This window comes from Streptomyces sp. NPDC060002, from assembly GCF_042737245.1.
Classification (GTDB): Bacteria; Actinomycetota; Actinomycetes; order Streptomycetales; family Streptomycetaceae; genus Streptomyces.
Genome location: NZ_JBHWUW010000058.1, coordinates 1 through 46,914 on the forward strand (window position 1 = coordinate 1; position 46,914 = coordinate 46,914).

At 70.5% G+C, this 46,914-nt stretch carries 43 protein-coding genes; 6 read left to right on the forward strand and 37 right to left on the reverse strand.

The features are described from left to right. Window positions 1-60 precede the first annotated feature (60 nt). The 18 genes from nusB to ACFWBD_RS34460 form a co-directional block, all read right to left on the reverse strand. Window positions 61-495, reverse strand: coding sequence for a transcription antitermination factor NusB (gene nusB, locus ACFWBD_RS34375; RefSeq protein ID WP_385675668.1), 435 nt, complete (start codon window positions 493-495; stop codon window positions 61-63). A 2-nt stretch (window positions 496-497) separates the two neighbouring features. Further along, window positions 498-1,064, reverse strand: a complete 567-nt coding sequence (gene efp, locus ACFWBD_RS34380; RefSeq protein ID WP_351768132.1) for an elongation factor P — start codon at window positions 1,062-1,064, stop codon at window positions 498-500. A 51-nt stretch (window positions 1,065-1,115) separates the two neighbouring features. Beyond that, window positions 1,116-2,222 (reverse strand): aminopeptidase P family protein, encoded by a 1,107-nt coding sequence (locus ACFWBD_RS34385; RefSeq protein WP_385675672.1) that lies wholly within the window; start codon window positions 2,220-2,222, stop codon window positions 1,116-1,118. A gap of 91 nt (window positions 2,223-2,313) precedes the next feature. Beyond that, complete coding sequence (locus ACFWBD_RS34390) at window positions 2,314-3,150, reverse strand: Pro-rich N-terminal domain-containing protein (RefSeq protein ID WP_385675675.1); 837 nt, start codon at window positions 3,148-3,150, stop codon at window positions 2,314-2,316. A 189-nt stretch (window positions 3,151-3,339) separates the two neighbouring features. Beyond that, window positions 3,340-4,473, reverse strand: a complete 1,134-nt coding sequence (aroB, locus tag ACFWBD_RS34395) for a 3-dehydroquinate synthase (RefSeq protein ID WP_385675678.1) — start codon at window positions 4,471-4,473, stop codon at window positions 3,340-3,342. Continuing rightward, window positions 4,470-4,985 (reverse strand): shikimate kinase, encoded by a 516-nt coding sequence (locus ACFWBD_RS34400; RefSeq protein WP_385675681.1) that lies wholly within the window; start codon window positions 4,983-4,985, stop codon window positions 4,470-4,472. Before ACFWBD_RS34400 ends, aroB begins: the two co-directional genes overlap by 4 nt. After that, complete coding sequence (gene aroC, locus ACFWBD_RS34405; protein ID WP_385675684.1) at window positions 4,982-6,166, reverse strand: chorismate synthase; 1,185 nt, start codon at window positions 6,164-6,166, stop codon at window positions 4,982-4,984. The genes ACFWBD_RS34400 and aroC overlap by 4 nt, the downstream gene beginning before the upstream one ends. Window positions 6,167-6,342: 176 nt before the next feature. Continuing rightward, a complete protein-coding gene (locus ACFWBD_RS34410) occupies window positions 6,343-7,200 on the reverse strand; it encodes a shikimate dehydrogenase (RefSeq protein ID WP_385675688.1) in 858 nt (285 codons plus the stop codon). Then, window positions 7,181-8,962 carry an endolytic transglycosylase MltG gene (mltG, locus tag ACFWBD_RS34415; RefSeq protein WP_385675691.1) on the reverse strand — a complete coding sequence of 594 codons (1,782 nt, stop codon included), beginning with the start codon at window positions 8,960-8,962 and terminating at the stop codon, window positions 7,181-7,183. Before mltG ends, ACFWBD_RS34410 begins: the two co-directional genes overlap by 20 nt. 123 nt (window positions 8,963-9,085) lie before the next feature. Further along, window positions 9,086-9,562: a Holliday junction resolvase RuvX gene (gene ruvX, locus ACFWBD_RS34420; protein ID WP_385675694.1), complete on the reverse strand. Its 477-nt coding sequence runs from the start codon at window positions 9,560-9,562 to the stop codon at window positions 9,086-9,088. After that, window positions 9,559-12,231 carry an alanine--tRNA ligase gene (gene alaS, locus ACFWBD_RS34425; RefSeq protein WP_385675697.1) on the reverse strand — a complete coding sequence of 891 codons (2,673 nt, stop codon included), beginning with the start codon at window positions 12,229-12,231 and terminating at the stop codon, window positions 9,559-9,561. The genes ruvX and alaS overlap by 4 nt, the downstream gene beginning before the upstream one ends. Beyond that, window positions 12,231-12,578, reverse strand: a complete 348-nt coding sequence (locus tag ACFWBD_RS34430) for a hypothetical protein (RefSeq protein WP_385675699.1) — start codon at window positions 12,576-12,578, stop codon at window positions 12,231-12,233. Before ACFWBD_RS34430 ends, alaS begins: the two co-directional genes overlap by 1 nt. An 8-nt stretch (window positions 12,579-12,586) precedes the next feature. Then, the gene (locus ACFWBD_RS34435; RefSeq protein ID WP_062646681.1) at window positions 12,587-13,027 is read right to left on the reverse strand and encodes a DUF948 domain-containing protein; all 441 of its coding nucleotides are present in this window, start codon (window positions 13,025-13,027) and stop codon (window positions 12,587-12,589) included. Window positions 13,028-13,210: 183 nt separating this feature from the next. Then, window positions 13,211-13,825, reverse strand: coding sequence for a 30S ribosomal protein S4 (rpsD, locus tag ACFWBD_RS34440; RefSeq protein WP_093775827.1), 615 nt, complete (start codon window positions 13,823-13,825; stop codon window positions 13,211-13,213). Between the two features lie 301 nt (window positions 13,826-14,126). Next, on the reverse strand, window positions 14,127-15,482 hold the full coding sequence (locus ACFWBD_RS34445; RefSeq protein ID WP_385675702.1) for a replication-associated recombination protein A: 1,356 nt from the start codon (window positions 15,480-15,482) through the stop codon (window positions 14,127-14,129). Window positions 15,483-15,541: 59 nt separating this feature from the next. Continuing rightward, complete coding sequence (locus ACFWBD_RS34450) at window positions 15,542-16,201, reverse strand: vitamin K epoxide reductase family protein (protein WP_385675705.1); 660 nt, start codon at window positions 16,199-16,201, stop codon at window positions 15,542-15,544. Window positions 16,202-16,482: 281 nt separating this feature from the next. Next, entirely contained in the window at window positions 16,483-17,745 is a 1,263-nt protein-coding gene (gene hisS, locus ACFWBD_RS34455) for a histidine--tRNA ligase (RefSeq protein WP_385675709.1), read from the reverse strand. 13 nt (window positions 17,746-17,758) lie between these two features. Next, window positions 17,759-18,475 carry an MBL fold metallo-hydrolase gene (locus ACFWBD_RS34460; RefSeq protein WP_385675712.1) on the reverse strand — a complete coding sequence of 239 codons (717 nt, stop codon included), beginning with the start codon at window positions 18,473-18,475 and terminating at the stop codon, window positions 17,759-17,761. 180 nt (window positions 18,476-18,655) lie between these two features. Here ACFWBD_RS34460 and ACFWBD_RS34465 point away from each other — a divergent pair, with 180 nt between their 5' ends. Next, window positions 18,656-19,471 carry a peptidylprolyl isomerase gene (locus ACFWBD_RS34465; RefSeq protein WP_385675715.1) on the forward strand — a complete coding sequence of 272 codons (816 nt, stop codon included), beginning with the start codon at window positions 18,656-18,658 and terminating at the stop codon, window positions 19,469-19,471. A 157-nt stretch (window positions 19,472-19,628) separates the two neighbouring features. Continuing rightward, entirely contained in the window at window positions 19,629-20,858 is a 1,230-nt protein-coding gene (locus ACFWBD_RS34470; RefSeq protein ID WP_385675718.1) for a DUF349 domain-containing protein, read from the forward strand. An 83-nt stretch (window positions 20,859-20,941) separates the two neighbouring features. On the opposite strand, the gene ACFWBD_RS34475 is transcribed toward ACFWBD_RS34470, so the two are convergent. The 15 genes from ACFWBD_RS34475 to pgsA all read right to left on the reverse strand — a co-directional run bounded on the left by ACFWBD_RS34475 (window position 20,942) and on the right by pgsA (window position 36,299). Next, window positions 20,942-23,473 (reverse strand): RelA/SpoT family protein, encoded by a 2,532-nt coding sequence (locus tag ACFWBD_RS34475; RefSeq protein WP_385675721.1) that lies wholly within the window; start codon window positions 23,471-23,473, stop codon window positions 20,942-20,944. Between the two features lie 181 nt (window positions 23,474-23,654). Further along, entirely contained in the window at window positions 23,655-24,203 is a 549-nt protein-coding gene (locus ACFWBD_RS34480; protein WP_171396126.1) for an adenine phosphoribosyltransferase, read from the reverse strand. Continuing rightward, window positions 24,200-25,312, reverse strand: coding sequence for a protein translocase subunit SecF (secF, locus tag ACFWBD_RS34485; protein ID WP_385675725.1), 1,113 nt, complete (start codon window positions 25,310-25,312; stop codon window positions 24,200-24,202). Before secF ends, ACFWBD_RS34480 begins: the two co-directional genes overlap by 4 nt. A gap of 3 nt (window positions 25,313-25,315) precedes the next feature. Continuing rightward, the gene (gene secD, locus ACFWBD_RS34490; protein ID WP_385675728.1) at window positions 25,316-27,094 is read right to left on the reverse strand and encodes a protein translocase subunit SecD; all 1,779 of its coding nucleotides are present in this window, start codon (window positions 27,092-27,094) and stop codon (window positions 25,316-25,318) included. A 134-nt stretch (window positions 27,095-27,228) separates the two neighbouring features. Beyond that, the gene (gene yajC, locus ACFWBD_RS34495; RefSeq protein WP_385675731.1) at window positions 27,229-27,765 is read right to left on the reverse strand and encodes a preprotein translocase subunit YajC; all 537 of its coding nucleotides are present in this window, start codon (window positions 27,763-27,765) and stop codon (window positions 27,229-27,231) included. A gap of 175 nt (window positions 27,766-27,940) precedes the next feature. Further along, window positions 27,941-28,999 carry a Holliday junction branch migration DNA helicase RuvB gene (gene ruvB / locus ACFWBD_RS34500; RefSeq protein ID WP_385675733.1) on the reverse strand — a complete coding sequence of 353 codons (1,059 nt, stop codon included), beginning with the start codon at window positions 28,997-28,999 and terminating at the stop codon, window positions 27,941-27,943. Window positions 29,000-29,008: 9 nt separating this feature from the next. After that, window positions 29,009-29,614: a Holliday junction branch migration protein RuvA gene (gene ruvA, locus ACFWBD_RS34505; protein WP_385675736.1), complete on the reverse strand. Its 606-nt coding sequence runs from the start codon at window positions 29,612-29,614 to the stop codon at window positions 29,009-29,011. Next, a complete protein-coding gene (gene ruvC, locus ACFWBD_RS34510) occupies window positions 29,611-30,159 on the reverse strand; it encodes a crossover junction endodeoxyribonuclease RuvC (protein ID WP_385675739.1) in 549 nt (182 codons plus the stop codon). Before ruvC ends, ruvA begins: the two co-directional genes overlap by 4 nt. A gap of 151 nt (window positions 30,160-30,310) precedes the next feature. Next, window positions 30,311-31,063, reverse strand: a complete 753-nt coding sequence (locus tag ACFWBD_RS34515) for a YebC/PmpR family DNA-binding transcriptional regulator (RefSeq protein WP_385675743.1) — start codon at window positions 31,061-31,063, stop codon at window positions 30,311-30,313. Between the two features lie 72 nt (window positions 31,064-31,135). Beyond that, window positions 31,136-31,747, reverse strand: a complete 612-nt coding sequence (gene pdxT, locus ACFWBD_RS34520) for a pyridoxal 5'-phosphate synthase glutaminase subunit PdxT (protein ID WP_385675746.1) — start codon at window positions 31,745-31,747, stop codon at window positions 31,136-31,138. Between the two features lie 8 nt (window positions 31,748-31,755). Continuing rightward, the gene (pdxS, locus tag ACFWBD_RS34525) at window positions 31,756-32,667 is read right to left on the reverse strand and encodes a pyridoxal 5'-phosphate synthase lyase subunit PdxS (protein WP_351768163.1); all 912 of its coding nucleotides are present in this window, start codon (window positions 32,665-32,667) and stop codon (window positions 31,756-31,758) included. A gap of 212 nt (window positions 32,668-32,879) precedes the next feature. Then, window positions 32,880-33,431 carry a hypothetical protein gene (locus ACFWBD_RS34530; protein ID WP_385675750.1) on the reverse strand — a complete coding sequence of 184 codons (552 nt, stop codon included), beginning with the start codon at window positions 33,429-33,431 and terminating at the stop codon, window positions 32,880-32,882. A 32-nt stretch (window positions 33,432-33,463) separates the two neighbouring features. Further along, window positions 33,464-34,636, reverse strand: coding sequence for a glycosyltransferase family 4 protein (locus ACFWBD_RS34535; protein ID WP_385675753.1), 1,173 nt, complete (start codon window positions 34,634-34,636; stop codon window positions 33,464-33,466). Further along, window positions 34,633-35,550, reverse strand: coding sequence for a phosphatidylinositol mannoside acyltransferase (locus ACFWBD_RS34540; RefSeq protein WP_385675756.1), 918 nt, complete (start codon window positions 35,548-35,550; stop codon window positions 34,633-34,635). Before ACFWBD_RS34540 ends, ACFWBD_RS34535 begins: the two co-directional genes overlap by 4 nt. Next, window positions 35,547-36,299, reverse strand: coding sequence for a phosphatidylinositol phosphate synthase (gene pgsA / locus ACFWBD_RS34545; protein WP_385675779.1), 753 nt, complete (start codon window positions 36,297-36,299; stop codon window positions 35,547-35,549). Before pgsA ends, ACFWBD_RS34540 begins: the two co-directional genes overlap by 4 nt. A 219-nt stretch (window positions 36,300-36,518) precedes the next feature. On the opposite strand from pgsA, the gene ACFWBD_RS34550 reads away from it, so the two are divergent. Then, on the forward strand, window positions 36,519-38,708 hold the full coding sequence (locus ACFWBD_RS34550; protein WP_385675758.1) for an elongation factor G-like protein EF-G2: 2,190 nt from the start codon (window positions 36,519-36,521) through the stop codon (window positions 38,706-38,708). 198 nt (window positions 38,709-38,906) lie between these two features. After that, on the forward strand, window positions 38,907-40,568 hold the full coding sequence (locus ACFWBD_RS34555) for a hypothetical protein (RefSeq protein ID WP_385675761.1): 1,662 nt from the start codon (window positions 38,907-38,909) through the stop codon (window positions 40,566-40,568). A gap of 141 nt (window positions 40,569-40,709) precedes the next feature. Here the strand turns inward: ACFWBD_RS34555 and ACFWBD_RS34560 are convergent, their stop codons facing one another. Further along, window positions 40,710-41,273, reverse strand: a complete 564-nt coding sequence (locus ACFWBD_RS34560; RefSeq protein WP_385675764.1) for an HIT family protein — start codon at window positions 41,271-41,273, stop codon at window positions 40,710-40,712. Between the two features lie 67 nt (window positions 41,274-41,340). Between ACFWBD_RS34560 and ACFWBD_RS34565 the strand changes: the two genes are divergently transcribed. Continuing rightward, window positions 41,341-42,036 (forward strand): potassium channel family protein, encoded by a 696-nt coding sequence (locus ACFWBD_RS34565; RefSeq protein WP_385675767.1) that lies wholly within the window; start codon window positions 41,341-41,343, stop codon window positions 42,034-42,036. Between the two features lie 37 nt (window positions 42,037-42,073). On the opposite strand, the gene thrS is transcribed toward ACFWBD_RS34565, so the two are convergent. From thrS to ACFWBD_RS34580, 3 genes are all read right to left on the reverse strand, one after another. Further along, window positions 42,074-44,050: a threonine--tRNA ligase gene (thrS, locus tag ACFWBD_RS34570; RefSeq protein ID WP_385675770.1), complete on the reverse strand. Its 1,977-nt coding sequence runs from the start codon at window positions 44,048-44,050 to the stop codon at window positions 42,074-42,076. 101 nt (window positions 44,051-44,151) lie between these two features. Next, window positions 44,152-45,366, reverse strand: a complete 1,215-nt coding sequence (locus ACFWBD_RS34575; protein WP_385675773.1) for a hypothetical protein — start codon at window positions 45,364-45,366, stop codon at window positions 44,152-44,154. Further along, on the reverse strand, window positions 45,363-45,929 hold the full coding sequence (locus tag ACFWBD_RS34580; protein WP_057606934.1) for a DUF4365 domain-containing protein: 567 nt from the start codon (window positions 45,927-45,929) through the stop codon (window positions 45,363-45,365). Before ACFWBD_RS34580 ends, ACFWBD_RS34575 begins: the two co-directional genes overlap by 4 nt. A gap of 168 nt (window positions 45,930-46,097) precedes the next feature. Here ACFWBD_RS34580 and ACFWBD_RS34585 point away from each other — a divergent pair, with 168 nt between their 5' ends. Then, a complete protein-coding gene (locus ACFWBD_RS34585; RefSeq protein ID WP_385675776.1) occupies window positions 46,098-46,823 on the forward strand; it encodes a 3'-5' exonuclease in 726 nt (241 codons plus the stop codon). Window positions 46,824-46,914 lie beyond the last annotated feature (91 nt).

Here is a 46,914-nt window from a genome sequence, read left to right on the forward strand (position 1 = left end):
GGCGTGTCGCTGCGGGCCCTCAGGCGTTGTCGTAGCACTGTCGTGCGGCTTGCTGTGCCGTTACGCCTCGTCCCGGCGCAGAGACGGCTTGAGCTCCTTGAACCGGCCGAGCAGGCCGTTGACGAACGACGGCGACTCGTCCGTGGAGAACTCCTTCGCCAGCTGCACCATCTCGTCGAGGACGACCGCGTCCGGGGTCTCGTCGGCCCAGATCAGCTCGTAGGCGCCGAGACGCAGGATGTTCCGGTCGACGACCGGCATCCGGTCCAGCGTCCAGCCGACCGAGTACTGCGAGATCAGGTCGTCGATGCGCCGCGCGTAACCGGCGTAGCCCTCGACCAGCTGCATGGTGTACTCGCTCACGGGCGGCTGCCGGGTGTCGGCCCGGGAGAGCCGGATCCAGTCCGCGAGGACCGTCAGGACGTCGACTTCGCGCTGGTCGCCCTCGAAGAGGATCTGGAAGGCGCGCTTGCGGGCCGTGTTGCGAGCAGCCACGGTTAGCTGTTCACCCGGCCGAGGTAGTCGCTGGTGCGGGTGTCGACCTTGATCTTCTCACCGGTGGTGATGAAGAGCGGGACCTGGATCTGGTGACCGGTCTCCAGGGTGGCGGGCTTGGTGCCACCGGTGGAGCGGTCCCCCTGGAGGCCCGGCTCGGTCTCCTGCACGACGAGCTCGACGGCGGCCGGCAGCTCGACGAAGAGCACCTCGCCCTCGTGCTGCGCGACGGTGGCCGTGAAGCCCTCGATCAGGAAGTTGGCGGCGTCGCCGACGGCCTTGCGGTCGACCAGCAGCTGGTCGTAGGTCTGCATGTCCATGAAGACGAAGTACTCGCCGTCCATGTACGAGAACTGCATGTCGCGCTTGTCGACAGTGGCCGTCTCGACCTTGACGCCGGCATTGAACGTCTTGTCGACGACCTTGCCGGAAAGCACGTTCTTCAGCTTGGTGCGCACGAAGGCCGGGCCCTTGCCGGGCTTGACGTGCTGGAACTCGACGACGGACCAGAGCTGGCCGCCTTCGAGCTTGAGCACCAGGCCGTTCTTGAGGTCGTTCGTGGAAGCCACGGTTGCGGAATCTCCTGGACTGACGTGGACGACCCCGGTGCACGCACCTGTCTAAAGGGCGAGCAGCTCCTTGGTCGTGATGGTGAGTAGCTCGGGTCCGCCGTCCGCCTCGGGGCGCACGACGAGCGTGTCATCGATCCGGACACCGCCCCGGCCCGGGAGGTGGACCCCCGGTTCGACGGTGACAGGCACGCAAGCGTCCAGTTTACCCATGGCCGCGGGAGACAACTGCGGGTCCTCTTCGATTTCGAGCCCGACACCGTGTCCGGTGAGCGCCGGAAGGCCCTCGGAGTGCCCCGCGGAGTCCAGGATATGGCGGGCCGCTCGGTCCACGTCCCGGAAGGCGGCGCCGGGTGCCAGGGCCTCGCGTGCGGCCCGCTGGGCAGCGAAGACGAGGTCGTACAGCTCGATCTGCCAGTCGGCGGGGGACGTGCCGATCACGAAGGTACGGCCGATCTCGCAGCGGTAGCCGCGGTAGCTCGCCCCCAGGCAGACGGAGAGGAAGTCGCCCTCCTCGACGCGTCGGTCGGTGGGCCGATGCCCGCGCCGGCCGGAGTTCGGGCCGGTGGCGACCGAAGTGGGGAAGGCGGGGCCGTCGGCGCCGTGATCGACGAGGCGCCGTTCCAGTTCGAGGGCGAGGTGCCGTTCCGTACGGCCCACCAGGATGGACTCCAGCAGCTCCCCCAGGGCCTGGTCGGCGATCTCGGCGCCGATCCGCAGACAGGAGATCTCCTCCTCGTCCTTCACCACCCTCAGCTGCTCGACCGCGCCGCCCAGGTCCGCGAGGCGCAGCTGGGGCGCGACGGAGCGCAGCTCGCGGTGGCGGGCCACCGTGAGGTGATGCTCCTCCACCGCGAGGGAGTCGCCGCCCTCACCCACGAGGAGATCGGCGGCGGCGACCGCCGGATCGCCTCCGGGGCGGTGGAGGCAGTGGACACGCAGGGCCTCGTCCGGCCGGCCCTCGCTCGGGCGGTCCTCGGGCGGGTCCGTGCAGACGAGGAGATCCTCACGTCTGCCCAGCAGCAGGACGGCGCCGGCCGGGGCCGCGCCCGCGAGGTATCTCACGTTGGCGGGGCGGGAGATCAGCGCGGTGGCGCTGCCGCTCGCGTTGCAGCGTTCTCTCAGCCGGGTGCGGCGGGACGCGTAGACCTCTGACATGACACGAGCGTAGGAGGAATGGCTGGATTGTGCCGGTTGGGAGGGCGTTCGGGGGAACCGGCCGGTTCGGACCGGAGCGCTCGAGAGCGCTCTACCACTTCGGGGGGCTCGCGATCGCCCTCGCCAGTACGTCGTCCAGGACCCTCGCCGTCGTCGGGACGTCCAGCTGGGAGTTGTCGATGATGGGGAGGCCGGAGCCGTACCAGCCGGCCATACGGCCGTGGATACGGGCCACCTCCTCGTCGGTGAGGCGGCGGTTGCCGGAGCGTTCGGCGTTGCGTTCCAGGACGACTTCCAGGCCGGGCAGCAGGACGACGGGCAGCAGGCCCGGACCCACATGCCGTTTCCAGCCACCCAGGCCCACGGCCGGGCGGTCGGGGAAGATCGCGTCGTCCAGGATGCACGAGATGCCGTTGGCCAGGAAGTTGCGCGCGGCGAAGCCGCAGGTGCGGCGGGCCAGGCGGTACTGGGCCTCGGAATGGTCGTTCCACCCGGACTGCGGGTCGGCGAAGCCCGAGCGGACCCATTCCCGTACGTCGTCGAGGCTGACGTGGGCCGTGGGGACCCGGCGGTGGTCGGCCCAGAACTTGGCGACGCTCGTCTTCCCGGCACCCGCCGGGCCGATCAGCAGCACCGCCAGCGTCGTGGCCGCCGGGTCGGGGACGATCAGGGCGGGTGGCGCGCTGGGCATGGGAACGGGGCCGCCCGGCGGCAGCGGGACATGCCCGGTGGTGTCGGCGCCCTGAGCGACCGGGGCATGCTGCGGGACCGGTGCGTGCTGCGGGGCGGGCGGCGGCGCGGGCGGGACCGGCGGCTGGGGCGCGGACTGCACCGGGCCCGAGGGGGCGCCGAGGTACCCCGGCTGCTGCTGGGGGGCGCCGCCCGGCTGGTGGGGCGGCGGCAGCGGAGAACCCACTGCGTGCTGCATCCGGTGCCACTCCGTCTCGTACAGGCAATGGGCGCTGGTTGTGCGGGGTGCGGATCCCCTTTTCGCTCCTGAACGGTACCGCCCCCGGCTGTCGTTTGGTGAACGGCCGGGGGCGGTCCGAAGTGCCCGGTGTGGAAAGCGAATCGGGCGGAAGGGAAGCGGGCGGACCTACTCGCCCGTCCCGCGCTCCTACTCGCTCACCTCCCCGTACGCGGCCAGCAGCACGGCCGGGTCGGGACCCTCGAGGACGTTCGGCTTGGCCAGGCCGTCCAGGACGATGAACCGCAGCAGGTCGCCGCGGGACTTCTTGTCGACCTTCATGTTCTCCAGCAGCTTGGGCCACTGGTCGGAGCGGTAGTGCAGCGGCAGTCCCACCGACTCCAGCACCGTGCGGTGGCGGTCGGCCGTCGCGTCGTCCAGCCGGCCCGCCAGGCGGCCCAGTTCGGCGGCGAAGTGCATGCCCACGGACACGGCCGCGCCGTGCCGCCACTTGTAGCGCTCGTTCTTCTCGATGGCGTGCGCCAGCGTGTGACCGTAGTTGAGGATCTCCCGCAGGCCGGACTCCTTCAGGTCGGACGACACCACGTCCGCCTTGACCCTGATGGAGCGCTCGATGAGCTCGGCGGTGTGCGGGCCCGCCGGGGTGCGGGCGGCCTCGGGGTCGGACTCGACCAGCTCGAGGATCGCCGGGTCGGCGATGAAGCCGGCCTTGATGATCTCGGCGAGCCCGGAGACGTAGTCGTTGACCGGCAGGGAGTCCAGCGCGGCCAGGTCGCACAGCACACCGGCCGGCGGGTGGAAGGAGCCGACGAGGTTCTTGCCCTCGGCGGTGTTGATGCCGGTCTTGCCGCCGACGGCCGCGTCGACCATGGCCAGCACGGTCGTCGGGACGGCGATCCAGCGCACCCCGCGCAGCCAGGTCGCGGCGACGAATCCGGCCAGGTCCGTGGTGGAGCCCCCGCCGACGCCCACGACGACGTCGGTGCGGGTGAACCCGGACTGGCCGAGCGCCTTCCAGCAGTAGGCGGCGACCTCGGCGGTCTTGGCCTCCTCCGCGTTGGGCACCTGGATGGCGACGGCCTCGTAGCCCTGTTCGGCCAGGTCCGCGCGGAGCGCCTCCCCGGTGCCGGCGAGCGCCTCGGGGTGGATCACGGCGACCCGCTTGACCCTCCCCCAGCCTACGGCCGGGGGGACCCCCGTCTCGCTTCGCCCGCCGATCAGCCCGCCGAGCTCGCCCAGCAGCCGGCGGCCGACCAGGACCTCGTACGGCTCCGAGCCCGAGCTGCCGCCGATTTGGATCCGCGTTACGGACTCGCTGCTCATGCTTCCTTCAACTCCAAAGCGTCCAAGGCCACTTGGCTGACCTCTTCGGGCGTACGGCCGTCCGTGGTCACGACGGCGGTGGCGACGCCCTCGTAGAGATGGCGACGGGCGTCCATCAGCTCGCGCCACTGCTTGCGCGGATTGACGGCGAGCAGCGGGCGCGCCGTGTTAAGGCCGGTGCGCTTCACGGCTTCCTCGACGTCCATGGCCAGGTAGACCACGCGCTGCCCGGCCAGCAGCGCGCGCGTGTCCGCGTCCAGGATCGAGCCGCCGCCGAGCGCCAGCACACCCTCGTGGCCGGCGAGCGCGTCCCGCACGGCCCGCTTCTCGATCGCGCGGAAGGTCTCCTCGCCCTCGTCGACGAAGATCTCCGCGATGCTGCGGCCCGCCTCGGCGACGATGTCGTCGTCGGTGTCCCGGTAGGAGACGCCGAGCCGCTCGGCGAGCAGCTGCCCGACGGTGGACTTGCCGACGCCCATCGGGCCGACGAGGACGACCAGTGGCCCGCTCATCGGATGTGCAGGCTGTCGAGGTACGACCGCACGTTGCGGCGGGTCTCGGGGACGCTGTCGCCGCCGAACTTCTCCGCCACCGCGTCCGCGAGCACCAGGGCGACCATCGCCTCGGCGACGATCCCGGCGGCCGGGACCGCGCACACGTCGGAGCGCTGGTGGTGCGCCTGGGTGGCCTCGCCCGTGGCGACGTCCACCGTCCGCAGGGCCCGCGGCACGGTCGCGATCGGCTTCATCGCCGCGCGCACGCGCAGCAGCTCGCCGGTGGTGAGGCCGCCCTCGGTGCCGCCGGAACGGCCGCTGGCACGCCCGATGCCCTCGGACGTGGTGACGATCTCGTCGTGCGCCTTCGAACCCGGCACGCGCGCGAGGTCGAAGCCGTCGCCGACCTCGACGCCCTTGATCGCCTGGATGCCCATCAGGGCGGCGGCGAGGCGGGCGTCCAGCCGGCGGTCCCAGTGCACGTGCGAGCCCAGGCCGACCGGGACGTCGTACGCGAGCACCTCGACGACGCCGCCGAGGGTGTCGCCGTCCTTGTGGGCCTGGTCGATCTCCGCGACCATCGCCTTCGACGCGTCCGCGTCCAGGCAGCGGACCGGGTCCGCGTCCAGCTTCTCGACGTCCGCGGGGGTCGGCAGGACGCCGTACGGCGCCTTCGCGGCGGCCAGCTCGACGACGTGCGAGACGATCTCGATGCCGGCCGTCTCCTTCAGGTACGACCGGGCCACCGCGCCCAGCGCGACCCGGGCGGCCGTCTCACGCGCGGAGGCGCGCTCCAGGATCGGCCGGGCCTCGTCGAAGCCGTACTTCTGCATTCCGGCGAGGTCTGCGTGGCCGGGGCGTGGGCGGGTGAGCGGTGCGTTGCGGGCGAGGCCCGCGAGGATCTCCGGGTCGACCGGGTCGGCCGACATGACCTGCTCCCACTTCGGCCACTCCGTGTTGCCCACCATGACGGCGACCGGTGAGCCCATGGTCAGGCCGTGCCGGACACCGCCGAGGAAGGTGACCTCGTCGCGCTCGAACTTCATGCGCGCACCACGCCCATAGCCGAGCCGTCGCCGCGCGAGGTGGTCGGCGACCATCTCCGTGGTGATCGGCACGCCGGCGGGAAGGCCCTCCAGCGTCGCCACAAGTGCGGGACCGTGGGATTCCCCCGCGGTCAGCCAACGCAGCCTGCTCAACGATGCTCCTCAGTGCTCGCGCCCTGATACGGCTCTGCGCACGCGCGTCCGTCGCGTACGTCGGTGGCGTGACCGGGTGCGCGGCCCTGGCCCGCCACCTCCGATCCTCCCACGTCCCGGCCCTGGAACCGGTCGCCGGTCCAGCAAGCGGACGGAGGGGCCGGGCGGGGACGGGCTCACGGGTGGTGCGAGGCCCCGCGGGTGGCGAGGGCGTGCTCGCCCGCCTTGCGCATGGCTTCCACCGGCGCCGGGACTCGGCCGGTCATCTGCTCGACCTGGAGGACCGCCTGGTGCACGAGCAGGTCGAGGCCGCTGACGACGGCGCCGCCGAACATGGACCAGCGGGCGGCCAGCTCGGTCGGCCACGGGTCGTAGAGCACGTCGAAGAGTGTGGCGGGACGCTCCGGCACCGAGGCGGCGAGGGCGTCCGTGGCCCCGGCCGGGGTGGTCGCGACGACCAGCGGGAAACGGAGCGCGTCGGCGGCGTCCGCCCAGTCGGCGATCCGGACCTCGACGTCGAGCCGCTCGCCCCACTGGCGCATCTCTGCGGCGCGGGCCGCACTGCGGCCATAGGCGACGATCTCGCCGGTGCAGACCCTGGCCAGGGCGGCCAGGGCGGAGGACGCGGTGGCGCCGGCGCCGAGGATCGCGGCCGAGTCGACCTGTTCGACACCGCGCTCGCGCAGGGCGGCGACCATGCCGGGGATGTCCGTGTTGTCGCCGAACCGACGGCCGTCCTCGGTGAACACGAGGGTGTTGACCGCCTCGACGGAGGCCGCCGTCTCGCTGACCTCGTCGAGCAGCGGGATGACCGCGCGCTTCAGCGGCATCGTCAGCGAGAGACCGGCCCACTCGGCGCCGAGTCCGGCGACGAAGGAGGGCAGGGCCTCCTCGTCGACGTCGAAGCGGTCGTACGTCCAGCCGGTGAATTCCAGTGCCTCGTACGCGGCGCGGTGCAGCACCGGGGAGAGGGAGTGGGCGATGGGGCTGCCGAGCACCGCGGCCCGGCGGGCGTCAGTTGCCCGAGCTGGCATCGAACTTGTCCTTGAGCTTCTGGAATTGTGCGTAGGTCTTGGCGAATTCGGTGTTGCTCTCACCGTCGGTCGCCACGAAATAGATCCAGCCGTCGGTGGTCGGATTCATCGTGGCCTTCAGCGCGTCCTCACCGGGGTTGCCGATCGGACCGGGCGGCAGGCCCTTGTTGGTGTAGGTGTTGTACGGGTCCTTGTTGCTGTTGATCTCGGACTCGCTGATGTTGATTTTACTCTCGCCCTTCAGGTAGTTGAAGGTCGAGTCGAACTGGAGCAACTGGTTGGTCTGGTCGTTCGTCGGCTTGAGCCGGTTGTAGACGACCTCCGCCATCTTGCGGTAGTCGTCGTGCGTCTTGCCCTCGGCCTGGACGAGACTGGCGACCGTGATGACCTGCAACGGGCTCTCGAGCTTGAGCGTCTTGGCCTTGGCCTCGAGGTCGTACTCGCCGTACACCTCGTTGGCGTGGGCGACCATCGACTTCAGGACCGCCTCGGGCTTCATGCCCTTGGCCGCGCCGTACGTCCCCGGGAAGAGGAAGCCCTCCAGCGGGTCCTTGATGTCCTCGTTGTCGTTCGCCCAGGCGGGCAGACCGAGCGTCTTGTACCCGCTCTCCGCCACTTTCCTGGTGGTACCGGAGGCAAGTCCGAGTTTCGTGTCGATGGCCTTGTAGACGGCCACGTTCCGCTGGCCCGGGGGGACCAGCACGTTGGCCTGGCTGGCCGGGTCGAGCATCATCTCCACGGCGCTCTTCGCGGACATCTCCTTCTTCAGGATGTACGCGCCTGCCTGGATGCCGCCCGCTTGGGGATTGTTCGTGACCGCGGAGACGAACGCGTCCACGCTCTTGACGACGCCGGCCTCCTTGAGCAGTCTGCCGATGGCGGCGCCGCCGGAGCCCTTGGGCACCTGGATGCTCACGGTCTGCTTCGTGCCGTCGCCCGTGTAGTCCGGAGCCGCGGCGTAACGATTCTTGTAGTAGTCGTAGCCGAAGTAGCCGACGCCCGCGACACCGCCGCCGAACACCAGCACGACGACCAGACAGGCGCAGCCGCTGCGGCTCTTCTTGCTCTTCGCGCCCTTGCCGCCCCGGCCCCGCCGGTCCCCGCGGCCCTCCGGCTCGTCGCCGTCCTCGTCGTCCTCGGCCCCGCCACCCGCGAAAAAGGCGTGCTCACCCTGATCGGGTCCCGGGTCCCAGTCGGTTTTCTGCTCGGACTCGGCTTCCGGCACCGGCACCGGCTCAGGTTCGGGTTCGGGTTCGGCACGCCGCCGGGCGGGCGGCTCCGGCGGCGGGTAGGCCTCCGGGGTGCCGTAGAAGTCGGGCTGTTCGGCGCCGTAGGCCGCGGCCTGCTGACCGTAGGGGTCACCCGGGTCGGCCGCGTAGGGGACGTGGGCATGGGTGCCCGTGCCGTCCCAGCCGCCCTCCTGATACCCCTCGTGGTAGGCCTGCTGGTTCTGCTGCGCGTACTGCTGGCCCTGAGCGGCGTACTGCTGCTGGTCGTAGCCCTGGTACTGCGGGTCGTACTGCTGCTGACCGTACTGCTGCTGGTCGTACTGCTGCGCCTGTCCCTGGCCCCAGTCGCCGTACCCCTGCTGCTGGTCCGGGTGCTGCTCCTGCTGCTGCGGGTAGGGGTGGTGCTGTGGCTGGCCGCCGTAGGCAGGCTGATGGCCCGTGGGGGCCTGCTGCCCTTCCCATCCGCCGTCCCCGTACAACGGGTCCTCCGGATGCCACGGTTCGGAGCCAGAGCCCCGGCCATACTCAGTCATCGATCCCCTAGAGCCGCGAGGCGGCGATCACGCGGCTTGTTCAGGCCCGTCACCGTGCCGTCTCTCTCTGTGCGGTCGCTGTTCGAACACCGCCGCATCGCGCGGAACGTTACCGTACCGCGATCAGATGACCACTTCGACGCCCTCGCCCGGTGCTTTACCTGACACCCGTTCGGATTCCAGCGCCTGCTGAAGGATGATCACAGCGGCTGCCTGGTCGATCACCGAGCGGCCCTTCTTCGACTTCACGCCCGAGGCGCGCAGGCCCTGACTGGCCGTCACGGTCGTCATCCGCTCGTCCACCAGCCTGACCGGGATCGGCGCGATGCCCTTGGCGAGCTGCTGGGCGAAGCCCCGGACCTTGACCGCGGCCGGGCCCTCGCCCCCCTTGAGGGAGCGAGGCAGACCCACCACGACCTCGATCGGCTCGTACTCCTCGACCAGTTGTCCGAGCCGGCGGTGCGCCGCGGGGAGGTCCCGGCCGGGGACCGTCTCCACCGGAGTGGCGAGGATCCCGTCGGGGTCGCACGAGGCGACCCCGATGCGGGCGTCCCCGACGTCGATCGCGAGTCGACGGCCCTTCCTCGTCAGCCCGCTCATTTGGCCGTTTCCGCCACGAGCCGCTCGACGGCGTCGACGGCGTCGCCGACCGCGGCCGGGTTCTGGCCGCCGCCCTGGGCGACGTCCGGCTTGCCGCCACCGCCGCCGCCGAGGGTCTTGGCAGCCGTACGGACCAGGTCGCCGGCCTTGAGACCGCGCTCGCGGGCGGCCTCGTTGGTGGCGATGACCGTCAGCGGTTTGCCGTTGTTCACCGTGAACAGGGCGACCACGGCGGCCCGGCCGCCCTGGATGCGGCCTCGCACATCGAGGACGAGCCTGCGCAGGTCGTCGGAGGTCGTGCCGTCCGGGACCTGGCCGGTGACGAGGGCCACACCGCTGACGTCCTTGGCGGACTCCACGAGACCGGCGGCGGCCTGCAGGACCTTCTCCGCGCGGAACTTCTCGATCTCCTTCTCGGCGTCCTTCAGCTTGCCGAGCATGGCGGAGACCTTCTCCGGGAGTTCCTCCGGACGGCCCTTGATCAGCTCCTGGAGCTGGGCGACGACCGTGTGCTCACGGGCCAGGAAGTTGTAGGCGTCGACGCCGACGAGGGCCTCGATGCGGCGGACGCCCGAGCCGATCGACGACTCGCCGAGCAGCTTCACCAGGCCCAGCTGGGAGGTGTTGTGCACATGGGTGCCACCGCACAGCTCCTTGGAGAAGTCGCCGATGGTCACGACCCGGACCCGCTCGCCGTACTTCTCGCCGAACTCGGCGATGGCGCCCTGCTTCTTGGCCTCGTCGATGCCCATGACCTCGGCCTGGACGTCCAGGTCGCGGGCGAGGATCTCGTTGATCTTCTGCTCGACGTCGGTCATCACGGCCGTCGGGACGGCGGACGGGGAGCCGAAGTCGAAACGGAAGCGGCCGGGCTGGTTCTCGGAACCGGCCTGGGCGGCCGTCGGGCCGAGGGCGTCGCGCAGCGCCTGGTGCGTGAGGTGCGTGGCCGAGTGGGCGCGGGCGATGGCCGTGCGGCGGCGCTGGTCGATCGAGGCGTGGGCCTTGGCGCCGAGCGTGACCTCGCCGACCTGGACGACGCCCTTGTGGACGTACACGCCGGGGACCGGCTTCTGGGTGTCGCGGATCTCGATGACGGCGCCGGTGTCCACCTTGATACGGCCGGTGTCACCGATCTGGCCGCCGCCCTCGGCGTAGAACGGGGTGCGGTCGAGGACGATCTCGACCTCGTCGCCCTCGGTGGCGGCCGGCGAGGAGGCGCCGTCGACGAGGATGCCGACGATCGTCGACTCGCCCTCGGTGTCGGCGTAGCCGATGAAGTCGGTGGCACCGGCCCGGTCGGCGATCTCGCGGTAGGCGCCCACGCCGGCGTGCCCGGTCTTCTTGGCCTGGGCGTCGGCCTTGGCGCGTTCCCGCTGTTCCTTCATCAGGCGGCGGAAGCCGTCCTCGTCCACGGACAGCCCCTGCTCGGCGGCCATCTCGAGGGTGAGGTCGATCGGGAAGCCCCAGGTGTCGTGGAGCAGGAAGGCCTTGTCGCCGGCGAGGACCGCGCCACCGGACTGCTTGGTCTCGGTGACGGCGGTGTCGAGGATGTTGGTGCCGGCCTTCAGCGTCTTGAGGAAGGCGTTCTCCTCGGCGAGGGCGACCTTCTCGATCCGCTCGCGGTCGGTGACCAGCTCGGGGTACTGCTGGCCCATCATCTCGATGACGGTGTCGATGAGGTCCTTGACGACCGGGCCGGTGGCGCCGAGGAGGCGCATGTTGCGGATGGCGCGGCGCATGATGCGGCGCAGGACGTAACCGCGGCCCTCGTTGCCGGGGGTGACGCCGTCGCCGATGAGCATCACGGAGGTGCGCATGTGGTCGGTGACCACGCGCAGCGAGACGTCCGACTCGTGGGCCCGGCCGTACTCGACACCGGTCAGCTCGGTGGCCTTCCTGATGACGGCCATCGAGGTGTCGATCTCGTACATGTTCTGCACGCCCTGCAGAATCATGGCGAGGCGCTCCAGGCCGAGGCCCGTGTCGATGTTCTTGCTCGGCAGGTCGCCCAGGATCTCGAAGTTGTCCTTGCCGATGCCCTCGCCACGCTCGAACTGCATGAAGACGAGGTTCCAGATCTCCACGTACCGCTCGTCGTTGACGGCGGGGCCGCCCTCGACCCCGAACTCGGGACCGCGGTCATAGTTGATCTCGGAACAGGGGCCGCAGGGGCCGGGGACGCCCATGGACCAGTAGTTGTCCTTCATGCCGAGGCGCTGGATGCGCTCCCTGGGCACGCCGACGACCTCGTGCCAGATGCGCTCGGCCTCGTCGTCGTCCTTGTAGACCGTGATCCAGAGCTTCTCCGGGACCAGGCCGTAACCACCCTTGTCCTGGGGCGCGGTGAGCAGCTCCCAGGCGTACTTGATGGCGCCTTCCTTGAAGTAGTCGCCGAAGGAGAAGTTGCCGCACATCTGGAAGAACGTGCCGTGGCGGGTGGTCTTGCCGACCTCTTCGATGTCGGGCGTGCGCACGCACTTCTGCACGCTGGTGGCGCGCGACCACGGCGGCTTGACGTCGCCGAGGAAGTACGGCTTGAAGGGGACCATGCCGGCGGGGACCAGGAGCAGAGTCGGGTCGTCCGCGATGAGCGACGCCGAAGGGACGACGGTGTGACCGCGCTCCTCGTAGAAGCTCAGCCAGCGGCGGCGGATCTCGGCCGACTCCATCAGTGGTCCTCATTCCGGTTGTGCGAGTACGTCGTGTGCTCGGGGTGCTCGGGGGTACTGCGGTGGTTCTCGATGGCGGTGTACCGCCGGGGCGCGGGGAGTTCGGGATCGTCGCGGATCCCCAGCGCCTCCCCCAGCTCGGCCTCCCGCTGGGCCATGTTGTCGCGGACGTCGAGCGCGAAACCCACCGCGCGGTCCTTGAGGCGTGCTCCCGTCTCGAGCGCCTTGTTGGCCGCGGACGCGGCGAGGCTCTCGGGGGTCAGCTGCTTCAGCTTGCGATTGACCTTGGTGGTGGCCCAGACACCGGCGGCGACGCCCGTGGTGAACCAGAAGGTACGGCGGAACATCGCTGGTCTCAGTCCCTCTTTCCACGGGGCTTGCGCTTCTCCCGCCGGGAGACCGTTCGGCCCACGATCACGGTCCGCCGGGGCTCCCTGGCGGGCACGTCGTCCTTGCGGCCGCCGAGGGCCCGGCGCACGCCGTAGCCGAAGGCGGCGACCTTCACCAGGGGGCCGCCGAAGGTGGAGGCGACCGTGGTGGACAGCGCCGAGGCGTTCGACGTGACCTCCTGGACGTCGGTGGCGATCGCGTCGACCCGGTCGATCTGGGTCTGCGCGGAACGCACCGCCGCGGAGGCGTCGGCCAGCAGCGGGACGGCCTGCTCGGTCACGTCGGCGACGAGTCTGGTGGTCGCCCTGAGCGTCTGGGCCAGCCTCGCCAGCGCGACGGCCAGGAAGGAGACCAGGATCGCCCAGAACACGGCCACCAGGATGCCGGCCACCTCTCCACCGGACACTGCGCACCCGCTCCCTGTCTGACGAACAGCTATCTCTGGAGGCGAGCCTATCGCGCCGACGCCGGCGTTCCGTACCGGATTAGGCGTGCGAAAGCCCGCCGTCCCACCTGCCCCGAAGGGCAGCGGGACGACGGGCCTTGGCGCGGAAGTCCTACGACGGCCGCAGACCGATCCGGAAGGGGATCAGCGGGCGTAGTACTCGACGACGAGCTGCTCGTCGCAGATCACCGGGATCTCCTTGCGGTTCGGCTCGCGGTCCAGGCGGAACGCCAGGGCGCCGAGGTTCACCTGGAGGTAGCGCGGGGTCTCGCCGTCGGGGGCGAAGCCACCGGCGCGGGAGACCTCGAACAGCGTCTTGCTGCGGCTGCGCTCGCGGACCATGACGACGTCGTCGGGCTTGACGCGGAAGGACGGCTTGTCGACCTTCTGGCCGTTGACCTCGATGTGGCCGTGGACGACCATCTGACGGGCCTGGTAGATCGTGCGGGCGATGCCCGAACGCAGGACCAGCGCGTCGAGACGGCGCTCGAGCTCGATGATCAGGGCCTCACCGGTCTTGCCCTGGACCTTGGAGGCACGCTCGTAGGCGCGGACGAGCTGGCGCTCGGACACGTCGTACTGCGCGCGCAGACGCTGCTTCTCGAGCAGACGGACCTTGTAGTCCGAGTTCTGCTTGCGGCCACGGCCGTGCTCGCCCGGCGGGTAGGGGCGGGCCTCGAAGTACTTGACGGCCTTCGGGGTCAGCGCGATGCCGAGGGCACGCGACTTCTTGACCTTGGGACGGGGCTGGTTCGCCACGATCTCTCACTTTCCAGAATTTCCGGCTTGTCAGGGTTAAGGGAGGTCGCATCCGCAGCCGGGGAAACCCGTCGGGTCCGCGTGGAACCTGTCGGGCAGCCGCTCCCCTGGTCTGGGCACATACGTGCAGCACGCGAGTTGCCCATCGACCGTTCTCGGAATTCCGAGTGGTGATGGGCTGCCCGCGACACCTTCGACGGTGCGCGACGCTCCTGGAGCGAGGTCCGAGGACCGGTGCTCCGGCCGACCGTCCTGTTCTGACTGCACGGGACGCGGCACTTCGGGCGAGTCTACAGGGTGCTCAGGACCCGTCGCGACCGAGGTGCTGCCGGGTCCACTCCACCGCGTCCGCGTAGCGGGCCTCGGCGCCGTGCCGGGTGGGCTCGTAGTACTCGCGGTCCTTGATGGCGTCCGGGGCGTACTGCTGGGCGGCGATGCCCTCGGGCAGGTCGTGCGGATACACGTACCCCTGCGCGTGCCCCAGCTTGGCGGCGCCCTTGTAGTGCCCGTCGCGCAGATGCGGCGGCACCGGACCGGCCAGTCCCTTGCGTACGTCGTCCAGGGCGGCGCCGATCGCGGTCGTCGCGGCGTTCGACTTGGGTGCCAGGGCGAGGGCGATGGTGACGTGGCTGAGGGTGAGCGCGGCCTCGGGGAAGCCGATCATGGCGACGGCCTGGGCGGCGGCGACCGCGATCGGCAGGGCGTTCGGGTCCGCCAGGCCGATGTCCTCGCTGGCGGAGATCATCAGGCGGCGGGCGATGAAGCGCGGGTCCTCGCCGGCCTCGACCATGCGGGCCAGGTAGTGCAGGGCCGCGTCGACGTCCGAACCGCGGATGGACTTGATGAGGGCGCTGGCGACGTCGTAGTGCTGGTCGCCGTCACGGTCGTACTTCACCGCCGCGCGGTCGACCGTCTGCTCCAGGGTCTGGAGGCTGATCCCGGTCTCCTCCTGGTCCAGGGCGGCCCCGGCGGCGGCCTCCAGGGCGGTGAGGGCCCGGCGGGCGTCGCCGCCGGCGATGCGCAGCAGATGGGCCTCGGTGTCCTCGGGGAGGGTGACGGCGCCCTTGAGGCCGCGTTCGTCGGCCACGGCGCGCCTGACCAGGTCGCGCAGACCGTCGTCCGTGAGGGGCTCGAGGGTCAGCAGGAGGGAGCGGGAGAGCAGGGGCGAGATCACGGAGAAGTACGGGTTCTCGGTGGTCGCCGCGATCAGCGTCACCCAGCGGTTCTCGACGGCCGGCAGGAGGGAGTCCTGCTGGGCCTTGCTGAAGCGGTGGATCTCGTCGAGGAAGAGGACGGTCTCCTTGCCGTAGCCGCCGATGGCGCGGCGGGCGCCGTCGATGACCGCGCGGACCTCCTTGACGCCCGCGGTGATCGCCGACAGTTCGACGAACCGCTTGTTGGTGGCCTTGGAGACGACGTACGCCAGAGTCGTCTTCCCGGTGCCGGGCGGTCCCCAGAGGATCACCGAGGAGGGGCCCGCCGGGCCCGTGGCACCCTCGCCGACCAGGCGGCGCAGGGGTGAGCCCGGCTTCAGCAGGTGCTGCTGGCCCACCACCTCGTCGAGGGTGCGCGGGCGCATCCGGACCGCCAGGGGGCTCCCGGCGGGGTCCTTCTCCTGGCGGTCTTCGGCTGCGGCGGTGAACAGGTCGGGCTCCACACGTCGGAGCCTACGTCAGAGGTCTGACAGTGACGTCCGACGCCTGTCCGGTACGCGGCTCAGGCCCACAGGTCCGCGCCCCAGCGGGTCAGGACCAGCATGGCGATGATGCCGACGTGGGTGACCGGCAGGACCCAGGTGAACTCGCCGAGGAAGCGCTTCAGCCAGCCCGGGGCGGGCAGCAGGCCGTTGCGCACGTTGAACGAGGTGACGTACCAGAACATGGTGATCGTCGCGACCCAGGCAAGCGAGCACCACAGGCACAGGGCGTTGATCTCGTACAGGGACTGGTACTGGAGCCAGGTGCAGAAGGCCACGCCGAAGAGGGTGCCGAAGTTGAAGGTGAGCCAGTACCAGCGCGGGAAGGCGACCCGGGTCAGCAGGCTCATGCCCACGCAGATCACGATGCCGTAGGCGACGAGGCCGAGCATCGGGTTGGGGAAACCGAAGGCGGCGGCCTGCTTGCTCTCCATGACGCTGCCGCAGCTGATGATCGGGCTGATGCTGCAACTGGGCGTGAAGGTCGTGCCGGCGACCTTGGCCTCGAGGATCTTGAACTTGTCGAGCGTGATGACCCAGGCGGCGAGCAGACCGGCGGCACCGGTGATCAGCAGCAGGATCGCGAACGCACGGCTGCCGCCCACGGTCCGGGGCTCGGTCGCGGTGACGCGCTCGGGCTCGGACTCCGTGGAGACGTCTTTGACTGTCGTCTTGCTCATCACGCCGATCCGTCGCTTGAGAGTTGGACCATCCTCGGGCAGGGGCCATTGTGCCGCACCGGACCGGGTGCGCACCGTTCGGTGCGCATAAGGAAGTACGTAAGGACGCCCCCCGGCGTTCGGTTCCGGCCAAGGCCAGGCGCACACCGGCACGCACGCGTGCCGCTCGGACGAAGGCGCCCCTCCGGAGGACGAACGGGTGCCCGCCAGGTTGACGCCCCGGCCCATGACGAAGGCGCCGGGTCGTCCGACCCGGCGCCTTCCTCGGGCTTGCGCGCCCGCTAGCCCAGCTTCGACTCCAGTTCCGCCACGATCTCGTTGACGCCGATCGCCGTCTGCTCGCCGGACGCCATGTCCTTGAGCTGGACGACGCCCTCTGCGAGGTCGCGTTCGCCGGCGACGATCGTGTAGCGGGCCCCGCTGCGGTTGGCGCTCTTCATGGCGCCCTTGAGCCCCCTGGCGCCGTAGGAGAAGTCGGCCGCGACGCCGAGCTTGCGCAGTTCGGTGACCTTCGCGAAGAGGACCCGGCGGGCCTCCTCGCCGAGCGGGACGGCGAACACGGAGGTCGCGGCGGGCAGTTCCAGCTCCACGCCCTCCGCCTCCAGCGCCAGCACCGTGCGGTCGACGCCCAGCGCCCAGCCCACCGACGGCAGCGCGGGGCCGCCGATCATCTCGGAGAGACCGTCGTAGCGGCCGCCGCCGCCCACCGCGGACTGGGAGCCCAGTCCGTCGTGGACGAACTCGAAGGTCGTGCGGGTGTAGTAGTCGAGGCCGCGGACCAGCTTCGGGTCGTCCTCGAAGACCACGCCCGCCGCCGTGATCAGCTCACGGACCTCCTCGTGGTACGCCTTGCACGCGTCGCAGAGGTAGTCGCGCAGGAGCGGCGCGTCCCCGAGCTGCTTCTGGACCGCCTCGCGCTTGTCGTCCAGGACCCGCAGCGGGTTGATCTCCGCGCGGCTCAGCGTCTCCTCGTCGAGGTCCAGGCCCCGCAGGAAGTTCTGGAGCGCCTCCCGGTACACCGGGCGGCACTCCTTGTCGCCGAGGCTGTTGAGGAGGATGCGGAAGTCGCGCAGCCCCAGCGACCGGTACGCCTGGTCGGCCAGGATGATCAGCTCGGCGTCCAGCGCCGGGTCCTCCGCGCCGATCGCCTCGGCGCCGACCTGGGAGAAGTGCCGGTACCGGCCCGCCTGCGGCTTCTCGTACCGGTAGTACGAGCCCGAGTACCAGAGCTTGACCGGCAGGTTGCCCTGCTTGTGGAGGTTCGCCTCCAGGGCGGCGCGCAGCACGGACGCCGTGCCCTCCGGGCGCAGGGCCAGCCGGTCGCCTCCCTTGGTCTCGAAGGCGTACATCTCCTTGCTGACGATGTCGGTGGACTCGCCCACACCGCGGGCGAACAGGTTGACGTCCTCGAAGCCGGGCGTCTCGACGTAGCCGTAGCCGGAGTTGCGCAGCGGGGCGGCGATCGCCTCGCGTACCGCGAGGAACTTCGCGGAGCGCGGCGGAATCAGGTCGTACGTGCCCTTGGGGGCCTGAAAGGTACTCACGGAAGGTCTCTCGTCACATTCCTCGTCGGGGAGGGGTGTGCGAACCCGCTCCCTGGCCGCCGGCCGCCACCTGCCGCAGATGCGGGTTGGTGGCGCGCTCCTGGCCGATGGTCGTCTGGGGGCCGTGTCCGGACAGCACCACGGTCGAGTCCTCGAGCGGCAGGCACACGCGGGCCAGCGAGTCGAGCATCTCGGCCATGTCACCGCCGGGCAGGTCGGTGCGTCCGATGGAGCCGGCGAACAGCAGATCCCCGGAGAAGAAGACCGACGGGACGTCGGCCGTCTCGGGCATCCGGAAGGTCACCGACCCCTTGGTATGGCCCGGCGCATGGGCGACGGAGAACTGCAGACCCGCCAGGTCCAGCCCGGCGCCGTCGGTCAGCTCACGGACGTCGTCCGGCTCCCCCACGGTCAGCTCGCCCATCAGCGGCATCCCGATGGACCGGCCGAGCGCCTTCTCGGGGTCGCTCATCATGTAGCGGTCCTCGGGGTGGATCCAGGCCGGTACGTCGTGCGCTCCGCACACCGGGACGACCGAGGCCACGTGGTCGATGTGGCCGTGGGTGAGGACGACGGCGACGGGCTTGAGCCGATGCTTCCTGATCGCTTCCTCGACTCCTGGGGCCGCCTGGTGGCCGGGGTCGATGATCACGCACTCCTCACCGGCGGCGGGGGCGACGAGATAACAGTTCGTCCCCCAGGCGCCGGCGGGGAACCCGGCAATGAGCACGATCGTCCTTCGTTTGTGTCGATACGCGTGGGCTTCTGGGCCGCTGCGCCAGTGGTCAGAGCCTACCGGCGCTGCCGTTTCCTCAGCGAACCCATATACGGTACGGGGCACACGCAGGCGGTCGGCTCACAAGACGCACGCGTCCCAGTCGACGTACGAGACGCACGAGGAGAGAACCCGGTGGTCACCCAGGAACAGCGGAAGCGTCAGCTCGCCCGGGAGAAGTTCTTGCGGCAACAGCAGCGGCGCACCTCCGCGCGACGCAAGGCGCGTGCGCGCAACTCGGTGATCGCGTCGGTCCTCGGCGTGATCATCATCGGCAGTGTGGCGCTGTACACGACCGGCGTCATGAAGGACGACGACAAGGCGAACGCGAGCTCGGAGACGACGCCGTCCGCGACGCCGAGCGCCGTCAAGGACCCGTGCGAGAAGGCGGCCGCGGGCTCGGTCAAGACGCAGACCTGGAAGAAGGAGCCGGCGGTCACGATCGACAAGTCGGCGAAGTACACGATGACGCTCGCGACGACGTGCGGGGACATCGGCATAGCGCTCAAGGCGAAGGCCGCGCCGCACACGGTGAACTCGTTCAGCTTCCTCGCCGGCAAGGGCTACTTCGACCACACCAAGTGCCACCGTCTCACCACGAGCGGCATCTACGTGTTGCAGTGCGGCGACCCGACGGGCAGCGGCAGCGGCGGCCCCGGCTACACCATTCCGGACGAGAACCTGAAGGACGCCACCCTCAAGAACAACATCTACCCGGCGGGCACCATCGCGATGGCCAACACCGGTCAGGCGCACACCGGCGGCAGCCAGTTCTTCCTCGTCTACCAGGACAGTCAGCTGCCGCCCAGCTACACGCCCTTCGGCACCGTGTCGGCCGACGGCATGAAGGTCCTGGCGAAGATCGCCGCCGCGGGCGAGAACACGGGAGCCGGTGACGGAGCCCCGAACGCGACGGTCGTGGTCAACAAGGCGACGGTCACGAAATCCTGACGGCGATCTGCCGACCAAGGGGCGGTCAACTGCGCAATTTCGGTCGCGCTGGATGCGGACAGGCGGCCCGCCGGTCGCCTATGTTGGCCGTGACGAAACTGTGGACGATGCCCAGGGGCGCTGAAGCCCCTCGGAGGCATCATGTGGAGGAGGCGCTGTGAGCAGCGACCCGTGGGGCCGCGTCGACGAGACGGGGACCGTGTACGTGCGTACGGCCGACGGCGAGCAGGTGGTCGGCTCCTGGCAGGCAGGCTCCCCCGAGGAGGCGCTGGCCTATTTCGAGCGCAAGTACGAGGGCCTGGTTGTCGAGATCGGCCTCCTCGAGAAGCGAGTGAAGACCACCGATCTGTCGACGAAGGACGCCCAGGTCGCGATCGACCACATCCGCGAGCAGGTCGACGCGCACCACGCGGTCGGTGATCTTCAGACGCTGCGGGACCGGCTGGACAAGCTGGTGGCGACCGTCGAGTCGCGGCGCGAGGAGCGCAAGCAGCAGCGGGCCAAGCAGTCCGACGAGGCCCGCAAGGCCAAGGAGGACCTGGTCACCGAGGCCGAGCAGCTGGCGCAGTCCGACCAGTGGCGGGCCGCCGGTGAGCGGCTGCGGTCGCTGGTGGACATCTGGAAGGGTCTGCCGCGTCTCGACCGCAAGTCGGACGACGAGCTGTGGCACCGGTTCTCGCACGCGCGCTCGGCGTTCTCCAAGCGCCGCAAGGCGCACTTCGCGCAGCTGGACGCGCAGCGCGAGGAGGCCCGGCGGACCAAGGAGCGGCTGGTCACCGAGGCCGAGGCGCTGTCCGGTTCCTCGGACTGGGGTCCGACGGCGGCTCGCTACCGCGAGCTGATGGCGGAGTGGAAGGCCGCCGGCCGCGCCCAGCGCGAGCACGAGGACGACCTGTGGAACCGCTTCCGCGGCGCCCAGGACGTCTTCTTCGCCGCCCGCAGCTCGGTGTTCGCCGAGCGGGACGCGGAGCAGACGGAGAACCTGAAGCTCAAGGAGGAGCTGGCCGAGGAGGCCGAGAAGCTTCTGCCGATCGGTGACCTGAAGACGGCGCGTGCCGCGTTCCGCTCGCTCAACGAGCGCTGGGAGGCCATCGGCCACGTCCCGCGCGACGCCCGCCCGAAGATCGAGGGCCGGATGCACGCCGTGGAGCGGGCGATGCAGGAGTCCGAGGAGACCGAGTGGCGACGGACGAACCCGGAGGCACGCGCGCGTGCCGCGGGTCTGACCGGTCAGCTCCAGGCCGCCGTGGACAAGCTGCGGACGCAGATCGACCAGGCGCGTGCGCAGGGCAACTCCGCGAGAGCCGACAAGCTGGAGCGTGAGCTGGAAGGCCGTCAGGCGCTGCTGGACCAGGCTCTGAAGGGCCTCCAGGAGTTCGGCGGCTGAAGATCCGACCGGCAGCCGCGACCGCGGCCCGGACATCGAAGCGGCCCCCGTACATCGCGTACGGGGGCCTCTCGTGTGCTCGCTTACGGCCTGCGCGCCGATGTCTCCCGGTACACGTCGTAGACGCCCTCCACGCCGCGTACGGCCTTCAGGACGTGTCCCAGGTGCTTGGGGTCGCCCATCTCGAAGGTGAAGCGGGAGGTGGCCACCCGGTCGCGGGAGGTCTGGACCGCCGCGGACAGGATGTTGACGTGCTGGTCGGACAGCACCCGTGTGACGTCCGAGAGGAGGCGGGAGCGGTCGAGGGCCTCGACCTGGATGGCGACCAGGAAGACCGAGGACTGGGTGGGCGCCCACTCGACCTCGAGGATGCGCTCCGGTTCGCGGGACAGTGACTCCACGTTGACGCAGTCGCTGCGATGAACCGATACGCCACTACCGCGCGTGACGAAGCCGATGATCGGATCGCCGGGCACGGGCGTACAACAGCGGGCCAGCTTGATCCAGACGTCGTCGACGCCCTTGACGACCACACCGGGGTCCTGGTTGCTGCGCCGCTTGCGACCGCGGGTGCGGGACGGGACCGTCTCGTCGATCTCCTCGGTGGCCGCCTCCTCGCCGCCGAGGGCCTGCACCAGCTTCTGCACGACGTTCTGCGCGGCCACATGGCCCTCGCCGATCGCCGCGTACAGCGAGGAGATGTCCGGGTAGCGCATCTCGTGCGCCAGCGTGACCAGCGAGTCACCGGTGAGGATGCGCTGGATCGGCAGGTTCTGCTTGCGCATCGCGCGGGCGATGGCGTCCTTGCCCTGCTCGATGGCCTCGTCGCGGCGCTCCTTGGAGAACCAGGCCCGGATCTTGTTGCGGGCGCGCGGCGACTTCACGAAGTTCAGCCAGTCCCGGGACGGCCCGGCCCCGGCCGCCTTGGAGGTGAAGACCTCCACCAGGTCGCCGTTGTCCAGGGTCGATTCCAGCGGGACGAGGCGTCCGTTGACGCGGGCTCCTATGGTGCGGTGGCCCACCTCGGTGTGCACCGCGTACGAGAAGTCCACGGGCGTGGCGCCGGCCGGCAGCGCTATCACGTCGCCCTTCGGCGTGAACACGAAGACCTCGTTGCGCGACAGGTCGAAGCGCAGGGACTCCAGGAACTCGCCGGGGTCCTCGGTCTCCTTCTGCCAGTCGAGGAGCTGCCGCAGCCACGCCATGTCGTTGAGGTGGTCGTCCTTGCCGGTGGTCCTCGGCTGGTCCGAGCGCACCTTGGAGGCGCCGGCGACGGCCTCCTGCTTGTACTTCCAGTGCGCGGCGATGCCGTACTCGGCGCGGCGGTGCATGTCGAAGGTGCGGATCTGGAGTTCGACCGGCTTGCCGTTGGGGCCGATGACCGTCGTGTGCAGCGACTGGTACATGTTGAACTTGGGCATCGCGATGTAGTCCTTGAACCGGCCGGGGACCGGGTTCCATCGCGCGTGCACCGTGCCGAGGGCCGCGTAGCAGTCCCTGACCGTGTCCACGAGGACGCGGATGCCCACCAGGTCGTAGATCTCCGCGAAGTCACGGCCGCGGACGATCATCTTCTGGTAGACGCTGTAGTAGTGCTTCGGGCGGCCGGTCACGGTCGCCTTGATGCGGGCGGCGCGCAGGTCGGCCTGGACCTCGTCGGTCACTATGGCCAGATACTCGTCACGCTTCGGTGCCCGCTCGGCCACCAGCCGTACGATCTCGTCGTACATCTTGGGGTAGAGGATCGCGAAGGCGAGGTCCTCCAGTTCCCACTTGATGGTGTTCATGCCGAGACGGTGGGCGAGCGGCGCGTAGATCTCGAGGGTCTCGCGCGCCTTCTTCTCCTGCTTCTCGCGCTTGAGGTAACGCATGGTGCGCATGTTGTGCAGCCGGTCGGCGAGCTTGATGACCAGGACGCGCGGGTCCTTGGCCATGGCGACGACCATCTTGCGCACGGTCTCGGCCTGCGCGGCCTCGCCGAACTTGACCTTGTCCAGCTTCGTGACGCCGTCGACCAGCAGGGCGACCTGGTCGCCGAAGTCGCGGCGCAGGTCCTCCAGGCCGTACTCGGTGTCCTCGACGGTGTCGTGCAGCAGGCCCGCCATGAGCGTGGCCGGATCCATGCCCAGCTCGGCGAGGATCGTGGTCACCGCGAGCGGATGCGTGATGTACGGGTCGCCGCTCTTGCGCTTCTGACCGCGGTGCCAGCGCTCGGCGACCTGGTAGGACTTCTCGATCTGACGCAGCGTCGCCGTCTCGATCTTGGGATCGTTGCTGCGCACTATCCGCAGCAGCGGTTCCAGGACCGGGTTGTACGGGTTCTGACGCTGGACGCCGAGCCGGGCGAGGCGGGCGCGGACGCGGTTGGAGGAGCCGGAGCGGGCCGGGGGCTGCGCGGCGGCCGGGCGGCCGGCGGGCGCGGCCGAGGAGCCCTCGGGCTGGGCCGGCTTGGGCCGGGGCTGCTCGGCGGGCTTGTCGACAGGCGCGGATCGGTCGTGCTCGACCGCCCCACGACTGTCGTCCTTCGCGTGCGACGCGGGCGACACGGGCGTGGCCGCGGAACCCGAGGCGGGCTCGGGCTTGGCGGCGGTCAGGTGCTGGGCCTCGTCTGGCAAGAGGACTCCTCGTGCGCGATCCGGGTCCCCGGTCAGGCTCCGGAACACCCATCGTAGCGATCCTGAGCTCCAGGATCGCCTTCAGGTTGATGTGAGGGCCGTCTACCGGAGAAACACAAGGGGCGGGCTCCGGATTCCTCCGGGCCCGCCCACTTGGCGTACGACGGTTCTGGGACCGCGCTCAGATCGTGAGCAGCGCCTCCAGAGGCGCTCCGCCGAGGGCCGCCTCCAGGCGGGGACGGCCGTCGAGGAAGCCCAGCTCCATCAGGACGGCGACGCCCGCGACCTGGGCGCCCGCCCGGTGGATGAGCTGGATCGACGCCTCGGCGGTGCCGCCGGTGGCGAGGACGTCGTCGACGATCAGCACCCGGTCGTCGGCGGACAGGTCCTCGGCGTGCACCTCGATCTCGGCCGAGCCGTACTCCAGGTCGTAGGCCTGGCCGAGGGTGGCGCCGGGGAGCTTGCCCGCCTTGCGCACGGGGATGAAGCCCAGGCCGGCCCGGACGGCGACCGGGGCGCCCAGGATGAAGCCCCGGGCCTCCAGGCCGACGACCTTGGTGGCGCCGGTGCGCTCGGCGATCCCTGCGAACGCGTCGGTGAGCGCGGTGAACGCCACCGGGTCCGCCAGGAGCGGGGTGATGTCCTTGAACATCACACCCGGCTCCGGGTAGTCGGCCACGTCACGGATGCGGCTGTGCAGCAGCGTCGTGATGTCGGTGAGCTCGGTCATCGGCGCTTGCCCGACGGACGGCCACGGCCCCGGCCCCGGGACGCGGGCTGGTTGCGCGGCCCGACGACCGCGGCTTCGGCGTCCTCCGGCTCGTCGCCGTAGGTGTCGTCGCCACGGGTCTGCGCGGGCGCCTCCTCGGCCGACGACTGGGCGCGCTTGGCCAGGACGCGCTTCTTCAGCGCCTTGATCTGCGGCTCGCGCTCCTTGAGGTCGGCGACGAGCGGCGTGGCGATGAAGATCGACGAGTACGCGCCGGCCGCGAGGCCGACGAACAGCGACAGCGAGATGTCGTTGAGCGTGCCCGCGCCCAGGAAGCCGCCGCCGATGAACAGCAGGCCCGCCACCGGCAGCAGCGCGACGACCGTGGTGTTGATGGAGCGGACCAGGGTGCCGTTGATCGACCGGTTGGCGATCTCGCTGTAGGTGAAGCGGGTCTGCTTCGTGAGGTCCTTCGTCTGTTCCTTGAGGGAGTCGAAGACCACGACGGTGTCGTACAGCGAGTAACCGAGGATCGTCAGCAGACCGATCACCGTGCCGGGCGTGACCTCGAAGCCGACGAGGGCGTAGATGCCGACCGTGATCGTGATGTCGTGGATCAGGGCGACGAGGGCCGCGATGGCCATGCGCCACTCGAAGGCGATCGCCAGGTAGATCACGACCAGCACCATGAAGATCGCCAGGCCCTGCCAGGCCTTGCTGGCGATCTGGTCGCCCCAGCTGGGACCGACCAGTTCGGCGGTAATGGTCTCCGGGTCGGCCTTGAAGTCCTTGGCCAGCTCGGTCTTGATCCCGTTGGACTGCTTGATGTCCATGCCGGCGATCTGGATGCGCATCGTGCCGTTGCCCAGCTTCTGCACGACCGCGTCATGGCCGGACGCCGACTTCGCGTACTCCTCGGCCTGGGAGACGGAGACGCTCGTCTTCTCGGTGGTGAAGACGGCGCCGCCCTGGAAGTCGATGCCCATGTTCAGGCCGCGCACCGCCAGGCCGACGATGGCCGTGATGGTGATCAGGATCGAGATGCTGTACCAGAGCTTGCGGTGGCCGATGAAGTCGTAGCTGATCTCGCCACGGTGCAGCCGGGCGCCGAGGTTACCGAGTTTCGACATCGCTCAGGCCTCCTTCGTCTCGACGGGGCCGGCGGCAGGACCACCGGGACGGCGGGTGCGGCGCAGCGGCGGCTGGGCACCCAGGCTCTTCGGGTCGAGGCCGGACCACTTGTGGCCGCTCGCGAAGAACTTCCGCCGAGCGATGAGCGTCATCAGCGGCTTGGTGAAGAAGAAGACCACGACCACGTCCAGGACGGTGGTCAGGCCCAGCGTGAACGCGAAGCCCTGGACCTTGCCGACCGTGACGATGAAGAGCACCGCGGCGGCGAGGAACGACACGAAGTCGGAGACCAGGATGGTGCGCCGGGCACGCGGCCAGGCCCGCTCGACGGCGGGGCGCAGGGTACGGCCCTCGCGGATCTCGTCCCGGACGCGTTCGAAGTACACGATGAACGAGTCCGCGGTGATGCCGATGGCGACGATGGCGCCACAGACGGCGGGCAGGTTCAGCGCGAAGCCGATGGCCGGGCCGAGCAGCGCCATGAGCACGTAGGTGAGGGCCGCCGAGACCAGCAGCGACGCGAGGGCGATCATCGCGAGGCCGCGGTAGTAGGCCACCAGGTAGATCACGACCAGCAGGAGGCCGATGGCGCCGGCCAGCAGACCGGCGTGCAGCTGGTCACCGCCGAGCGCCGCCGTCACCGTGGTCACGCTCTGCTCCTCGAAGGAGAGCGGGAGCGCACCGTAGGACAGCATGTTGGCGAGGCCCTGGGCCTCCTCCTGCGTGAAGCTGCCCGAGATCTGGGCCTGGCCGCCGGTGATGGAGGAGCTCACGTACGGGCTGGAGACGACGTTGCCGTCGAGCACGATGCCGAACTCGTTCTGCGGCTGGGTGTTCTGCGCGAGCTGGCCGGTGATCGTGGCGAACTTCTTGGCGCCGGACTTGTTGAAGTCCATGGTGACCTGCCAGCCGGCGGCGGTCTGCGTGTCGTAGACGGCCTGGGCCTTGTCGACCTCGGTGCCGTCGACGGCGGCCGGGCCGAGCAGGTACTTGTACCAGACCTTGTCGCTCTCACCGCAGGCCACGGTCGTGTCCTCGGGCTTGACGCCCTCGCCGGCCTTGATGCGGACCGACTCCTTGGAGCAGTCCAGGGCGGCGTACTTGGCCTGGAGCGCTGCGTCGTCCGCGGTGACGGCGGCGCCGCCGCTCGCGGAGGCCGACGGGCTGGCCGAGGAGCTCGCCTTGGCGCTGGCGGAGGCCGACGGGGTGGAGTCGGCCTTCAGCGCGTCGGTGACGGCGCGGCCCTGCGAGGTGGCGGAGGCCGACGGGGAGGACGAGGAGGTCGCCTTCTCACCGGTGCCGGAGGCGCTCGCCGAGGGGCTCGGAGAGGCGCTGGACGAGCCGCTCGGGGACGCGCTCGGCGAGGCGGCGGCGGAGCCGGTGGCCTCCTGGGCCAGAACCGGGCGGAAGTACAGCTTGGCGGTGGTGCCGACCTGCTCCCGGGCCTTCTCCGAGTTGGTGCCCTTGGGGATGTTCACGATGATGTTGTCGCGGCCCTGGGTCTGCACCTCCGCCTCGGAGACGCCCAGCCCGTTGACACGGCGGTTCATGATCTCGACCGCGGTGTCCATGTTGGCCTTGTTGATCGCGGATCCCTGGTCCGACTTCGCCTTCAGCGTGATGCTGGTACCGCCGGCAAGGTCGATGCCGAGACGCGGAGTGGTGTGACCGGAGGCGAACATGCCTGCGGTGAGCCCCACGATGGCGATCAGGATCAGGGCCAGCGAGCGCCCTGGCTTGCTCTGGGCACTCGCGCTCCGGCCCTTCTTAGGTGCTGCCACCTTCTCGTACTCCCTCTCGGGCCACCTCGCGCCGGGTCAGCGCGGCGGCGGCCATGACATGGTGTCGGGATCCCCTGGCGAGATGCGCGCGCCCCGGCGCGGACGGGTGGGACCCGTGCGCGGCGGGGACGTGGCTACTTCTTCGCGTCGGAGTCGCCGTCGGTCGTCTTCTTCGGCTCTTCGGCAGCCTCGGCCTGCTCGGCGTCGGCGGCCTTCTCCTTCTCCTGGACCTCGTCGGTCGCGTCCTTCTTGCCGAGGTCGACGGCCTTGTCGTCGGAGGCGGCGGCAGCTTCGTCGACGGAGTCGTCGGTCTCGGCGGCCTCGGCGGACCCGGTGAGGGAGGAGGCGTCGTCCGGGACGACGTCGGAGTCGGACTTCAGGTCGTGCTCGATGCCGTGGACGATGCGGTTGTACTCGTCGTCGGTCAGGACGGCACCGATGGAGTTCTTCGCGAAGAGCAGGTCGACGCCAGGACCGGCGTCGAGGAGGACCGTGTCCTCGTTGACCTCCTTCACCGTCGCGTACATGCCTCCGATGGTGCGGACACCACTGCCGGGCTGCATGTCGTTACGCATGCTGGCGGCCTGCTGCTGCTTCTTCTTGGCCGACCGGGTCATCAGGAACATGGCCCCGATGAGCACGATGAACGGGAGGAGGGTCACAGGACTCACGGGACGGACTTCCTTCGGACGACCGCGGTGGTGGAGCGGCCTGTTGGATGGGGGTTGTGTGCTGCCGACAACGGCGGCATCGGCGGAGTCTAAGCGAGTCCGCGCGCATGGAACAACGCTCAGCATGGCACCTGGGTTCCTGGCCCGGTCAACACCTCCGCCGCGGCCCTCCGTGTCACGCCCCGAACAGGTCCTGTTGTCCACTTCCCTGAGCCGGGGTGAGGCCGAGGTGCGCCCACGCGGCCGGTGTCGCCACCCTTCCTCGCGGGGTACGGGCGAGCAGGCCCTCCCTCACCAGGAAGGGTTCGGCGACCTCCTCCACGGTCTCACGTTCCTCCCCCACCGCCACGGCGAGTGTGGACAGGCCCACCGGACCGCCGCCGAACAGCTTCAGCAGGGCCTCCAGGACCCCGCGGTCGAGGCGGTCCAGGCCGCGGGCGTCCACCTCGTAGACCTTCAGCGCGGCTTCCGCGATCTCGCGGGTGATCCTCCCGTCGGCCTTGACCTGCGCATAGTCACGTACGCGGCGCAGCAGGCGGTTCGCGATCCGGGGGGTGCCGCGGGAGCGGCCGGCGATCTCGGCGGCGCCGACGGTGTCGATCTCCACGTCGAGGAGGTCCGCGGAACGGTGGATGACGCGCTGGAGCTCGGCGGGCTCGTAGAACTCCATGTGCGCCGTGAAGCCGAAGCGGTCGCGCAGCGGCGGCGGCAGCAGGCCCGCCCGCGTGGTGGCGCCGACCAGCGTGAACGGGGGCAGTTCGAGCGGGATGGCGGTGGCACCGGGGCCCTTGCCGACGATGACGTCGACGCGGAAGTCCTCCATCGCCATGTAGAGCATCTCCTCGGCGGGCCGCGACATGCGGTGGATCTCGTCGAGGAAGAGGACCTCGCCCTCCTGGAGGGAGGAGAGGATCGCCGCCAGGTCGCCCGCGTGCTGGATGGCGGGGCCGCTGGTGATGCGGATCGGGGCGCCCATCTCGGCGGCGATGATCATCGACAGGGTGGTCTTGCCGAGGCCGGGGGCGCCGGAGAGCAGCACATGGTCGGCGGTGGCGCCGCGCGCGCGTGCGGCGCGCAGGACGAGGTCGAGCTGTTCGCGGACCTTCTCCTGACCGATGAACTCGCCGAGGTCCTTGGGGCGCAGCGCGGCCTCGACGGCCTGGTCCTCACCATCGGCGACAGAGCCGACCAGCCGCTCCGGGGCGGTGTCCTCGGTCGTGTCGTCCCAGTTCACTGATGTCTCCTAGCGGGCGCGGTTCAGGGTCTGAAGGGCGGCCTTCAGGAGGTGGCCCACCTGGGGCGCGCCGGCCGCGGCCTCGGCCTGCGGGGTCACGGCGGCGACCGCCTCGTCGGCCTCGCGGGTCGCGTAGCCGAGACCGATCAGGGCGGCGTGCAGCTGGTCGCGCCAGCCGCTGGTGACCGGTGCGCCGGCCACGGGGGCGCCGAGCGGCTCGCCCAGGCGGTCCTTCAGTTCCAGCAACAGCTTCTGGGCGCCCTTCTTGCCGATGCCCGGCACCGCGATGAGGGCCTTCTCGTCGCCCGTGGCCACCGCGCGGCGCAGGGTGTCCGGCGCGTGGACCGCCAGCATGGCCTGGGCGAGCCGGGGGCCCACCCCGCTCGCCGTCTGGAGCAGCTCGAAGACCTGGCGCTCGTCGTCGTCCACGAAGCCGTACAGGGTCAGCGAGTCCTCGCGGACGACGAGGGAGGTGGCGAGCTTGGCCGGCCGGCCGAGCCGGAGCGTGGACAGCGTGTTCGGCGAGCACTGGATGGCCATGCCCACGCCACCCACCTCGAGCACGGCGGTGTCGGGAGCGAGTGCGGCGACGGTGCCGCTGACGAAGGCGATCATGCCGTACGGCCTTTCGGTGTCTTCTGTGCTGTGGCCGTGTGCAGGGCGACGGCCCGCTGGAGTCGGTTCTGCGCGGGGCCGCGCCAGATGTGGCAGATGGCAAGCGCGAGGGCGTCGGCCGCGTCGGCGGGCCTGGGCGGCGCGTCGAGCCGCAGCAGGCGGGTGACCATCGCGCCGATCTGGGCCTTGTCCGCGCGTCCGCTGCCGGTGACGGCGGCCTTGACCTCGCTCGGGGTGTGCAGGGCGACGGGGATGCCGCGGCGGGCGGCGCACAGCATGGCGACGGCGCTGGCCTGGGCGGTGCCCATGACCGTGCTGACGTTGTGCTGGCTGAACACCCGCTCCACGGCCACGTATTCGGGGCGGTACTCGTCGAGCCACCGCTCCACGCCCTGTTCGATGCCGACGAGGCGCTGCCCCAACTCGGCGTCCGCGGGCGTCCGTACGACACCCACACCGAGCATGGTGAGCGGCCGGCCCGCGACTCCCTCGACGACGCCGACACCGCATCGCGTCAGTCCGGGGTCCACCCCCAATACCCGCACGCGCCTTCCCCTCTTCGCGGCTGAACCGCCGCTGCGGTCCGTGGACGGTGATCTCTGACGTTCGCCAGGCTATCCGCTGCCACCGACAACGACGTCGGGCCGGTAGGACGTGTCCCACCGGCCCGACGGATCCGCTCAGCTCGCGACGGCGTTACGCGTCGACCTTCTCCATGACCTCGTCGCTGACGTCGAAGTTCGCGAAGACGTTCTGCACGTCGTCGCTGTCCTCGAGCGCGTCGATCAGCCTGAAGATCTTCCTCGCGCCGTCCTCGTCCAGCTCGACCTGCATGGTCGGGACGAAGTTGGCCTCGGCGGAGTCGTAGTCGATGCCGGCTTCCTGGAGGGCGGTGCGGACCGCGACCATGTCGGTGGCCTCGGACAGGACCTCGTAGGACTCACCGAGGTCGTTGACCTCCTCGGCACCCGCGTCGAGGACCGCGCCGAGCACGTCGTCCTCGGCCAGCTCACCCTTGGGGACGATGACGACGCCCTTGCGGTTGAAGAGGTACGACACCGAGCCCGGGTCGGCCATCGAGCCGCCGTTGCGGGTCATCGCGACGCGGACGTCGGAGGCGGCGCGGTTGCGGTTGTCGGTGAGGCACTCGATGAGGACCGCGACGCCGTTCGGACCGTAGCCCTCGTACATGATCGTCTCGTAGTCGGCGCCGCCGGCCTCGAGGCCGCCGCCGCGCTTGACCGCGGAGTCGATGTTCTTGTTCGGAACCGAGCTCTTCTTGGCCTTCTGGATGGCGTCGTAGAGGGTCGGGTTGCCCTCGATGTCGACGCCGCCCATCCGGGCCGCCACCTCGATGTTCTTGATCAGCTTCGCGAAGAGCTTGCCGCGCTTGGCGTCGATCACGGCCTTCTTGTGCTTCGTCGTAGCCCATTTAGAGTGGCCGGACATCTGCCTGTCTCCTTCGCGTAACCCATCTGGTCCGAACTCCCCGGGCCTTGGGAATCCGGGGACCCCCAGATCCTACAAGGAGTCCGCCACCCGGTTCGCGCGCACCATGTCGACGAACAGGGCGTGCACACGGTGGTCGCCGGTCAGTTCCGGATGGAAGGACGTGGCGAGCGCGTTGCCCTGGCGGACGGCGACGATGTGGCCCTCGTGCGCGGCGAGCACCTCGGTCTCGGCGCCGACGGACTCGACCCAGGGAGCGCGGATGAACACGCCCTCCACCGGATCGCCCGCGATGCCGGTCACGTCGAGGGCGGCCTCGAAGGACTCGTTCTGCCGCCCGAACGCGTTGCGGCGCACGATCATGTCGATGCCGCCGACGGTCTCCTGGCCCGAGCGCGGGTCGAGGATCTTGTCGGCGAGCAGGATCATGCCCGCGCAGGTTCCGTAGACGGGCATGCCGGCCCGCACGCGCGCGCGAAGGGGCTCCATCACTCCGAAGAGGACGGCCAGCTTGGAGATGGTGGTGGACTCGCCGCCGGGGATGACGAGACCGTCGACGTCGGCGAGTTCCTCGGGACGTCGCACCGGCCTGGCCACGGCGTCGGCCGCGGCCAGGGCGATGAGGTGCTCCCGGACGTCGCCCTGGAGTGCCAGGACGCCTATGACAGGGGCTTCGCGGCTCATGGGAGTGGTTACCAGCCGCGGTTGGCGTAGCGCTCGGCCTCGGGCAGGGTGTCGCAGTTGATGCCGACCATGGCCTCGCCCAGGTTGCGGGAGGCGTCCGCGATGATCTTCGGGTCGTCGTAGAAGGTGGTGGCCTTCACGATGGCGGCGGCGCGCTTGGCCGGGTCGCCGGACTTGAAGATGCCGGAGCCGACGAAGACGCCCTCGGCACCGAGCTGGCGCATCAGCGCGGCGTCGGCCGGGGTGGCGACACCACCGGCGGAGAAGAGGACGACCGGGAGCTTGCCGAGCTCGGCGACCTCCTTGACGATCTCGTACGGGGCGCGCAGCTCCTTGGCGGCGGCGTACAGCTCGTTGTTGTCGAAGCCGCGCAGCTTGGCGATCTCGTTCTTGATCTGGCGCAGGTGACGGACGGCCTCGACGACGTTGCCGGTGCCGGCCTCGCCCTTGGAGCGGATCATCGCGGCGCCCTCGGCGATGCGGCGCAGGGCCTCGCCCAGGTTGGTGGCACCACACACGAAGGGGGTGGTGAACGCCCACTTGTCGGAGTGGTTGACCTCGTCGGCCGGAGTGAGGACCTCGGACTCGTCGATGTAGTCGACACCGAGCGACTGGAGGACCTGGGCCTCGACGAAGTGGCCGATACGGGACTTCGCCATGACCGGGATCGAGACGGCTTCGATGATGCCCTCGATCATGTCCGGGTCGGACATCCGGGCCACACCGCCGTCCTTGCGGATGTCGGCCGGGACCCGCTCCAGCGCCATGACGGCCACGGCGCCCGCGTCCTCGGCGATCTTCGCCTGCTCGGCGTTGACCACGTCCATGATCACGCCGCCCTTGAGCTGCTCGGCCATACCGCGCTTCACGCGCGCGGTGCCGGTCTCGGGGGTCTGGTTTTCGGAGATCGTGCTGGACACGGGGTGACCTAACTCGTAGAAAAAGAGGGCTTCGGCAGCAATGAGGAAACGCGAGTGGACCAGTCCACAGCAAGGGCCAATGGAAAGCCCGTGGATCCTTTTGGTGGATCATGCGGGCCGCGCCGGGCCCCGCCGAGCAGGTCGCGCCGCTCACCCCGGCCGAGTTCTCCCGGACCAGCACGCCGGGCCCGTCGGGCGCCGGGACCTGCGGTTCAGGCCGCGCGGTCCGCGAGGGCGGGCGGCGGTTCGTCGTCCATCTCGAACGCCATCGGGAACGGGGCGTGGCCGGCCAGCCGGAACCAGCGGACCTTGCGGTGCTGGCGCAGTCTGCGGACCGCGCCCACGGCGTCGTTGTGGAAGCGGCGGGCCATGGGGACCCGGAGGACGGCCTCGGTGAGCTCACGGGCCGCCGCGTCTCCCCCGGGCGCCTCGCGTACGACGTCCAGTTGCCGCGCGTCCGCGAAGACGGCCCGCAGGGCCTGGCTGAGCTCGCTCTCGGCGACCTCCCGCTGCTCCTCCTCGGCCTGCCGCGCCGCGTGCGCGGCCTCGTACAGGACGATCGAGGCGGCAGGGTCGAGCACCTTGGAGGTGGCCAGCTCCTGGGCCACGGACGCCCGGCGCAGCAGCTGCGCGTCCAGCGCGGCGCGGGCGGCGTCGATACGGGAGTGCAGCCGGTCCAGCCGTCCCGCCGTCCAGCTCAGGTACAGGCCGATCGCCACGAGGACGACAAGGGTCCAGATCAGGGTTGCGGTCACGGGCGGCAAGGCTACCCGTGACCCTCACGGCGGCGGGCGGGTCAGTCCCGGGCCAGTCCGAGCCGGGCCCGCAGACCAACCGGTCCCCGGTCGTCGTCGGCCGCCGCCACCGCCGCCGCGCCGGCGGTCACCGTCTCGTACACCGACAGGATGTCCGCGCCGACGGTCGACCAGTCGAAGCGCCGTACGTGCGCGCTGCCCCGGTCCCGCAGCCCGGCTCTGCGCTCCGGCTCGCCCAGGAGCCGTACCGCCGCCTCGGCCAGCGCGTCCGCGTTCTCGTTGGCGAACAGCTCGCCGGCCGCTCCCTGGTCGAGGACCTGGGCGAAGGCGTCCAGGTCGGAGGCGAGTACCGGGGCCCCGGCCGACATGGCCTCGACGAGGATGATGCCGAAGCTCTCGCCGCCGGTGTTGGGGGCGACGTACAGGTCGACACTGCGCAGGAGGCGCGCCTTGTCCTCGTCGCTGATCATCCCGAGGAACTCCACGCGCGCGTGGAGTTCCTTCGGCAGGTTCTCCACCGCCTCCTTCTCGTCGCCGCGGCCGGCGACCAGCAGCCGGGCGTCCGGGCGCTCGGCGAAGATCTTCGGCAGGGCCCGCATCAGCACGGGCAGGCCCTTGCGGGGCTCGTCGATGCGCCCGACGAAGCCGATCGTGCCGCCCTGCCACTCGGGGTTGGGCTCGGCCCCGGCGAAGAAGTCGACGTCGACGCCGTTGGGGATGACCACCGCGTCCCCGCCGAGGTGCTCCACCAGCGTGCGCCGGGCGTACTCGCTCACCGCGATCCGCGCGCTGATCTTCTCCAGGGCGGCCTGGAGGATGGAGTACGCGGCGATCATGGCGCGCGAGCGCGGGTTGGACGTGTGGAAGGTGGCCACGATCGGGCCCGAGGCCGCCCAGCAGGCCAGCAGGCCGAGCGACGGCGAGGTCGGCTCGTGGATGTGGACGACGTCGAACGCCCCGTCGTGCAGCCAGCGGCGCACGCGCGCGGCGGACAGGAAGCCGAAGTTGAGGCGCGCCACCGAGCCGTTGTACGGCACCGGGACCGCGCGGCCGGCCGAGACGACGTACGGCGGCAGCGGGGTGTCGTCGTCGGCCGGGGCCAGGACGGACACCTCGTGGCCGAGCCGGATGAAGTACTCGGCGAGGTCGCGGATGTGGAACTGGACGCCGCCCGGCACATCCCAGGAGTACGGGCAGACGATGCCGATCCTCACGCGGGGTCCCCGTCCGACGGGCGGGGTTCCAGGTCCGCAAGCCACAACCGCTGCAACATGTGCCAGTCCTCCGGGTGGTCGGCGATGCCGGTGGCGAAGGCGTCTGCCAGCGACTGTGTCATGACAGACGTCTTATCGGCCCGCGTACCTGACTCGGGTACCTCGACCGGGGGATGCACCCGGCCCCGCATGACGGGCGAGTCGTCGTACCAGAGCGTGACGGGGAGCAGCAGCGCGCCGGTCTGCTGGGCGAGCAGGGCGGGTCCGGCGGGCATCGTGGCGGTGTCCCCGAAGAAGTCCACCTCGACCCCGGAGGCGGACAGGTCGCGCTCGGCGACCAGGCAGACCAGCCCGCCGTCGCGCAGCCGCCGGGCCAGGATGCCGAAGGCGGTGCCGCCGCTGTGCGGCAGCACCTCCATGCCGAGGCCCTCCCGGTAGGCGACGAACCGGTCGTAGAGCGTCTCCGGCTTGAGGCGCTCGGCGACGGTGGTGAAGGGCGTCCGGAGTTCGGTGGTGAGCCAGGCGCCGGCCAGGTCCCAGTTGGCCATGTGCGGCAGGGCCAGGATGACGCCCCGGCCGGAGGCGATCCCGTCGGTCAGATGGTGGAGGTCCTCGGCTTCGAAGGCCTTGCCGACGCGCTCGGCGCTCCAGGCCGGCAGCCGGAAGGACTCCATCCAGTAGCGCAGATAGGAGCGCATCCCCGCGCGCGAGAGCTCGGCCAGGCGCTCGGGGCTCGCGTCCGGCAGCACGCGCGCGTAGTTGCTCTCCAGCCGTCGCACACCCTTGCCGCGTCGCTTCCACGCGAGGTCGGCGACGGTGCGGCCGAGGCGTACGGCGACGGGCTCGGGGAGCTTCTTGACGGTGCTCCACCCGAGGCCGTACAGCGCGTCGGTCAGGCGCTCCTGGGCGCTCACTTCGCGGCCTCGCTCCCCTGCGCCTCGTGTCCCTGGGACTGCGGGTCCTCCTGGGCCGCGGCGGCCTCCGCCTCCGCCGACTCGCGCCGGACCGTGACGACCCGCTGGATCAGCGTGACGAGGCTGCCGACGGCGACGATCCACAGCGCGATCGGCAGCAGCACCTGGATGCCGGGCACACCGAACGTGTGCAGACCCGCCAGACCGGCCGCGACCAGGGAGATCACCAGGCGCTCGGCGCGCTCGACGAGCCCGTTGACGGCGACCGGCAGGCCGATCGACTCGCCCCGGGCCTTCGTGTACGACACCACCTGGCCGCTGGTGAGGCAGAAGATCGAGACGGCGCACAGGACGTTGTCGTCGCCGTTGCCGGCGTACCAGAGCGCGAAGCCGCCGAAGATCGCGCCGTCGGCGACCCGGTCGAGCGTGGAGTCGAGGAAGGCGCCCCAGCGGCTGGTCCGGCCGAGCTGGCGGGCCATGTTGCCGTCGACCAGGTCGGAGAAGACGAAGAGCGTGATCACGATCGTGCCCCAGAAGAGCTCGCCCCTGGGGTAGAAGACCAGCGCGCCCGCGATCACGCCGGCGGTGCCGAGGAGCGTGACCGTGTCGGGGCTCACACCCCGGCGGATGAGAAACGCGGCGAACGGTGTGAGGACACGCGTGAAGAATGCACGCGCGTACTTGTTCAGCATGGCCTTCCCGAGGGTCGGTGTCGCCGGGCGGCCCCTGCTGGCCGCCGGCTGGCCCATCGTAGCCACGCGCGCGTGTGTGCGACGGTCGGGCACCCTGACCCCCGTGTCACGTCGTGACGGAATCCGGGTCACGGCCGGGTCGCGTCCGCCGTATGGACGCGCCGTGACCGGAGTGGAAAGCTCGAAGGACCGCGGGCGTCGCCGGAGCCGCCATCGCACGCGGGGCCGCCGTGCCCGCGCCCCCAGTGACCTCACCGTGTTCGGGAGGCAAGGAAAATGGGCGACAAGGCACATCCCGGAGCCGCCGGCAGGGCTACAGCGGCCGACCACCCCGCGTCCGTACGGAATGTGGTGCTGGTCGGCCACTGCGGATCGGGCAAGACGACATTGGTGGAAGCTCTCGCGCTGACGGCGGGAGCGGTGAACCGGGCGGGCCGCGTGGAGGACGGCGGCACCGTCTCCGACTACGACGAGATCGAGCACCGGCAGCAGCGCTCGGTACAGCTCTCCCTGGTGCCCGTGGAATGGGACGGCATCAAGGTCAACGTCCTCGACACCCCCGGATACGCCGACTTCGTCGGGGAACTCAGGGCCGGTCTGCGCGCAGCGGACGCGGCCCTCTTCGTCGTCTCGGCGGCGGACGGCGTGGACGGCTCGACCCGGATGGTGTGGGAGGAGTGCGCGGCCGTCGGCATGCCCCGCGCGATCGTCGTCACCCACCTGGAGGCCGCCCGCGCGGACTTCGAGGAGATGACGCGGATCTGCGCGGAGGCCTTCGGCGGCGACGACCCGGACGCGGTCCTCCCGCTGTACCTGCCGCTGCACGGGCCCGAGGGACCCGACGGGCACGCGCCCGTGACCGGACTGACCGGGCTGCTGTCCCGGAAGCTGTTCGACTACTCCACCGGAGAACGCAAGGAGTCCGAGCCGGGCGAGGACCAGCTGCCGGACCTCGAGACGGCCCGCGACCGGCTGATCGAGGGGATCATCGCCGAGAGCGAGGACGAGACCCTCATGGACCGCTATCTCGGCGGCGAGCAGATCGACGTCAAGACGCTGATCCAGGACCTGGAGCGGGCCGTCGCCCGCGGCACGTTCTTCCCCGTCCTCGCGGCCGCCCCGGCCGCCGAGGGCGCCCGGCAGGGCCTCGGCACGGTCGAGCTGCTGGAACTGGTCACGAGGGGCTTCCCGACGCCCCTGGAGCGCCCGGCGCCCCGTGTGACGACGATCGACGGCGAGCCGCGCGAGCTGACGTCGTGCGATCCGGACGGGCCCCTGGTCGCGGAGGTCGTGAAGACCTCGTCCGACCCCTACGTGGGCCGTGTCTCGCTGGTCCGGGTCTTCTCCGGCACCCTGCACCCCGACGAGACCGTCCATGTCTCGGGGCACGGCCTCGCCGACCGCGGCCACGAGGACCACGACGTCGACGAACGCATCGGCGCCCTGTCCGCGCCGTTCGGCAAACAGCAGCGGAGCCTGACGCACTGCATCGCGGGCGACCTGGCGTGTGTGGCGAAGCTCGGCCACGCGGAGACCGGCGACACCCTGTCCGCCAAGGACGACCCGCTCCTCATGGAGCCCTGGCGGATGCCCGACCCGCTGCTGCCGCTCGCCATCCAGGCGCACAGCAAGGCCGACGAGGACAAGCTCTCGCAGGGGCTGGGCCGGCTGGTCGCCGAGGACCCGACGATGCGCCTGGAACAGAACCAGCACACCCACCAGGTGGTCCTGTGGTGTCTGGGCGAGGCCCACTCGGACGTCGCCCTGGAGCGGCTGCGCTCCCGCTACGGCGTCCAGGTCGACGTCGTCCCGCACAGGGTCCCCCTCCGGGAGACGTTCGCGACGAGGTCCGGCGGGCGCGGACGGCACGTCAAGCAGTCCGGCGGACACGGCCAGTACGCCGTCTGCGAGATCGAGGTGGAACCGCTGCCGGGCGGCACGGGCATCGAGTTCGTGGACAAGGTCGTCGGCGGCGCGGTGCCCCGGCAGTTCATCCCGTCCGTCGAGAAGGGCGTACGGGCGCAGGCGGCCAAGGGTGTGGAGGCCGGGCATCCGCTGGTCGACATCCGGGTCACCCTGCTCGACGGCAAGGCGCACTCGGTGGACTCCTCCGACGCCGCGTTCCAGACGGCCGGCGCGCTGGCGCTGCGGGAGGCGGCGGCCGAGGCGCGGATCCATCTGCTGGAGCCGGTGGCCGAGGTGACCGTTCTGGTCGGCGACGCGTACGTGGGCGCCGTGATGAGCGATCTGTCGGGTCGCCGCGGGCGGGTGCTGGGCACGGAGCAGACCAGCGGCGGGCGCACCGTCGTCAGGGCCGAGGTGCCCGAGATCGAGATCGGCCGGTACGCGGTCGACCTGCGCTCCCTCTCCCACGGCACGGCGCGCTTCCAGCGCGCGTACGCCCGGCACGAGCCGATGCCGGCACAGGTCGCCGAGAAGGTCCGCCAACAGGCGCAGAGCGGCTGACGGTTGATGCCCACCGGCCCTCAAGTGGCCGGTGGGACACCGTAGTGGAACATTTCCCTCCGATTCGGCGGGCGGCTTCGGCCGTCCGCCGACGGATGCCGCTGCCTGCGGATACGCTGATGACCTGATCAACAGGTGTGCGAAGTACGGAAGTCGGGAAAGCCGCAGAAGCGGGAGCGGCGGCGATCGGGGGCGGGAATGACCGTTGGCAGCGGTTACGCGGACATCTTCGGACCACAGGTGCCGCAGACGGGCGACGGAGGGCAGACACCGACCTTCGCGCTGGCCTCGGCGGCCTACCGGGACAACCCGGTCGAGGACATCAAGAAGGCCGACAACGAGTGGCACCAGACCGCGGTCAATCCCGGCCGCAGCTGGGCCAGGATCTTCCGGCCCAACCTCGGCGAGGCGTTCTCCCAGGCGGTGATCGACCGCATGCTGGGCGTCGGCCGTGCCCCGCTCATCCAGTCCTTCGGCAGTGAGCCGCAGGCCGTCGTCGAGCACTGTCTCGCGGCCAACCGCATCCGCCGGGAGCGCGACCAGAAGCTGACCGGCGTGATGCTGCTCTGCGGTGTGCTCTTCCTGCCCGGCCTGCTGGTGTGGCTGCTGGTCTTCCAACTGCGGGCGACCATGGGGAGGCTGGACAACAAGCGGGTCTCCGGCATCGGCACCGGCCTGCTCGTCGCCGTGGGCGCCCTCGCCGTGCTCTTCCTCATCAAGATGCCGTTCACCGGTGTCGTGGGGTGGTACGCGCGCGGGTGCGTCGTGGCGCCCGTGGCCGGCTGGTTCCTGGCCAAGCGGATCTGCGAGGGCACCGCGACGGACCTGCGCGGGCGCTGGGACAGCCTGCTGGCCGGCAGCAGCGTCGGCGCCAAGGTCCCCGAGGCCGTGCCGACCAGCCCGAACCAGACGGCGGCCGAGCAGCTGCGCCAGTCCCTGGCCCGGCTCAGCGCCGAACAGCAGTCCAACTCGGTCTTCTACGCCGGCCCCAAGGGCATACTCGGCATGGGCACGCGCTGGGGCGCCTGGCACCTCGCCGAGGAGCTGACACCGGTCGACCCCGTGAAGGGCGTCCACGAGTTCCGCAGCTGGACCGTCGTACGGGCCATCCACGACCAGCTGAACCTGCTGCCCCGGCAGAGTCTGAAGACCGGCGGCTTCCCGCCGCCCACGGTCCGGCACTGGATCGTCACGCCGGTCGGCGAGAACGCCAAGGCCGTCGCCCGGCCGGAGGGCACCGACGTCGAGGCGTACCAGGTCAAACCGCGGGCCATAGAGGACATCTGCAACAACCAGCAGTTCGGCGGCGGCGACCGGCACTACCTGGGCGTCCAGTGGCCGCTCTGGGACGGCCAGTTGATCATCACCATGCTGATCACGGTGACGGTGCTGCACGAGACGCTGCGCATCGAGGTCACCGGGCACGCCCTGGGCCCGGTGAACGGCCTGTTCACCACGAAGTCCGCGGCCCCCACCAAGGAGGTCGCCAAGAGCGTCCGGTTCTGGGAGACGCGGACGGTCAAGCTTCCGCTGGTCACCCCCGACGAGGTGGTCCGGCTGGCCGCGCGGGCGACGATCAGCTGGTACCCGCCGCTGCTGAAGTGGCTCGGCGGCTCCATCGGCCTGCCCGAGCCCTTCGGTCTGCGGCACGCCTGGGCCGACCAGCCCTGGCGGCACCGCTTCATGGCCGACGACGCGCTGCGCGCGGCCACGCCGGTACTGCGTGTGGTGCACACTGCCGCGCTCAAGGTGCTCAAGGAGCACGACGTGGACATCGACAAGTTCAGCTCGCGCTCGTCGGCCCTCAGCGGTGCCGTCCAGGACGTGTCACCGCGAAAGGCCGACAGCTACGACGCGTAGGCCTCCGGCGGTCGGCCGAAATCGTGCGGGTGTCTTGAGGTGACCGGCCCCGGGGGCTGCGCCCCCGGACCCCCTCTTCGGCCCTGAAGGGGCCTCGTCCTCAGACGCCGGACGGGCTGGTAGACCCGGCCGGCTGAGCCGCTAGGCCGCCGTCGGCCAGGCCTCTGCCAGCATTTTCCTCGTGTCTGCCAGGAGTTGCGGCAGTACGCGCGTGTGGCCCACCACCGGCATGAAGTTCGTGTCCCCGCCCCAGCGGGGCACGATGTGCTGGTGCAGGTGGGCGGCGATGCCGGCGCCCGCGACGGACCCCTGGTTCATGCCGATGTTGAAGCCCTGCGCGCCGGACGCGGTGCGCAGGGCCGTCATCGCCTGCTTGGTCAGCTCGGCGAGCTCGGCCGTCTCCGGCACCGTCAGGTCGGTGTAGTCGGCGACATGCCGGTAGGGGACGGTCATCAGGTGGCCGCCGTTGTACGGGTACAGGTTCAGCACCGCGTACACGTGCTCACCGCGTCGGACGACCAGCCCGTCCTCGTCCGATTTGGCCGGGATCGAGCAGAAGGGACAGCCGTCGTCGGCACCCGGACCGGTCGGCTTGTTCTCACCCTGGATGTAGGCCATCCGGTGGGGCGTCCACAGACGCTGGAACGCGTCCTGCGTGCCCACTCCGATCTGCTGTTCCGGCTCACTCGTCATGCAAGGCAGCATATTGCTTCGCCCATTCGCGGCGTGTCGGCGGGGCTGCGGGAAAAGCCTCGCGGGCCAAGCTGGGCCGATGGACGAAGACAGCCGTGTGGCCCGCTGGGAGCAGCGCACCGAGGTCCCCCTCGCGCTGGCCTCCCTGGCCTTCCTCATCGGGTACGCCATCCATGTCCTCGCCCGGCACATCACGGACGGCTGGCGCGACCTCTGCTTCGCCGTGATGCTGATCGCGTGGGCGATGTTCGCCGTGGACTTCGCGGTGCGCTGGAGGCTCAGCGGACAGCGGCTGCGCTTCGTGCGCGCCCACTGGCTCGACGCACTGGTCGTCCTGCTCCCCCTGCTGCGCCCGCTGCGGATCGTCAAGCTCTACGAGGCCGTGCAGCGCCGGCACGGACAGCCACGGTTCTCGCTGCACGCGCGCGTGATCACCTATGCCGGGCTGTCCACGGGACTGCTGGGCTTCGCCGGCGCGCTCGCCGTGTACGACCAGGAACGCGGGGCTCCGGGGGCGAACATGAAGACCTTCGGCGACGCCCTGTGGTGGACCTGCGAGACGCTCACCACCGTCGGCTACGGCGACATCACGCCCGTCACCCCGTGGGGCCGGCTGATCGCGGTCGGCATGATGGCGTGCGGGCTGGCCCTGCTGGGCGCGGTCACCGGGTCGTTCTCCTCCTGGCTGATCCAGGTGTTCTCCCAGGAGACCGACACCGGGAGCGCCCAGAGCCCCCCGGGCCCCCGGAACGGCGAAGGGCCCCCGCGGAGGTGAACTGGGTGAACTCCCCGGGGGCCCGCGCACGACAGGATCAGACCTGCGTCCGCTCCTCGACGACCTTCGCGATCTTCGCGATGGCCTCGTCGAACGGGATGCCGTTCTCCTGCGAGCCGTCGCGGTAGCGGAAGGAGACCGAGCCGCCCGACATGTCCTCGTCGCCCGCGATGACCATGAAGGGCACCTTCTGCTTCTGGGCGTTGCGGATCTTCTTCTGCATACGGTCCGAGGAGGAGTCCACCTCCACCCGCAGGCCCTGCTTCTTCGCGGCCGCGGCGAACTTCTCCAGGTACTCCACGTGTCCGTCGCCGATCGGGATGCCGATCGCCTGGACCGGGGCCAGCCACGCCGGGAAGGCGCCCGCGTAGTGCTCCAGGAGGACCGCGAAGAAACGCTCGATCGAGCCGAAGAGGGCACGGTGGATCATCACCGGGCGCTGCTTCGAGCCGTCGGGGCCGGTGTACTCGAGGTCGAAGCGCTCCGGCAGGTTGAAGTCGAGCTGCACGGTCGACATCTGCCAGGTGCGGCCGATCGCGTCCTTGGTCTGGACGGAGATCTTCGGCCCGTAGAAGGCGGCGCCGCCCGGGTCCGGGACCAGCGGGAGGCCCTGCTTCTCGGCCACCTGCCGCAGCGTCTCGGTGGCCTCCTCCCACACCTCGTCGGAGCCGACGAACTTCTCCGGGTCCTTGGTGGACAGCTCCAGGTAGAAGTCGTCCAGACCGTAGTCGCGCAGCAGGTTCAGCACGAAGGTGAGCGTCCTGTCGAGCTCGTCGGCCATCTGCTCGCGGGTGCAGTAGATGTGCGCGTCGTCCTGGGTGAAACCGCGCGCGCGGGTCAGGCCGTGCACGACGCCCGACTTCTCGTACCGGTACACGGTCCCGAACTCGAAGAGGCGCAGCGGCAGTTCACGGTACGAGCGGCCGCGCGCGTCGAAGATCAGGTTGTGCATCGGGCAGTTCATGGGCTTGAGGTAGTAGTCCACGCCCTCGTCGAGCTGCATGGGCGGGTACATGCCGTCGGCGTACCAGTCCAGGTGGCCCGAGGTCTCGAAGAGCTTCCCCTTCGTCGCGTGCGGGGTGTAGACGAACTCGTAGCCCTCCTCCTCGTGGCGGCGGCGCGAGTAGTCCTCCATGACCCGGCGGATGACGCCGCCCTTGGGGTGGAAGACGGCGAGGCCGGAACCGATCTGCTCCGGGACGGAGAAGAGGTCCAGCTCGCTGCCCAGCTTGCGGTGGTCGCGCTTCTCGGCCTCGGTGAGGAAGTCGAGGTGGGCCTTCAGCTCCTCCTTGGAGGGCCAGGCGGTGCCGTAGATGCGCTGGAGCATGGGGTTCTTCTCGCTGCCGCGCCAGTAGGCGGCCGCGTTGCGCATCAGCTTGAACGCCGGGATGTTGCGGGTGGTGGGCAGGTGGGGACCCCGGCAGAGGTCCTTCCAGCACAGGTCACCGGTCTTGGCGTCCAGGTTGTCGTAGATCGTCAGCTCGCCGGCGCCGACCTCGACGTCCGCGCCGTCGTCGGTGGAGGCCGAGCCCTTGATGCCGATGAGCTCGAGCTTGTAGGGCTCGTCGGCGAGCTCCTCGCGGGCGGCCTCGTCGGTGACCACGCGACGGGCGAACCTCTGCCCCCGCTTCTGGATCTCCTGCATCTTCTTCTCGACGGCCTTGAGATCCTCGGGCGTGAACGGCTTCTCGACGTCGAAGTCGTAGTAGAAGCCGTCCTTGACCGGCGGGCCGATGCCCAGCTTGGCCTCGGGGAAGAGCTCCTGCACGGCCTGGGCCATGACGTGCGCGGTGGAGTGGCGCAGGATGTTCAGGCCGTCGGTCGAGGAGATCTCGACGGCCTCGACCTCCTCGCCGTCGGCGAGCACGTACGACAGGTCCCTGAGCTCGCCGGACACGCGCGCGGCGACGATCGAGCGCTCGCCGGCGAAGAGGTCGGCGGCCGTGGTGCCCGTCGTCACCGTGCGCTCTTCCCGCTCGGAATCGCGTTGGATGATCACACGGACGTCTGACACCGGTCTCTCCTGACTGAAGGGGGTGCGGCGCCATACCCTGAGCGCGCGCAAGAGGCGATCGTACCGACCCACCCCCTCCGACCGCGAAATCAGTTTCCCGGCTACTCCCCTCCGCACGCTTCCTCGAAGTAGTCGAGATGATCCTGCAGCGACTTCATCAGACGGTCCCGCTCGGCCTCGTCGACCTGCACGGGTACGACCCCGCAGGCGCCGGTGAGCCTGCGGAACCCGCCCCTGCTCTCCAGCCGGCCCTGCACCCGTACCGGCAGTCCGACCAGGTGGGCCTGGCCGGCGATGCGGTAGTCCTCCTCGTCGAGGGTGAGCCGCACGTGCGGGATCTCGGCGCCGGCCAGCACCCGCAGCCGTACGCTGCCCTCGCCGCGCGGCCCCGACCTGCGCATCCGGACGACCGTGCCGGTGATCCGCACGGACACGGAGGGCTCCGCACGGAGATAGCGGGCGCCCGCCTCGCGCAGCACGGACAGGTCGCCCGGCGAGAACTCGACCGGTTCACCGCTCGCGGCGCACGCCTCGGGGACCCCGGCGGCCGGCGCCCACTCGACGGCGATCCGGGCGCCCTCGGTGCCCCGGACCAGGGTGATCAACGCCTCGGTGAGCTCGCGGCTGGCGCCGGCCTCCACGGCGCCGTCGAAGGCGTCCATGCCCCCGGTGGCCCGCTGGTAGTCGATCGCCTCGCGGACCGCGTACAGGGCCTGGTGGAGGCGGACGGCGAGGGGGCGGGCGGCCGCCACGGGCACGAAGGCCGTCAGACGGCGTCCACCGGCGGCGGAGCCGACGAGGACGCTCTCCAGCGCCGCGAAGGCCGCGTGCCGGTGCCGGGCGCCGTAGTAGCCGGCCCGCGCGCGCGTGGCGAGCGCGCCGGCCAGCAGCATCTGCCGGGCGGCGGCGCGCAGCTGTTCCTCGACGGGCCAGGACGCGGCCCCGGCGGGCCCGGCCGGTGTGTCCCGCCACCAGCGGATCTCGTCGCTCGGGACGGCGAGCCCGACGAGCACCTCACGCGCGGAGGGCATACCGCAGCGGGCCAGCGCGAGGAGCGCCTCGCCGAGCAGGTCGTCGCTGTCGGGGAAGGCCCGGCTCTCCGGGACGAGCAGGCTGGTCCCGGAGCCGCCCGGTCCGGGCGGGGTCCAGCGGCCGTAGCGGCCGGCGGCGCCGCCGCGCCGCTGCCAGCCGTGCCGGCGCAGCAGGGCGCCGAGCACGGCGGGGTCGACCTCGCCGGGCTCGGGGGACTGGTTCCAGTGAGCCTCGGGGTGCGGCCGTACGGGCCGCAGTGGCTCGTCGAGGGGGCGGTGGGTCATGGTCTGCCTCCCGTCCCGGCCCGCGTCATGATCTCGCACAGCGCCCGGTCGTCGAAGATGCGTGTGGTCGGTATCCGCACGGTGGTCCGGGTCCGGCCGGTGATCGGGTGGCCGGCGAGATTGACCCAGTAGCAGCAGTGCCGCAGTTCGAGGCAGTCGTGGCCGGCGCGCAGCCACTGGTCCTGGGACCGCGGGACGAGCATCACGACGAGGATCTTGTGCACCGACACCGGGGTGCGGGCGAGTTTGCGCAGGTGGTCGTTGTCGAGCGTGAACGAGAAGAAGCGGCCGGGCGGGTTGGGCCGGATCTGGTAGGTCGCCTTGAGCTGCACCTTGATGGTGACCTCGTCGTCGACGGTGTGCCCGGGCGCGCTGTGGCTGACGTGCCAGTCGATGCCGTTGTCCGGGAACGGCTGGGACAGCGAGCACCCCGCCGCCGCCGCGACGGCGTGCAGATAGCCCACCTGGAGTGTCTCCATGCAGGCGGTGGTGGCGAGCGTGCCGCGATGAAGCCCCTCGCGTTCGGGCAGCAGCCCGCCCCGCTCGGGCTGCGCTATCGCCATGACCAACAGCCTTCCACGCAAAGCCAGTCCCCGTGACGAGTCGCTGAACTGCGATGACCCGTACTCGTGTTGTGTCCTTCCGGCGTACGGCGCAAACAGCACGGGTATCACCAAACAGGCAGAAGACGGGGCGTCAGCTGCCGTGGGTGAACGAGGGGTTGTGTGGGTATGACGTACTGGTACGAGGGGCCTCTGGCCGCCTTTGACACGGAGACGACGGGCGTCGACGTGGAGACCGACCGGATCGTGTCGGCCGCCCTCGTCGTCCAGGACGCGCCGGGAGTCCGGCCCAGGGTGAGCCGCTGGCTGGTGAACCCGGGCGTGCCGGTGCCGGCCGGGGCGACAGAGGTGCACGGGCTGACGGACGATCACCTTCAGCGCAACGGCCGCTGGCCGTCGCCGGTGATGTTCGAGATAGCCGAGCTGCTCGCCGAACAGGCCGCCGCGGGGCGTCCGTTGGTGGTGATGAACGCGCCGTTCGACCTGACGCTGCTCGACCGTGAGCTGCGCAGGCACCGCGCCTGCGCGCTCGGCAACTGGGTGGACGCGACACCGCTGCGGGTGCTGGACCCACGGGTCCTCGACAAGCATCTGGACCGCTACCGCAAGGGCCGGCGCACGCTCACCGACCTGTGCGCGCACTACGGCGTGACGCTGGCCGACGCGCACGACGCGGCGGCCGACGCGCTGGCCGCTCTGGAGGTCGTCCGGGCGCTGGGCCGGCGGTTCGCGGCCCGTCTGGACCGCCTGTCCCCCGCCGAACTGCACACGCTCCAGACGACCTGGCACGCGGCTCAGGCGCGGGGACTCCAGGCGTGGTTCGCGCGCAGCGGCACTCCGGAGACGGTGGACACCTCCTGGCCGCTACGCCCGGAGCTGTCGGCGGCGGCCTAGTGAGCTGGTTTTGAGTTCTCCCGTCGCCACTTGAGTCGTGTTCCGTTTCGGATCGCGGCTTGGGCGGTGACGGGGCTGGTGGTTTGCGGTC

Coding starts and splice junctions, on each gene's coding strand:
- ACFWBD_RS34385 (WP_385675672.1), bottom strand. CDS start 2,222: ATGTCAGAGGTCTACGCGTCCCGCCGCACCCGGCTGAGAGAACGCTGC.
- ACFWBD_RS34390 (WP_385675675.1), bottom strand. CDS start 3,150: ATGCAGCACGCAGTGGGTTCTCCGCTGCCGCCGCCCCACCAGCCGGGC.
- aroB (WP_385675678.1), bottom strand. CDS start 4,473: ATGAGCAGCGAGTCCGTAACGCGGATCCAAATCGGCGGCAGCTCGGGC.
- ACFWBD_RS34400 (WP_385675681.1), bottom strand. CDS start 4,985: ATGAGCGGGCCACTGGTCGTCCTCGTCGGCCCGATGGGCGTCGGCAAG.
- ACFWBD_RS34410 (WP_385675688.1), bottom strand. CDS start 7,200: ATGCCAGCTCGGGCAACTGACGCCCGCCGGGCCGCGGTGCTCGGCAGC.
- mltG (WP_385675691.1), bottom strand. CDS start 8,962: ATGACTGAGTATGGCCGGGGCTCTGGCTCCGAACCGTGGCATCCGGAG.
- ruvX (WP_385675694.1), bottom strand. CDS start 9,562: ATGAGCGGGCTGACGAGGAAGGGCCGTCGACTCGCGATCGACGTCGGG.
- alaS (WP_385675697.1), bottom strand. CDS start 12,231: ATGGAGTCGGCCGAGATCCGCCGCCGCTGGCTGAGCTTCTACGAGGAG.
- ACFWBD_RS34430 (WP_385675699.1), bottom strand. CDS start 12,578: ATGTTCCGCCGTACCTTCTGGTTCACCACGGGCGTCGCCGCCGGTGTC.
- ACFWBD_RS34450 (WP_385675705.1), bottom strand. CDS start 16,201: ATGAGCAAGACGACAGTCAAAGACGTCTCCACGGAGTCCGAGCCCGAG.
- ACFWBD_RS34480 (WP_171396126.1), bottom strand. CDS start 24,203: ATGACCGAGCTCACCGACATCACGACGCTGCTGCACAGCCGCATCCGT.
- secF (WP_385675725.1), bottom strand. CDS start 25,312: ATGTCGAAACTCGGTAACCTCGGCGCCCGGCTGCACCGTGGCGAGATC.
- ruvA (WP_385675736.1), bottom strand. CDS start 29,614: ATGATCGCCTTCGTCAGCGGCACCGTCGCCGCACTCGCTCCCGACACC.
- ACFWBD_RS34515 (WP_385675743.1), bottom strand. CDS start 31,063: ATGTCCGGCCACTCTAAATGGGCTACGACGAAGCACAAGAAGGCCGTG.
- pdxT (WP_385675746.1), bottom strand. CDS start 31,747: ATGAGCCGCGAAGCCCCTGTCATAGGCGTCCTGGCACTCCAGGGCGAC.
- pgsA (WP_385675779.1), bottom strand. CDS start 36,299: ATGGGCCAGCCGGCGGCCAGCAGGGGCCGCCCGGCGACACCGACCCTC.
- ACFWBD_RS34550 (WP_385675758.1), top strand. CDS start 36,519: ATGGGCGACAAGGCACATCCCGGAGCCGCCGGCAGGGCTACAGCGGCC.
- ACFWBD_RS34555 (WP_385675761.1), top strand. CDS start 38,907: ATGACCGTTGGCAGCGGTTACGCGGACATCTTCGGACCACAGGTGCCG.
- ACFWBD_RS34560 (WP_385675764.1), bottom strand. CDS start 41,273: ATGCTGCCTTGCATGACGAGTGAGCCGGAACAGCAGATCGGAGTGGGC.
- ACFWBD_RS34565 (WP_385675767.1), top strand. CDS start 41,341: ATGGACGAAGACAGCCGTGTGGCCCGCTGGGAGCAGCGCACCGAGGTC.
- ACFWBD_RS34575 (WP_385675773.1), bottom strand. CDS start 45,366: ATGACCCACCGCCCCCTCGACGAGCCACTGCGGCCCGTACGGCCGCAC.
- ACFWBD_RS34580 (WP_057606934.1), bottom strand. CDS start 45,929: ATGGCGATAGCGCAGCCCGAGCGGGGCGGGCTGCTGCCCGAACGCGAG.
- ACFWBD_RS34585 (WP_385675776.1), top strand. CDS start 46,098: ATGACGTACTGGTACGAGGGGCCTCTGGCCGCCTTTGACACGGAGACG.